A 54971-nucleotide genomic window follows, 5' to 3' on the forward strand; every position below is an offset into this window, starting at 1 on the left:
CGCGTGATGCTGAAGGTGATAGCGCCGATAGCTGCGCGTCTCCGCGAAGAGAGGATAGGCGCAGAACCATTGGCTCAGGGTCAGATTGGTCTTCTCGTCAGCGGACAGGCAGCCATGCGCGCCGTCATGCATCAGGATCGCGAGCCCGAGCTGGCGCGAACCGATGATGGCAACGGCGAGAATGTAGGTGATCGGGTTGGGCCACCACGCCACCAAAGCGATCGCTGCGACAATGAGTGCCCAGGCGTGGGCGATCAGCGCGACGCCTTTCCAGGTCACGCGCTGGCGCACGTCGGCGAGCTGGTCGTCGGTCAGGAAATCGCGGGCACGCATGCGAAGTGCGGTCATGGCCTAACCCTCCTCATTCGAACTGCCAGATGCGTCGCGCTCGTCGACCAGACGGAGCCGCGCCGTGTCGCTGGTTGATTTCGCCTGCTCGCCGAGCACACGCAGCATCTCGGCGCACAATTCATCCGGCGACCGGCCCATCGCGTACCCCTCGAGAATGACGCCGATGGCGACGGCCCAAAACCGCCGCGAGCTTTCGTCGGGCGCACGCAGGGAGCGCCAGCCGTGCCGCGCGACCTGGCTCGCATAGGCGCGCGCGCCTTCACCGTGCAGGCGCTCGATGGTGCGCTCGACCAGCGGCGCAAGATCCTGGCGCCGCCGGGTCAGCGTCAGCGCCTCTGCGAAGAACGCGACCGAATCGCTCGCCGTCACGGTCTCGGCCAGCGCGCGGGTATAGTCCCGCGGCGTGCGCGCTTTGAGCGCTGCCTGCTCCGTCGCCCGCGCCAGATACAGCAGCTCGCGGCAGGCGCATTCGACGAACAGCGCCTCCTTGGTGCGGAAGTAATAGGTGATCTGGCTCGGGAACGCGTCCGCGGCGGCGGCGATGTCGGTGATGGCCGTGCCGGACAGCCCCCGCTCCCTGAACAGCGGGCTCGCCGCATCCAGCAGCAGCGAACGCATCTTGCGGCCGGCCGAACGTGTAGCCCGGGCAGCATGCTTGGGGTCGCCAGCCGCCTCTAACGGCTCATGGACCGACTTTTCCGCCATTGGGGTCCTCTGCGTTGATTTATTTGTATGCTATACAAACAAATAAATCAAGCTGGTATGGTCCGTAAGGACCGGTCCGGCTGCCCCCACCGGAACCATCCGGGGCCGAAAACACGGCCCTCCAACCTTGCAAAGCCGGCCAAAATCCGTATAAGCGCGCCATCCGCAGACCCCGGCCGGGAGCTGAACGGACGGTCTCAGCAAATCATTCGTGATTTTGGTGTGGCAGGGCCAGTCGGCCCGTCGTCCCGTGTTTCCGCCTTCTGAGCTTAATCCCAGAGTCCTTTCCGAAGGCCTCTTAAGGGCTTGACGCCGGGCGATGCGCCAACATGAGGAAAGGACGATTATGGCTCTCTATGAGCATGTTTTTCTCGCGCGCCAAGACGCGAGCACGCAGCAGGTCGAAGAGCTGACTGCGCAGATGACCGGCATCGTCGAGGGTCTCGGCGGCAAGGTCACCAAGACCGAGAATTGGGGCGTTCGCTCCCTCACCTACCGCATGAACAAGAACCGCAAGGCGCACTTCGTGCTGCTCAACATCGACGCGCCGTCCGCGGCGATCGCCGAGATCGAGCGCCAGGAGCGCATCAGCGAAGACGTGATCCGCTATCTCAGCGTCCGCGTCGAGGAGCTCGAGGAAGGCCCGTCGGCGATGATGCGCAAGGCCGACCGCGACCGCGAGCGTGACGACCGTGGCGGCGGCTTCCGCGGCGATCGCGAAGGCGGTGGCTTCCGTGGCGACCGCGAGGGTGGTTTCCGTGGCGGCGATCGCGACGGTGGTGGCTTCCGCGGTGACCGCGGTCCGCGCCGTCCGCGCGACGAAGCTGAAACGACAACGCCGGATGCGGAGTAAGATCAATGGCTGAAGCTGGTGCACGCCGTCCGTTTTTCCGTCGTCGCAAGAGCTGCCCGTTCACGGGCGCAAACGCTCCGAAGATCGACTACAAGGACTCCAAGCTCTTGATGCGCTACGTCTCCGAGCGCGGCAAGATCGTGCCGAGCCGCATCACCGCGGTGTCGGCCAAGAAGCAGCGTGAGCTTGCCCGCGCCATCAAGCGCGCGCGCTTCCTGGGCCTGCTGCCCTACGTCATTCGCTAAGACGAATTCGGCCGGCGGCGACATCGCCGCCGGCCGCGCTTTTTGGTTTCATAAGGCTTCCGGGTCGTCCGGTCGCCGATGGTTGGGGCGAGATGCCTCTAACCGCTCGAAGGGAGCGGGACAGCTGATGATGACTCTTGGACTGATAGCCCTGATCGCCGGCGCTGCGTCGGCCCTGATGTTCGCCTCGATCGTATCGGGCGCGCTGATCTCGCTCGTCCTGTTCTATCTCGCGCCGCTGCCGCTGATGGTCGCCTCGATCGGCTGGGGCCCGCTTTGCGCGAGCCTCGGCGGCATCGCCGCTGCGATCGGCCTCGGGGCCCTGTTCGGCCTGCCCTACTGCATCGCCTTTGCCGTCACCGTCGCGCTGCCCGCGTGGTGGCTCGGCCATCTCGTCCTGCTCAGCCGGCGCCTTGGACCCGTCGCGCCGGAAGCCGCCACCGAGCCGCCGGCCGAGCCCGAGCTCGAATGGTATCCGGTCGGCCGCATCCTGCTGTGGATCGCGGGCTTCGCCGCGCTGACCACGATCGCCGCCCTGCTCACGCTCGGCACCGATGCCGAGACCATCACCGGCACGCTGCGGCGCGGCTTGATGCGCCTGCTCCGCACCGCCGACCCGCAGACGTCAGGCGAAGCCGGTCAGTTCGTCGACGCACTGGTGCTGATCGCCCCGGCCGCCGCCACCATCGTCGCGATGATGACGCTCACCCTCAATCTCTGGCTCAGCGGCAAGATAACGGCGACATCGGGCCGCCTGCTGCGTCCGTGGCCGGACATGATGACGGCCGAGCTGCCGCCGATGACGCTGGTGGCGCTCTGCATCGCGCTCGCGTTCTGCTTCACCGGCGGGTTGCTCGCGATGGTCGCGCAGATCACGACGGCAGCGCTGATGATGGGCTATGCGCTGACCGGTTTTGCCGTGCTGCACACGCTGACGCTGGCGCTGAAGAGCCGCACCTTCTGGCTCGGCTCGACCTATGCCGTCGTCGTGGTGTTCGGCTGGCCCGTCATCGCGATGGTGATCCTCGGCCTTGCGGATGCCGTGTTCGGCTTCCGCGAGCGCTTCCTGCGCAGCCGCCAGCCACCGCCGCTGCCGACCTCTTAAGTTCAACCCCAAAACCCAACTCACTCAACACTTCAAAGGAGAACGAATATGGAAGTCATTTTGCTGGAACGCGTGAGCAAGCTCGGCCAGATGGGCGAAGTCGTGAAGGTTCGCGACGGCTATGCCCGCAATTTCCTGCTCAAGCGCGGCAAGGCGCTGCGCGCCACCGCCGACAACCGCGCCAAGTACGACGGCATGAAGGCCGATCTCGAGGCTCGCAACCTCCAGTCCAAGGGCGAGGCGTCCAAGGTCGCCGAGAAGATCCAAGGCAAGAACATCATCGTGATCCGTCAGGCTTCCGAAGCCGGCCAGCTGTTCGGCTCGGTCACGGTGCGCGACGTCGTCATTGCGTTCGAAGCCGACGGTGTCTCGCTTGAGCGCCCGCAAGTGCAGCTCGACGCGCCGATCAAGACCATCGGCAAGCACACCATCACCGTCGCCGTTCACCCCGAGGTCGAGGTCGAGGTTTCCGTCACGGTTGCGCGCAGCCAGGACGAGGCCGAGCGCATCAACCGCGGCGAGGACATCTCGACCCGCAACGAGGACCGCGATGCGGCCGCCGAAGCGATCGCCGCCGCCGGCGAGTTCTTCGATCCGGAAGCCCAGCAGGACGACGAGCCGGCGCCGGCTGCGGACGAGACCGAGAAGTAAGACCCGCGTTCGCGCAGGTTGCGACGCCCGGCCGCCTCAGGCGGCCGGGCTTTTTGTTTTCGCGGCGACGTCCTCGCTCAGCATCGCGATCGAGGCGAGCGCAGTTGCCGTATGCTTCTCGACACCGTCGTTGACGCAAAACACGTCGGCCGCGACCACCGAGACCTGGCGGCCCGGCTTGATCACCCTGGCCCGGCAGATCAGCTTCTCGCCGACCGCCGGCGACAACAGATTGAGCTTGTATTCCGCCGTCAACGCCGGCTGGCCGCGCGAGGTGGCCGCTGCGATCGTCGTGGCGTTGTCGACCAGGAAGGCGGTGACGCCGCCATGGAAGAAGCCGTGCTGCTGGAGCAGTTCGGGCCGGCGCGCGACCGCAATCGTGCAGGTGCCGCGCGACAATTCCGAGAGCTCGGCGCCCACCAGGTTCATAAAACCCTGCCGGCCGACATTGGCGTGGATGCGCTCGGCTACGGCTGCGAATTCGGGATCTGCTTCGGCTCGCATGCGGCTTCTCCTTATTGCTTGTGGATGCGATCGGGCGGGCGCAGCGCACGGTTGGCGCAGGTGACAAGCGTGTCGGCTTCGCTGCGCGGATCGGCGCGGTCACGTCCCGAGAGAAAGGCGCGGCAGAAGATCTGGGCAGGGCCGATGAGCTGGCTGACGAACATCACAGGCGTCATCGGCAAAAGCTCGCCGCCGGCAACCAACGGCGCGCGCCAGCGCTCGATGCCTTCGGCAAGGCGCGCGTTCTGCGCGCGCTGGGCGTCGCGGACGTCCTCGCCCCATTCGCTGCGCGAGATCTCGAAGAGATAGCGGGCCTCGCGCCGGCTCGACACCACCCAGTCGAGATGGGCCCGGATCAGCCGATCGATGCCCTGCCCGGCATTGGGCATCGGATCGAGCGCGGCCAGCACTGCGGCGTGATAGTGCCGCAGCACCTCCAGGAACAGCGCACCGGCCAGTTCCTTCTTCGATCCGAAGACATGAAAGAAGCTGCCGTTGGAGGCGCGTGCCCGGGCGCGGATCGCGGCCACCGTCGCAGCTTCGAAGCCGACCCGGTCGAATACGAAAAGCCCGGCCGCCAACAGGTCGTCACGCACGCTCGTCGTCATCGACGCCTCCTGGAGTATTACTCTAGAGCAATACTCTAATTGTGGTCAAGACGATGCGAAGGCCGCGATGCGTGCGGCCTTCGCAAATCGACGGAAAATCTGGCTTCGCTTAGCGCGAAATCGGCGGTGTGGGCGGACCGGACGAGTCGGCTGGCGCCGCGGGCGGGGCCGCAGCGGTCGCGGGCGGTGCAGGCTCCTGCGGCCTAGCTGCCGGTTCGGAGCTCGCGGCCGGCTTGGGAGCAGCCTCCTCCGCCGGCTTGGCCTCGGCGGGCTTCGCGGCGGCAGACGGCGCAGCCGGCGTGACCTGCGGTACCGGATCGGGCCGCAGCGCCGGAGTATCGCTGCCGCGCGGCTCGACCTTGGCACTATCCGGCCTGGCCTCAGCCGGCTTCTCTGCCGGCTTGTTCTCGGGCTTCGCCTCGTCACGGCCGGGCTCGACCTTGGCCGTGTCGGGCTTGGTCGTGTCAGGCTTGGTCTCGGCCTTCGGCTCGCTCTTCTTGTCTTCAATGGCCGGCGCGGCGGCGTCGACCTTCGGGGCTTCCTCGGTCCCGGGCTTGGCGCGACGCTTAGCTTTGCGTCCCTCGGGCGCTGCCTGGCCCTCGGGCCTCGCACCTTCCTTCGATCCCTCCTCGGGTGGCCGTGCCGCGCGCTTCTGACGGGCGCCCTCGGGCGCGGCAGCCTCGCCGTCCGGCTTGGCGGCGTCCTGGGAGCGCTGGCGGCGCCCCTGATGCTCCGGCGCGGTATTGGCTTCCTTCTCCTTGGCGCCGTCCTTTTTGTCCTTGCCGTCCTTGGCCTGGTAGCGGGTGTCGGTGGCACCGTTGGAGACGAGATAGGACGCGAGCACGCCGGCCATGTCGGAGCTGGTCGTGTAGTGCTGGCGCAGGAAGCCTGGCAGCGAGCCCGGCGCCACCGTCTTCAACAGGCCGCGCGGGCTCTTGTGGCAGGCACTGCAGGTCTGCGCGAAAAGCTGGGATGGGGCCTTGCCGGCCTCGAGGTTCGTCGCCTGCGCAAGGACGGTATCGGTCGCGCCGAAGCCGATCAGAAGCAATACCGTCGCGAGGCTGAGCGCTCGGCTCGACATTCCCATCATCTCCATTGAATTTACGCGAATGCAGCCGGCATAAGGCGCGGCGGCGGGTCACCTTTTAGCGGATTGAGCCGCGAATGGAAGCAGCCTCCACACGCAAGGATGTGATTAAGCGCTTTTGGAATATCGGCTGTGATCACAGCGCAATAGCGCTGCAGCTTGTTCGAGTGCCGGTGGCCTCGCGAGACGACGCGTCGCCTGTCGGAAGCGGCACATCGTCGCAAAGTCACGACGCCGCAGACACCCGTCATCGTGCGCGCGAAGGCGGCGCCGAACCCGGGCCTGACGCTGGTTGGTGAATGAATCCTAATGACGCAGGGTCGAGATCTGGGACGATCGGAAAGAGGCTGTCAACGCCAGTTGCGCCCGCAGGTCCGCTAGGGTCTCGGGCGAGACCGGCTCGCGCCGCACTTCGGGCCGCTCGGCGTGCTGCATGGCCGCGATGAGGCCCGACAGCCAAAGCCGGCTGGCCGCCTCGCTTCGCCAATTCTGGTGCTGCCGTTCTGGCCGCATCGCTCGCCTCGTTCCCTGGTGGCGGGAGACAACCCCCCGACCGCCTTCCTGTTCCGGGTCGTACCCCGAAAGAATCCGGGGAGATGTGATCTGTTTCACATAAGTCTCGTCGGGCACGGCTTAGACCGTCGCCATGAGCAAGCGGACCCAAACCTCATTCGACGTGCAGGACGACCTCCGCACCGATTACGCTCTGATCGCCACCGGCGTCGGAGCCGCCCTGGTTGCGCTGGTCTACCTCCTGCTGGTCTGAATCCGAGCCCAAAGCTCCCGGCGTGCGTCATTTCGCGCGCTTCTTGATACGTCTGCGCGCCAATCCATTAGGTTCATGTCACCCGGAGTTTTCCGTGGCGCGGTCACGGCCGCTTCCGGGACGGGCGAGTTCCGCAAAAACCGTCAAGCGCGGCGCGTGCCGCGGCTGCCAATCATCCACCATTTTAACTGAGCGGTTGATAGCGGTCAGCTTTTGCTTCCGCTTTGGCCTGAGGCGGCGCTTTATCCCGGCCCCGTATCCGCCCCAGAAAATTGCTAACGCTCGACCATGGCCCTGACTGATTCGAACGTCCTCAAACTCGCGCCCGAGCCCGGAACTCCGGCGTATCGGAGCGCGCCGCATAATATCGAGGCGGAACAGAGCCTTCTCGGCGCGATCCTGGTCAACAACGACGCCTTCTACCGCGTCTCCGACTTCCTCGAGCCTAAGCATTATTTCGAGCCGCTGCATCAGACCATCTACGAGACGGCCAGCAGCCTGATCCGGATGGGCAAGATCGCCACGCCCGTCACGCTGAAGACGTTCCTCCCGGCCGACACCGATGTCGGCGGCATGACCATAGGGCAATATCTGGCGCGGCTCGCGGCGGAAGCGACCACCATCATCAACGCCCAGGACTACGGCCGCACCATCTATGATCTGGCGCTGCGACGCGACCTGATCGGCATCGGCGAGGACATGGTCAATGTCGCCTATGACGCGCCGGTCGACTTCGCGCCGCGGGCGCAGATCGAGGACGCCGAGCGCCGCCTGTACGAACTCGCCGAATCCGGCCGTTATGACGGCGGCTTCCAGAAATTCTCGCAGGCGTTGGCGGTCGCGGTCGATCTCGCGGCCAAAGCGTTCCAGCGCGATGGAAAGCTGTCCGGCATCTCGACCGGCATGCGCGACCTCGACACCAAGATGGGCGGCCTCCAGCACTCTGACCTCATCATTGTGGCCGGACGCCCGGGCATGGGCAAGACTTCGCTGGCGACCAACGTCGCCTACAACGTCGCCAAGGCCTATGTCGGCGAGGTCCAGGCTGACGGCACCATGAAGGCCGCCAATGGCGGCGTGATCGGCTTCTTCTCCTGCGAAATGTCGGCCGACCAGCTCGCCACGCGTATCGTCGCCGAGCGCACCGGCATTCCCTCCTCCCACATCCGCCGCGGCGGCATCTCGGAAGCCGATTTCGACAAGATCCGGGAAGTCTCGATCGAGCTGCAGTCGCTGCCGTTCTATGTCGACGCGACCGGCGGCCTGTCGATCGCGCAGCTGATGGCACGCGCGCGCCGGCTGAAGCGGCAGAAGGGCCTCGATCTCCTCGTGATCGACTACATCCAGTTGCTCTCCGGATCCGGCAAGCGGAGTGACAACCGAGTACAGGAAATCACGGAGATCACGACCAGCCTGAAGGCGCTGGCCAAGGAGCTCAACGTTCCCGTGATCGCGCTGTCCCAGCTCTCACGCCAAGTCGAATCCCGCGACGACAAACGGCCGCAGCTCTCCGACTTGCGTGAATCCGGATCAATCGAGCAGGACGCCGACGTCGTCCTGTTCGTTTACCGCGAGGAATATTACCTCGCGATGAAGGAGCCCCGCCCAGGCACGCCTGAACACGAGAAGTGGCAGCTTGACATGAGTCTTGCGCACGGAAAAGCCGAGGTCATCATCGGCAAGCAGCGCCACGGCCCGACCGGCACCGTCGATTTGGCGTTCGAAGCCTCGGTCACCAGGTTCGGCGACCTCGCGCCTGACAGTCAGTTGCCGGTTCGCAGCGGCAACGACTACTGAGTTCCTTGAACCAGACCGGCCTCTTGCGTAAAACGGCGCCATGACAATGGCGTCCGCCCCGAAAATGATCCCGCAATCCGGCCTCCTCTCCGCGGAGGCCAATCAGGCTGCCGCACTCGCAGCCTATGGCGGCGTGCTCACCGTCGATCTCGACGCCATCATCGCCAATTGGCGCAAGCTCGAGAAGACGGCCGTGCCGGCCGAATGCTCGGCCGTCATCAAGGCCGATGCCTATGGCTGCGGCGCCGCGCAGGTCTCGCGGGCCCTGAGCAAGGCCGGCTGCAAGACCTTCTTCGTCGCCACCATCGAGGAAGCGCGCACAGTGCGCGAAGCCGTGCCGGAGGCCGCGATCTACGTGCTCGGCGGCTATTTCCAGAACACCGGCGAGCACTACACCAGGATCAATTGCCGGCCGGTGATCGGCGATCTCAACGAGCTTGCCGAATGGGACGTGTTCTGCCGCCGCACCGGCTGGACCGGAGGCGCCGCTGTTCACATCGACACCGGCATGAACCGGCTCGGGCTGACGCTTGCGGACGCGCAGGCCATCATCCCCCGCATCAACGCCGGCGATCACGGCATCACGCTGGTGATGAGCCATCTGGTCTCGGCCGAGCAGCTCAACAGTCCCGTGAATGCAAAACAGCTGGCAACCTTCCGCAGTATCGCCAGCGAATTTTCCGGCGTGCCGGCTGCGCTTGCCAATTCCTCCGGAATCTTCCTCGGCGCGCCCTTCCAGTTCGATCTGGTGCGGCCGGGCGCAGCGCTCTACGGCGTCAATCCAACGCCTGAGGCCGACAACCCGATGCAGCCGGTGGTCGACCTCAAGGCGCGCATCGTGCAGACCCGCAATGTCGAACGCGGCGAGAGCGTCGGCTATGGCGGCACCTGGACCGCGCGGCGGCCGACAAAGCTCGCGATCATCGCGGTCGGCTATGCCGACGGCTATTTCCGCGCCGCCAGCTCCAATGACGGCACCCGCGGCGCCGAGGTCGTTGTCGCCGGCAAGCGCTGCCCGGTCGCGGGCCGCGTTTCGATGGACCTGATCGCGATCGACATCACCGACTTGGCCCCGAATGCGGCGCGACGCGGCCACATGGTGACGCTGCTCGGCGAGGGCATCACCGTCGACGAGCTCGCGCATCATTTCGGCACGATCGGCTACGAGGTGCTGACCAGCCTCGGCCACCGCTACGCCCGCGTCTACAAGGGCGGCAATGAGGTGGAGCCGCTGGTCAAGCCGGAGCCCGCGCCGACGGCCGAGCAGTCGCCCTCCCCGCCGCCGATCGAGCAGCCCGCGAGCCCGCCGCCGCTGCCGAGTTAGGGACGCGCCCGTTCTTCGGGCGCGGCGCAGCGCTCCTTCAGCAATGCGCTGCAGAGCCGGGGCCATCTCCCCGCACCGTACTGTGTCGCTTTCTGGGTCCCGGCTCTGCGGAGCAGCGTCACACGCTGCGCCGCGTCCGGGACACGAGACTTACTTCTTCCGGCTGTCGAGCGCCGTCTTGCAGGACGCGCTGAGCTGATCGCGCTTGGCGTTGAGGCAGGCGATGATCTTGCCGCCACCGGGCGCGATGCCGGCGCAGAATTTGTCATAGTCCGCCTTGCACGCGCCGCGTGGATCGGACGATTGTGCCGACGAGACACCGGAGAACGCGACGACGAATGCGACGACGGCGAGGCTCAGACTGGACTTCAACATGGATTTGGATCTCCGGTGGCGGCGCAAACGACCGCGGCCGCAATCTCTACATGAAGATTGCGGCACTCAACGTCAACCGAATCTGTCCTACGACCGCGCGGCGAAGCCTGATGTCGCTGCCTCGCCCGTGGTCCTAGGGGCGATGATGCTTCATCGATCTCATCGCGCTCGATTATCCGCGCACCTTGCTATCGATAACCCACGCATCCATGCTCTCTTTGCACGCGTTGCCGATATGGCTCCTGTACCTGTTCAGGCAAACAACAATGCGCCCGCCCCCCGGCACGACACTGGGGCAGTATTTGAAATATTCCACCCTACAGGCGATTTCCATTTTCTCGGCAGCAAGAGCCACTCCGGAAAATGCGGTTGCGGCCACGACTACGGCAAGGCAAAGCTTGGTCATCGTCAAACCTCCATCGTGTCGATCGGCAATTTTGGGTTGTAAGCATACATCGTGGAACGCCGATGACAACGGTTGCGAGTCATTTCTGAAGATTTCCAGTCGTTGGGCCCATGAGGATCGCGACGTTCAACATCAACAATGTCAACCGCCGCCTGCCCAACCTGTTGCGTTGGCTGAGCGCGGCGAAGCCTGATGTCGTCGCGCTCCAGGAACTGAAGGCAGCCGACGGCGAATTTCCGGCAGCGGCCATCGAACAGGCCGGTTACGGCGCGGTGTGGCGTGGACAGAAGACCTGGAACGGCGTCGCCATCCTCGCCCGCAATGCCGAGCCCATTCTCACGCGCGACCGGCTGCCAGGAAAAGCTGATGACTACGAAGCCCGCTACATCGAGGCCGCCGTGCGCGGAATCATCGTCACCAGCATTTACCTGCCGAACGGCAATCCGCAGCCGGGACCGAAATTCGACTACAAGCTCGACTGGTTCGCGCGCCTCAAGCGCCACGCCAAGACCTTCATCAAGCAGGATCTGCCCGTGGTGCTCGCCGGCGACTACAACGTCGCGCCTGATGAGATCGAAATCTATCCGACGCGGTCATGGGACAAGGATGCGCTGATCCAGCCGAAGAGCCGCGCGGCGTTTGCCTCGCTCGTCGAACAAGGCTGGTGCGATGCGATCCGTGAGCTGCATCCGGACAAGCGCATCTACACGTTCTGGGACTACAAGCGAAACCGCTGGCCGCGCGATGCGGGCCTGCGGCTCGATCATCTCCTGCTCAGCCCTGCCCTCGTCTCGCGGCTGGCCAAGGCGGGTGTCGACAAGAAGGTGCGCGGCGAGGATGGGGCGAGCGATCACGCGCCGGCGTGGGTGCTGCTGAAGGAGCGTTGATCTCGTAGGGTGGGCAAAGGCGCTCTTGCGCCGTGCCCACCATCTTCTATCGCGAGTAAGGTGGTGGGCACGCTTCCGCCTTCGCTCTTCGAGCTACGGCGGACAAGTCGCTTTGCCCACCCTACGAGATCGCGCCAGATCAACGCCCGTAAAATTCCTGCACCGTATCCCACGCCGCCTTTTGCAGCAGTTGGGTGGTCTCCGCATCCAGTCCCATGTTGTAGGAAGTGCCGACCGGCGAGCGCCCGGTCAGCGCGGCGAGTGTCACGCAGGTTGCCAGGTACGTGCCCGCCGGACTCGGGTGCCTCTTGTCCGGAGCATACAGATTGAGCTCCGGCTGGAGCTTGCGCACGCGCGCGAAGGCGAGGCCTGCGGGAATCACGAGCGCATCATTGGCATTGCCGGCGAGCGTATAGGCCTCGGCCAAGGCTTCCGTCATCTCCGGCTTGTCGGCATAGGCCCAGGACATAAAGAACACCGGCCGCATGCCATGGGCACGGACGATCTCGCTGTCCTTCTTGGCGAAGGTCGCGAACGCGTCCTTCAATTGCGGATGGATCGGGCACTGGCTGCAATCCATCATGACGACGGCGTCGAACTGCCTGCCCGACTTGTTGAAGACGACGTTGTTCTGCTCGTCGAAGGAATAGGCGCCGATGCCGCCCGGCCGCAGCAGATTGTCCATGTCGTGCCAATCGAGGCCGGAGCCGCCGATCGTAGCCATGGTGTTGCGGTACGCCGCCTTGTTGTCAGCATCAGCCGCGCGCTCCATGAAGGAGAGATGCCCGGGCATGCCGTTGTTGTAGTAGAAGAAGCTGTTGCCGACGAACAGCGCGGCCTTGGGGAAGTCAGGTCCTGATGTCGTGACCTTCGGTTTGGTCTGCGCCTGCGCGTTGAAGCCGGCTGCAACGGCCAGACACATTGCGAGCATCACTCGCGCAAAAAGACGCATCATGGCTTCCCCCCCTTTTTCTCTGGAGCCGGACCAAATCAGCTTTTCAAAATCGCCTCAAGGTCACAGACGCGCAGCGGACATGCGCGCGCCCTGCATGCTCACCACAAATTCCTGCCGTCGATCATGTTCACCGGCACGGCGTCGAGATCGAAATCGTCGAACAGGCGCGCGTTCACCGCAACCTTGGGATTGTCGAAATCGGGGTTGCCGGTCGACCAGTCCGGCGACTCCGAATAGGTGCCGCAGCCGCAGCTCGCGCAGAAATGATGTTTGACCGTGCGGCTGCCCCAGAGATAGGTCGCGACATTTTCCGGCGGCGACAGCAGGCGAAATTGCGCCGGCGTGTAATAGGCCCACAACGCGCCCCGCTTGGCGCAGAGTGAGCAGGTGCAGCGCGTCACGCTCGCCGGCACCTCCGTCACCTCGAATACCGTCTCACCGCAATGACAGCTCGCCTCGATCGGCATGACCCGCTCCCCGTTTTGTCAGGAGATGGTCGTAGCCTGCCCCTGCTGCCAACATGCTGTCAGCAGCGCAACTCGGTCACGGAGCCTCATTCGCGGACAGCCGCCTGGCGTTCGCGGCCACGTGCTCGCGATAGCGCTGGACGACCGCGGCCGGCGTTGCTCCCGCAAGCAGGCTCGCGGCCGCCTCGAAAGCCGCGGCGATCTTCTCGCTGACCATCAGCGCGGCCTCCTGCCCGGCGGCCTCGTCGCCACGGCTGAGCTTCTCGCAGCGCAGCCGCACCACCTCGCTCGCTTCGACCGCGAGCATCGCGCCCGCATACCAGGGAAAGCCGTTGTCGGATCCGCTGAGCGCCGCATGGCGGTCGAGGGCGGAAAAAGAAAGATGATCGGGCATCGCGACCTCAAATTCTTTGAGTGAACGCTCCGATCAATACGCCTCAAATTTGAAGGATCCGGCCGGGGAACCGGTCGGATTGGCCGCGCCTGCCACACCCGCAATTAACCAAGGCTCTTGACGCCGACGCTCTGGTCATCATACTGGTCTGACCAAGATCAGACCAAAAAGAGACCGGGATGGAAGTGAAGCGAGCCACTGAGGGCGAAAAAGGGTTCGAGAAGGTGTTCGCCTTCCTGCGCGAACGCCTGCTTGCGGGCTCGCTCAAGCCCGGCGACCGCCTGATTTCCGAGCGCGAGCTGGCGACCCTCCTTGGCGTCAGCCGGCCGATCGTCCGCGAGGCGCTACGCGCCCTCACCGTGCTCGGCATCGTCGAGATCCGCGACCGCATCGGCACCGTGGTGACGCAGCCGGACGTCTCGGTGCTGAACGACTTCTTCACCTTCGCGCTCGCCCAGCAGGCGGACATGCTCGATGACGTCATGCAGGCGCGCGTCGCGATCGAGTGTCAGGCGATCCGGCTCGCCTGCGAGCGCGCCAACATCGCCGATTTCGAACGCCTGCAGCGTGCGCTCGCGAAGATCGGAGATACGATCGACGAGGCCGATGCCGGCGGCATGGCCGACTTCGAATTCCATCGCGCCATCGTCGTGGCATCGCATTCGGAAACATTGACGGTCTTGCACGGTTCGCTGGCGGGACTTCTGACGCATTCGCATCGCAGCCGCCGCGAGCTGGTGCAGGCCTTCCCGTCGATGAAGACGTACCTGATCGACGACCACCGGCGCATCTTCGACGCGATCATCGCGCGTGACCCCGAGCGAGCGGATGCGACGCTGCGCAAGCATTTTGCCATTGGCGACGAATACCGCAGGCGCGCCGTCGTCGGCGACATCGACAAGACCAGCGCCTCAGGCTGATCGCGGCAGGCCAACAAGCAAGAAACCAATCAACCAAGAAACGGACGACTGACATGGGACGGAACGACAAGGGCAATGTCGGCTTCATCGGCATCGGCACGATGGGCCGCGAGATGGTGCGCAACCTCCTGGTGGCCGGGCATGCGGTTCGCGTCTTCGATCTCAACGAAGCCGCCTTGGCCGACAGCGTCAAGGAAGGCGCGGCCGGCGCCAACAGCCCCGCCGACGCAGCGCAAGACGCCGACATCGTCATCACCATGCTGCCCGACACGCCCCATGTCGAAGCGACTATCTACGGCGAGAACGGCCTCCTGAAGTCGCCGCCACCGGTCAAGCTTATCATCGACATGAGCACGATCTCACCGGTCGCCGTCCGCCGCATCCATGCCGACCTGCAAAAGGTCGGCGTCAGCTTCATCGACGCGCCGGTCTCCGGCGGACCGGTGGGCGCCAAGAACGCTGCGCTCTCGATCATGGCCGGCGGCGATGCGGCTGCCTTTGCGCAGGCAGAACCGTTCTTCCGTGCAATGGGCACGACCATCACGCATGTCGGCGCGTCCGGCGCGGGGCAAACCGTCAAGCTTTGCAATCAGCTGATCTGCGGTATCAACATCCAGGCGATCTGCGAGGCGCTGGCGCTCGGGCGCGCGTCGGGCATCGATCTCAACCTGCTGCGTCGTGTGCTGCTCGGTGGCTCCGCCGCCTCGTGGATGCTCGACAAGCTCGGCCCCGCGATGATCGCGGGCGACGTCTCCGCCGGCTTCCGGATCGATCTCCAGCTCAAGGATCTCCGCCTGGTGCAGGAGCACGCACAGGCGCTGAGCGTGCCGCTGCCCGGCACCGCGCTCGTCACCAGCCAATATGTCGATGCGCGCGCCCATGGCGAAGGCAGCAACGGCAATCAGGCGCTGTTCCGCGTCTATGACCGCATGACCAACCAGACCACCGGCTGAACCTGACGGCGATGAGCCTCCAACTCGACTTTCCCGCAGTGCTGGAGCGTTGGCCGAATTTTCTGGCCGGCGCGGCGCTGACGCTGGAGTTGGCGGCTTTCGCGACGGTGCTCGGCGCCCTGTTCGGTACGCTCGCAGCCGTCGGCCGCGGCTCACGAAGCCCGCTGATCGCAGGCGCCTGCAAAGTCTATGTCGAGACGATCCGCAACACCCCGCTGCTGGTCCAGATATTCCTGGTCTATTTCGGCCTTGCCAGCCTCGGGATGAAATTCTCGGCGTTCACGGTGGCCGTGGCCGCGTTGACGATCAACGTCGGCGCCTACACCGCCGAGATCATGCGCGCCGGCTTCGAGGCGATCCCGCGCGGACAGATCGAGGCCGCCGAGGGGCTCGCGCTGTCGCGACTGCAAATCTACTGGCACATCATCCTGCTGCCGGCGATCGAGAAGGTCTATCCGGCGTTGACCAGCCAGTTCGTGCTGTTGATGCTGGCCTCCTCGGTCTGCTCGCAGATCTCGGCGGAGGAACTCACCGCCGTCGCCAACTACATCCAGTCGGACACCTATCGCGCGTTCGAGACCTACATCATCGTCGCCGTGCTCTACGTCATCCTGTCGCTGGTGATGCGCGCAGGCTTCTGGGGCCTCGGCCTCGTGCTGTTTCCGCGCCGGCGCCGGCTCGGCACGCCGTTGTGAGATGACCATGGGCGGACATCTCAACATCAATCATCTGATGTTCCTCGGTCAGGGCGCGCTGTGGACGATTGGCCTGTCCGTGATCGCGCTGATCGGCGGCGGCATCGTCGGCTTCGTGATCGCGCTCGCACGCATCTCGCCGCTCAAATCGGTGCGGATCGCCAGCGGCGTCTACGTCCAGCTGATCCAGGGCACGCCGCTGCTCGTCATCCTGTTCCTCGGCTATTTCGGCCTCGCCGCGATCGGCCTCAAGGTCTCGCCGTTAGCTGCCGCCGGCGCTTCGCTCACGCTCTATGTCTCGGCCTATCTCGGCGAGATCTGGCGCGGCTGCATCCAGTCGGTGCCGAAGCCGCAATGGGAGGCCGCCGAAGGCCTCGCGCTGAGCCGGACCCAGCGCATGATGAAGGTGATCCTGCCGCAGGCGATCCGCATCGCGACGCCGCCGACCGTCGGCTTCATGGTGCAGATCATCAAGAACACCTCGCTCGCCTCCGTGGTCGGCTTCGTCGAGCTGATGCGGTCGGGCCAGATCGTCAACAACTCGCTGTTCGAGCCGTTCGCCATCTACGCGATCATCGCCGTCGTCTATTTCGCCATGTGCTATCCCCTGTCCCTGTTCAGCCAGAAGCTGGAACGGCGGATGGGGCGTGGCAGGTCCAACCTCGCACCAGCCTGACATGCAGCAAAACCCCTCCTCCTCCGAACCGATCGTGTCGCTCCGCGACGTGCAGAAGAGCTTTGGCCCGCTCCGGGTGCTCGATGGTGTCTCCTTTGCCGTCGAGCGCGGCGAAGTGCTGGCGCTGATCGGCCGCTCCGGCTCCGGCAAGAGCACGGCGCTGCGCTGCATCGACCGCTTCGAGAAGGTGGACGGCGGCCAGATCGTCGTGTGCGGGCATCGCGTCGATCGTCCCGATGTCGATCTGCGCGCGCTGCGCCAGGACGTTGGCATCGTGTTCCAGAGCTACAATCTGTTTCCGCACCTCACGATCGAACAGAACATCACGCTCGCCCCCTGCGCGGTGAAGGGCATGGCCACCTCGCAAGCCAGGGACCTCGCGCGCAAAGTGCTGGCCCAGGTCGGGCTCGAGGAGAAACTGCACGCCTATCCCGAGCAGCTCTCGGGCGGACAGCAGCAGCGCGCGGCCATCGCCCGCTCGCTGGCGATGCAGCCGAAAGTGATGCTGTTCGACGAGGTCACCTCCGCGCTCGATCCCGAGCTTACCGGCGAGGTGCTGAAGGTGATCGAGCAATTGGCGGCGGACGGCATGACCATGGTGATGGTCACCCATGAGATGGGTTTTGCCAAAGGCATCGCCGACCGGATCGTCTTCATGCATCGCGGCAAGGTCCACGAGACCGGCCCCGCCTCGATCCTGACGTCGCCGGCGACGCCCGAACTCACGCAATTCGTGGGCACTGGAAACTTAAAATCATAACAGGAGAGGACAACCAAGGATGACAAACAAGACACTGCTGGGGACCGCCGCCGCGCTGTTCGGCCTCGTCATGATATCAGCCACGCCGGCATCGGCCGACCTGCTCGACGACATCACGCAGGCCAAGAAGATCCGCATCTCGACGGACGTCGCCATTCCGCCCTCGGGTATGATGGACAGCAGCATGAAGCCGACCGGCTCCGACGTCGAGGTGGCGCAACTGCTCGCCAAGGATTGGGGGCTCGAACTCGAATTCATCCAGACCACCGGCGCAACCCGCATCCCCAACGTCCTGACCGGCAAGGCCGACATCATCATCTCGACCCTGTCGGTGACGCCCGATCGCGCCAAGGTCATCGACTTCACCAAGCGCTATGCGACGCTGCAATCCGACGTCGGCTGCCTGAAATCCTCGACCGTCAAGGACTGGCCCGATCTGAAGGACAAGTCGATCGGCGTCTCCCGCGGCACCACGCAGGACACCACCCTGTCCAACATGAAGGACAAGGACCTCAAGATCTCGCGCTACGACGACGACGCCACGATGGTGACGGCGGCCGTCTCCGGTCAGGTCGACTGCGTCGCCTCGTCGGCGACGATCATCAACCAGATCGGGGTGAAGAACCCGTCGCGTGTGTTCGAGTCCAGGATCCCGCTGGCGACCTTCGACCTCGCGATCGGCCTGAAGAAGGGTGAGCAGCGCCTGATGGACAAACTCAACGCCTGGATCACCGAGAACGTCAAGAACGGCAAGCTCAACGCGATCTACAAGAAATTCCACGGGGTCGAGCTGCCGCCCGACATGCGCAGCTGAAACCAGGGAAAATCGTGGCAGCCGCGAAGCGGCTGTCACGACCAACGTAAACTCAAGAAGGACATCACATGCGTCTCGTCATCGGATCCGACCACGCCGGCTGGCCGCTCAAGCAGACCGTTATCGATCACATCCGCAGCCTCGGCCACGACGTCGTCGATGTCGGCTCCCATGACGACAAGCCGGTGGATTTCCCCGACATCGCACGGGCCGTGGCGCAGAAGGTGACGTCAGGCGAAGCCGCACGCGGCATCATGGTGTGCGGCACCGGCGTCGGCGCCTCGATCGCGGCCAACAAGATGAAGGGCATCCGCGCCGCGGTTTGCCACGATGTTCATTCCGCCCATCAGAGCGTCGAGCATGACGACGTCAACGTCATGTGCATCGGCGCGCAGATCGTCGGCGCCTGGCTCGCCGTGGATCTGGTCTCGTCCTATCTCTCCGCCGAATTCTCGACGGACGAGGATTTTCGCCGCCGCGTCGAGAAGCTGCGCATCATGGACGAGCAAGGCTGACGGCCGGCCCGGACCGCATGCGCTGAGCGATCGGTTCCCTCGCCTGGAATGGATCGCCCACATCGCCGGCCACGGCTAAACTCTCCCGATTCGTGGAGAGCACCTTGGCCTTTCTCTTCGTCCTCATCGTCGGCCTGATCGCCGGCACCGTCTCAGGCATCGTCGGCACGGGGTCGTCGATCATGCTGATGCCGGTGCTGGTCTATGCCTATGGGCCGAAGGAAGCCGTGCCGATCATGGCGGTCGCCTCCGTGATGGCGAACTTCTCGCGGATCCTGGCGTGGTGGCGCGAGGTCGACTGGCGGGCCTGCGCGGCCTATTCGGTGACGGGCATTCCGGCCGCCGTGCTGGGCGCGCGCACGCTGCTCGCGCTCCCCTCGCACGCCGTCGATCTCGCCATCGGCATCTTCCTGATCGCGATGGTGCCGGTGCGGCACTGGCTGGCGCGGCACGACCTCAAGGCCAATCTCTGGCATCTGGCGATCGGCGGGGCGATCATCGGCTATCTCACCGGCATCGTGGTCTCGACCGGCCCGCTCAGCGTGCCGCTGTTCCTGTTCTACGGCCTGTCCAAGGGTGCGTTCCTCGCAACCGAGGCGGCCTCCTCGCTCGGCCTCTACTTCGCGAAGTCCGTGACCTTCGAACGTTTCGGCGCGTTGACGCAGGATGTCTTCATCAAGGGCCTGATTGCGGGCTCCTCGCTGATGTCGGGCGCCTTCATCGCAAAACGCTTCGTGCTGCATCTCAAGCCGGAGATGTTCCGTCTGGTGATGGACGCGATCATGATCGCTGCGGGCCTCTCCATGCTCTGGAACGCAACGCAGCCGTAATCGCGCTCAGGCGGCGAATTCGGGCGCGATCGACGGGCTGCCGGCGAGGACGCGGCTTGTCTCAGTGGGTACCGCCTGCTTTTCGAGCCATTGCAGCACGGCGTCGAGCGGCTGCGGCCGATGGTAGTGATACCCCTGCCCGAGCATCACGCCCATCTCGCGCATTGCATCAGCCTGCTCGGGCCGCTCGATGCCTTCCGCGACGAGCGTCAGCCCCAGCGTGCCGGCGAGCGAGGCGATGACGCCGACGATCGCCTTGTCTTCCGCGCTGTCAGGGATCTCGCTGATGAAGGCTTTGTCGATCTTGACCTTGTCGAGCGGGAACCGCCTGAGATGCGCGAGCGAGCTGTAGCCCGTGCCGAAATCGTCGAGCGCGATGGTCGCGCCCAGGCGCCGCAGGCGGTGCAGCGTCTCGGAGGCGCTGGCGATGTTGTTGATCAGCGAGCCCTCAGTGATCTCGAGCTCCAGCGACGAGGCCGCAACGTTGAAACGCGCGCAGGTCGCGCGCAGCTCGGCAGCGAGCGAATGGTCGGCAAGCTCGGACGGCGGCAGATTGATCGCGATCCTGATCTGCGCCCTGCCGGCGGACACCAGTCGCTGCAACGCGCGACAGGCATCGGTCAGCACGTAGCGCGTCAGCCGCGCATTGTTGCCGCTGCGCTCGATCAGCGGCAGGAATTCGCCGGGACCGATCAAGCCAAGTTCGGGATGGCGCCAGCGGATCAGCGCCTCGAGGCCGACAACGGCCTGGCTCCCGAGGTCGACCTGGCTTTGATACCAGACCTCGAACTGCCCCTCGGCGAAGCCTGCGGGAATGGCGAGCTCGAGATCCCGGCGGCGGCGATAGTCGCGCTGAAGCGCTTCGTCGAGCACGGCGACCGTGCCCGGCGCCTTGCTCTTGGCATGGTAGAGCGCGATGTCGGCGAGCGCCGGCAAATGCGACAGCTCGGGATCGGCGGCACGGCGCACGGCAAGGCCGATGCTGGCGCGCGGCACGACCTGCTTGTCGTGCAGCCGGATCGGCACGGAAATCGCATCGAGCAGCTGGCGCGCGAACGCCTGGGCGGTCGCTTCATTGCTGACCTCGGGGCGGATCACGACGAATTCGTCGCCGGCGAGCCGGGCGACCCAATCCTGCGGTTCGACCGCATCGCGAAGGCGCTCGGAGATGTGCACCAGGAACTTGTCGCCGGCATCATGGCCGAATGTGTCGTTGATGCCCTTGAAGTCGTCGAGATCGATGAAGCAGAAGGCGATCAGCGAGTCCGGCGAGCCGGCATCGCCGCTCAGGGTCACCAGATGCTCGGACAGCGAGCGACGGTTGGGCAGGCCCGTGAGCGGATCGTGCGCGGCCATGTGCCCGAGCCGGTCGAGCGCCCCCGACGTCGTGTGCTGCATGGCGTTGAAGGCATGCGCGAGCTGGCCGAATTCGTTCGTCGATTTGATGTCGGCCGGATACGCGCGCCCGTCCTGCTTGCTGCGCTGGATCGCCGACATGATCGCGGTAAGCGGCTTGCCGATGAAGATGTTGGCCGATATCCGCATCGCGATCAGGGTGGCAAATGTCGCGAGCAGGCCGACCACCAGCAGCAGCATCAGCCGGCTGCCCGTGTCCGTGTAGACCGTCGCATAGGAATAGGCGATCGCGATACGGCCGGCCTGCACGGCGATGTTGCCGTTGCTGTAGCGGATCGGACGCGAGACTTCCGATACCGCCTGGTCCGCCGGCCGCGCCACCACCCGCGCGATCGCGACGCCGGTGTCGTCATAAACGGCCGCCGCGGCAATGGTCTCGTCGTGCATGATCTCGTTGAGGACGCTCGTGACCTGATCGTAGCGCATCTTCCAGAGCGGCTCGGCGATCAGCTCGGCGCGGCTCTCGGCCGTGCGGGCAATGCGCGCGTCGAGCTGCCTGATCTGCGACCAGAAGCTCGATGCCTCGACGCCGGCGGAGGCGAGCAGCTGCACCACCAGCAGCACCGGCACGGTGGCCCAGATCATCGCACGAACCACCGAGCGCGAGCGCGACGGCGCCGTCGCCTGCTGCTTGCGATCCGGGTCGGTCATGTCGTCACCGTTTCGCATCAGTCAGCAGCGCCTTCCGGAAGCGTCAGCGAAGAGATGAGCGCATCGATGGAGAAATCGTACTGGCCGCAGCGCCCTGCCCTCGCCCTGAAGCGCGCGAAATCGATCCGATCGAAGGCGCGCGTCTTGATGAGGTCTCCGACCGAAGCGAGATTGCCGCGCGTGATCGCGGACGTCCTGGCCTCGACGCGGGGCGATGCGGTCGCGAAGTCGCAGCCGTCGGCGTAGTCGCGCAGGAGGACGACCGACCAGCCGCCGAGCAGGAAATGTCCGCCATCGGTCATGAGCAGACGTCCCGCCTTGATCTCGCGCAGCGCGTCCTCCGACCAGTTGAGGCCGACCAGCTGGATGTTTCGGCCGGGCGTAAGGCCGGCAGCGACCACCGCGCGAAGCGCGCCGAGCGCCATCGGATCGTTTCCGGCCCAGATTCCGGCAGGCCGGATCTCCTTGCGCGTGGCCCAGCTCAGATAATTCCTGGTGACCTGCTCTGCCTCCGACTGGGTCCAGTTCGCGAACAGCATCCGGTCCACCACCACGTCGGGCGCCGCGTCCACCGCGAGCTTGAGACCGGCGTTACGGGCGATCGAGGCCGGCGTGATCTCGTCGCCGCCGATGCCGAGAATGTGGATCTTGCCGTCCGGGCTCTGCCATTTCTCGGCGCGCGCCACTTTGATCAAGGCATTGGCCATCCTCGCACCCGCGGTCTGGAGATCGGTCGTGATGTCGCCGAGCCAGGTCTTGAGCTTTTGCCGGGGCGGTCCGAGGCGCGCGGCGTCGTCGCCGATCAACGTATTCGAGAGCAGCAGCGTCTTGACCCCGGCGGCCTCGGCCGCCTCCAGGATGGGAACGGCAGCGGATTCCTCGTTCGACAGGATGAGGAAGTCCGGCTTGTCGGCGCGTGCCACCACGCCGAAGCCAAGCTCCTGCATGGTGCGGTAATTCCGCTCGCTGGTCAGCACCTCGACATGCGCGTCGAGCTTGCGGCCCGCGGCCTGCATGGTCTGCGCGACCATGTCCCAGTAGACCTCGCCGGTCTTGCCGGGGTTGACGAAAACGATGTTGAGACGCCCGGCGTCGGCAGCAACGGCGCCGCCTGCCGGCAGAAGAAAGCCGCAGGCCATGCCCACGGCGAGCATTATCCGCAAGACTACCGTCATTCGTTTCGCCATCCCGTATCGGTTTCGAAACTGGACCCGCGTCCGCTAACATTTGGCAAAGTCCGGAACGGCGCGGCGGCGTAGAGCTAACAAAGGGTGTATCGGCTGCGGTGAATTGGGCTAATGGGGGTGCCGGCCATCGCCGTCTCGCCCGTCATTCCGTGCTATCAGCAAACCTGACCCCCCCGACTCGCTGTCCCCATGGCCAAGAACACGCTTTCCTTCGTCTGCCAGAACTGCGGCGCGGCCTATAACCGCTGGCAGGGCAAGTGCGAATCCTGCGGCGAGTGGAACACGCTTGCCGAGGAGGACACGACCGGCAGCGTACCGGTCTCGATCCGCTCCAAGCGCAAGGGACGGACGTTTGCGCTGGAGAGCCTGTCGGGGAAGACCCAGGACGCTCCGCGCCTGTCCTCGGGCATGACCGAGCTCGACCGCGTCACCGGTGGCGGCTTCGTCCGCGGCTCGGTGCTGCTGGTCGGCGGCGATCCCGGCATCGGCAAGTCGACGCTGCTGACGCAGGCCACCAGCATGATGGCGCGCGCCGGCCACCGCATCGTCTACATCTCCGGCGAAGAGGCGGTCGCCCAGGTGCGGCTGCGCGCCGAGCGGCTCGGCCTGTCGGACGCGCCGGTGCAGCTCGCGGCCGAGACCTCTGTCGAGGATATCGTCTCGACGCTGTCGGAAGGCGCGGTGCCGCGGCTGATCGTGATCGACTCGATCCAGACCATGTGGACCGACACGGTGGAATCCGCGCCCGGCACGGTCACCCAGGTGCGCGCCTCGGCGCAGGCGCTGATCCGCTTCGCCAAGAAGACGGGTGCTGCCATCATCCTGGTCGGCCATGTCACCAAGGACGGCCAGATCGCAGGCCCCCGCGTGGTCGAGCACATGGTCGATGCGGTGCTGTCCTTCGAGGGCGAAGGCTCGCAGCAATTCCGCATCCTGCGCGCCGTGAAGAACCGCTTCGGCCCGACCGACGAGATCGGCGTGTTCGAGATGACTGGCCTTGGCCTGCGCGAGGTCACCAATCCCTCCGAGCTGTTCCTGTCCGAGCGCGATCTGGGCACGCCGGGCACCGCAGTCTTCGCGGGCATCGAGGGCACGAGGCCCGTTCTGGTCGAATTGCAGGCCTTGGTCGCCCCCACCTCGCTCGGCACCCCGCGCCGGGCCGTGGTCGGCTGGGATCAGAGCAGGCTCTCCATGGTGCTGGCGGTGCTGGAGGCCCATTGCGGGGTCAAGCTGTCCGGCCACGACGTCTATCTGAACGTCGCGGGCGGCCTGCGCATCCACGAGCCGGCGGCCGATATGGCCGCCGCGGCCGCACTGGTTTCATCCCTGGTTAATGCGCAGTTACCCACCGATGCCGTCTATTTCGGCGAGATTTCGCTCTCCGGCGTCATCCGCCCGGTGGCGCAGACCCCGGCCCGGCTCAAGGAAGCGGTCAAGCTCGGCTTCAAGCGCGCCGTGCTGCCCGAATCGGCCCGGGGCGGCGATGCTGGCGGCGACGCCGGACTGTCCCTCAACGCGATCAACAGCCTGACGACACTGGTGGCCGAGATCGCGGCCCGGGGCTCCCGCCGCGGCGACTCGAGCCCTCCGGCGGAGAAAAATGCCACACCGGCAAGATTCCGCCGTGGAGAGGGTTAGGCGGAGGTGACGTCCTCCGCCCCCACCGCTATACAGCCGTCACAAAAGCAGCATGGGATTGCGTGGTTGCGGCCTTGCCGGGAACGCCGTCTGGCCCTCACTTAGGGCCACGGCCAAACACCGATTCGCTGAGCACCTTTGAAGTACGAGCGGACCCGACCAGCCGATGCCAGTAACACTCCTCGACCTGATCCTGCTCGGTGTGATGCTGATCTCGGGCCTGCTCGCCATGGTCCGCGGCTTCATGCGTGAAATCCTGTCGATCGCGGCCTGGGGCGCAGCGGCGATCGTGACGCTGTACTCGTTCTCGAAGCTGCTGCCGACCGCAAAGACCTATTTCAACAACGACACGGTGGCGAGCGTCGTCGTGGTCGCCGGTGTGTTCGTCGGCACCCTGGTCGTGGTTTCCGTGATCACGGTCCGGATCTCCGACATGATCCTGGATTCGCGCATCGGCGCGCTAGACCGCACCCTGGGCTTCCTGTTTGGCCTCGCTCGCGGGCTTTTGATCGTCGTGGTCGCGTTCCTGTTCTTCACCTGGCTGGTGCCGGACAAGCAGCGCCCGGACTGGGTCACGGGGGCAAAGTCCCGGGTGGTGCTCCAGGGAACCGGCGATTGGCTGATGGCCCTCTTGCCTGACGACCCCGAGAACACCATCTTGAAGAGATTCAAGAAAAACAAACCAGATGATGATCAAGCTGATTCCGAACAGCAGCCTTCGGGCACTGGCGACGCATACAGCAAACCGGCTCGTGACAGCCTCAAGAAGCTGATCGAGAAACCTGCGGCGCGTTGATTAGGCCCTAAAAGAGAGGCGCGGACGAGATGCGACACCCTGACCAGGACGCCCAACGTGATCTCGGCCCAGCCGCGCTAGAGCTTCAGGACGACCTGGATGGCGATACGCTCCGTGAGGAATGCGGCGTCTTCGGCATCTATGGCCACCCCGACGCCGCCGCCATCACCGCGCTCGGCCTCCACGCCCTCCAGCATCGCGGCCAGGAGGCCGCCGGCATCGTCTCCTACGACGGCAGCCGCTTTCACTCGGAACGCCGCCTCGGCCTCGTCGGCGACACCTTCTCCCGCCGCGAGGTGATCGACCGCCTGCCCGGCAATATGGCCGTCGGCCATGTCCGCTACTCCACCACCGGCGCCACCATCCTGCGCAACGTGCAGCCGCTGTTCGCCGAGCTCAATGCCGGCGGCCTTGCGGTCGCCCACAACGGCAACCTCACCAACGGCCTGACGCTGCGCCGCGAGCTCGTGAAGAACGGCGCGATGATGCAGTCGACCACCGACACCGAGGTGATCCTGCATCTCGTCGCGCGCTCCCGGCGCAGCCGCTTCATCGAACGCTACATCGACGCCCTGCGCGAGATCGAGGGCGCCTATGCATTGGTTTCGCTGACCAACAAGAAGCTGGTCGGCGCGCGCGATCCGCGCGGCATCCGCCCGCTGGTGCTCGGCGAGCTCGACGGTTGTCCGATCCTGACCTCGGAGACCTGCGCGCTCGACATCATCGGCGCGCGCTTCATTCGCGACATCGAGCCCGGCGAAGTCATCGTGTTCGACGAGAACGGCCAGGACATCCACAAGCCGTTCCCGCCGATGGCGCCGCGCCCCTGCATCTTCGAATACATCTATTTCTCCCGCCCGGACTCCATCGTTCACGGCCGCTCGGTCTACGAAGTGCGCAAGGCCTTTGGTGCGCAGCTCGCGCGCGAGAGCCATGTGCCGATCGACGTCGTCGTCCCGGTGCCGGATTCCGGCGTGCCCGCCGCGGTCGGTTACAGCCAGCATTCCGGCGTGCCGTTCGAGCTCGGCATCATCCGCAACCACTATGTCGGCCGCACCTTCATCCAGCCGACGCAGGCGATCCGCGAGTCCGGCGTGCGCATGAAGCATTCGGCGAACCGCGCCGCGATCGAAGGCAAGCGCATCATCCTGATCGACGACTCGCTGGTGCGCGGTACCACCTCGAAGAAGATCGTGCGCATGATGCGCGATGCCGGCGCCAAGGAAGTGCATTTCCGCCTCGCCTCGCCGCCGATCCTCTATCCCGATTATTACGGCATCGACCTGCCGGATCGCGGCGGCCTCCTGGCCGCGACACACTCGCTGGAGGAGATGCGCGAGATCATCGGCGCCGACTCGCTCGCCTTCCTGTCGATCGACGGCATGTATCGCGCCATGGGCGAGCCCGGCCGCGACCCCGCCAATCCGAAATTCTCGGATCATTGCTTCACCGGGGCGTATCCGACCCACCTCACCGACCAGACCCAGACCGAGCAGCAGCCCCGGCAGTTGTCGCTGTTGGCGGAGGCGAGCTGACGCGAGTCCGCGCCGATGCAGCTGACCATCGCCATTCTCTGCGGAGGGCTTTTGGTCGGCTTCATCGTCTTCGCCTTCAGGCAGGGCATGAAGGTACCGCCTGACAGCTCGGCGAACGGCCCGAACAATAGTACCAATATCCAGTAGGGCTGCGGCGGGAGCTCGAGGGCAGAAATTCCGGGCTTGTCCCGGCCATCCACGCCTGTAAAACCCCGCCATGACAAAACCCCTCGCCAACCGCATCGCTCTCGTCACCGGCGCCTCGCGCGGCATCGGCTTCGCCACGGCCAGGGCGCTGGCCAAGGCCGGCGCGCATATCGTTGCGACGGCGCGCACGCAGGGCGGGCTGGAAGAGCTCGATGACGAGATCCGGAAAGACGGCGGCAGCGCCACGCTGGTGCCGCTCAATCTCACCGATTCCGACGGCATCGCGCGGCTCGGGGCCGGCCTGCACGAACGCTATGGCAAGCTCGACATCCTCGTCGGCAATGCCGGCGTGCTCGGCCCCTCCTCGCCGGTCGGCCACATCGAACTGAAAGCTTTCACCGATGTGATCGCGGTCAACGTCTCCGCGAACTTCCAGCTGATCCGCTGCATGGAGCCGCTGCTGCGGCAGTCCGATGCCGGCCGCGCCGTGTTCATCACCTCGGGCGCCGCCAACAAGGCCACCGCCTATGTCAGCCCCTACGCCGCCTCCAAGGCCGCGCTGGAAACACTGGCCCGCGCCTGGGCGCAGGAAACCACGAACACGCCGCTCCGTGTCAACCTGTTCAACCCGGGCCCGATCCGCACCCGGATGCGCGCCACGTTGATGCCGGGCGAAGATCCGGCGACGCTGGAGACACCCGAGCAGGTCGCCGAATTCATCGTGCCGATGTGCGCGCCGGACTGGACCGAAACCGGCAAGTTCTACGACTACAAGACCCGCACGCTGATGAGCTTCCGCTCGCCGGCCTGATTGACTCGCGTGCCTCCCCGCGATTGACTGCCCGTGCTCAAGCGGCAGCAAGCCGCAAGCCAAAAAAGGGAGGTTGCCATGGCGCCGTGGCATGATCGCGCAGGGCTTGTCTGTACAAGGCTCGGCCGTGCGCTCGTACGAGTCTCTCACGCCTTCTCCATCCTGATTGCGGCCATCGCGTTCGTGCTTCCAGGCACGGCGACTGCGGGTGACGTCCCGACCTTCGCGGTCGATGCCTCCTGGCCAAAACAGCTGCCGAACAACTGGATCCTCGGCCAGGTCGGCGGCATCACCGTCGACTGGCAGGGCCATATCTGGGTGATCCATCGCCCGCGCTCGCTCACCGATGACGAGAAAGGCGCGAGCCTCAGCCCGCCGCGCTCGAAGTGCTGCGTGTCGGCGCCTCCCGTGCTCGAATTCGACACCGACGGCAATCTGCTGCGGTCGTGGGGCGGTCCGGGCGAAGGCTATGAATGGGTCGGCCGCGAGCACGGCATCGAGGTCGACGAGCGCGGCTTCGTCTGGGTCGGCGGCAACGCCGACAACGACAACGCCATTTTGAAGTTCACGCTCGACGGCAAGTTCGTCGCCCAGATCGGCAAGATCGCGCCGAGCCTCGGCAGCAACGACACCACGCAGCTCGGCAAGCCCGCCGAAACCGCGATCGACAAGGAGGCGAACGAAATCTACGTCGCCGACGGTTATGGCAACCGCCGCGTCATCGTGTTCGATGCGACGACGCTCGCCTACAAGCGGCACTGGGGCGCCTATGGCAACAAGCCCGATGACAACAAGCAGGCGGCGTATGATCCCAAGGCGCCCGTCTCCCAGCAATTCGGAAATCCCGTCCATTGCGTGAAGCTCGCCAATGACGGTCTCGTCTACGTCTGCGACCGCATCAACAATCGCATCCAGGTGTTCAAAAAGGATGGCACCTTCGTGAAGGAGTTCTTCTTCGAGAAGAACACACTTGGCAACGGCGCGGTGTGGGACGTCGCGATCTGGCCCGATCCGAAGCAGACCTATTTGCTCAGCGCCGACGGCGAGAACAACGAGATCAGGGTGATCAAGCGCGACGACGGCAGCGTGGTCGGCAGCTTCGGGCACAACGGCCGCAATGCCGGGCAATTCCACTGGGTGCATGCGATGGCGGTCGACGCCAAGGGTAACGTCTATACCGCCGAGGTCGATACCGGAAAGCGCATCCAGAAATTCAGGCTGACGTCGGACGCACTCAAATAGCGTCTCAACACACTTTGCCCAAAGGTTAACCGACGGATGACGCTACGCCGCAGCGTCATCCGGCTTTAGGCGCATTGCCGCCGGCCGTGGGACACGGTAGAGCGATCAGCCGGAACAAGGCTCCGCAAGAGAGCCGTCCGCATATTGAAAATGGAGGAGACCTATTATGACGACGACGCTCGCGCGCCGCTATGCGGCCCTTCTGGCCTGTGCCGCCTTCGGTTTTGCAACATCCGCCTACGCGCAGGACAAGACCGTCAAGATCGGCGTCTTGAATGACATGTCGAGCCTTTATGCCGATATCGGCGGCCCGAACTCCGTGGTCGCGATCAAGATGGCCGTCGAGGATTCCGGCCTGCTCAAGAAGGGCTGGAAGATCGACGTGCTGAGCGGCGATCACCAGAACAAGCCGGACGTCGGCGTCAATATCGCTCGGCAGTGGATCGACAACGAGAAGGTCGATGCGATCGCCGATACGCCGAACTCCGGCGTCGCGCTCGCGGTCAGCAACCTCGTCAAGGAAAAGAATTCGGTGCTGCTGAATTCCGGCGCCGCCTCTGCCGACTTGACCGGCAAGGCCTGCACGCCGAACACAATCTCCTACACTTACGACACCTACATGCTCGCCAACGGCACCGGCAAGGCGCTGACCAAGGCTGGCGGCGACACCTGGTTCTTTCTTACCGCGGATTACGCCTTCGGCCACGCGCTGGAACGCGACACCACGGCCGTCGTGACGGCGAACGGCGGCAAGGTGCTGGGCAGCGTCAAGCACCCGATCAACAGCTCGGACTTCTCGTCCTTCCTGCTGCAGGCCCAATCGTCTAAGGCCAAGGTGGTCGGCCTCGCCAATGCTGGCGGCGACACCACGAACTCGATCAAGCAGGCGGCCGAATTCGGCATCGTATCGGGCGGCCAGAAGCTCGCGGCGCTGCTGCTGTTCATCAACGACGTGCATTCGCTGGGGCTAAAGACCGCGTACGGCCTGACCTTCACCGAGTCCTTCTACTGGGACATGAACGAGCAGACCCGCGCCTGGTCGAAGCGCTTCGCCGCCCTGGCCAGCAAGAACGCGATGCCGTCTATGACCCAGGCCGGCAACTACGCGATGGTGCTACACTATCTCAAGGCGATGGAAGCGCTCGGCGGCAACCCGCATGACGGCGCCAAGGTCGTCGCCAAGATGAAGGAGCTGCCGACCGACGATCCGCTGTTCGGCAATGGCCCGCTGCGCCAGGACGGACGCCGTCTCATCCCGGCCTATCTGTTCGAGGTGAAGAAGCCCGAGGAGTCGAAGGGCCCGTGGGACTACTACAAGCAGATCGCCACGATCGCAGCGGAAGACGCGGCCAAGCCGCTCAAGGACAGCGAGTGTCCGCTGGTGAAGAAGTAAGACAGTCGACGCTGCCGTAGGGTGGGCAAAGGCGCGTAAGCGCCGTGCCCACCTTCTCTCTCCGCGAGTTGACGAAGTAGCGGTGGGCACGCTTCGCTTTGCCCACCCTACGAAACCGTCTTCGTAGTCACCAGCGTCCGCATCGCGATCGCGACACATACCACCATCAATACCGCCGCAAGCAGGAACGGCGCGCCGGGCAGATGCCACGGCGCGCTGGCGCCGATGAAATAGGAAAACGTCAGCGTGAACAGGAACGGCCCGACGAGCTGCGAGACGCTCTGCACGCTCGCGGTCGCGCCCTGCAACTGGCCCTGCTGATCGGGCGCGACCAATCGCGTCATCAGCGATTGCATGGCGGCACCCGAGATGCCCCACAGCGACATCACGGGAATGCCGATCCAGAACAGCGGGCCGGTCGGCGCGGCGCCGAAGATCACGAAGCCGATCGCGCCACAGCACAGGCCGAGCACCAGCGCATTCCGCTCGCCGAGCACGCGCACGATCGGGCCGATCGCGAGCCCCTGCACCACCATGGCGCAGATGCCGACCATCGCGAGCGTCAGACCCACGGTCTTGGAATCCCAGCCGTAGCGATAGGTCGCATAGAGCACGAAAGTCGAGGGCAGCACGACATGCGCGACCTGTGCGATGAAGTTGACGATGGATAACGCGGCCAGCGCCGCGTTGGACCGCAGCAAGTGCAGCGCTCCGATCGGATTGGCGCTGGTCCAGCGGAACGGCGCGCGCCGCTCCGGCGCCAGCGATTCCGGCAGGACGAAGAGCCCATAGAGCGCATTGGCAAAGCTCAAAGCCGCCGACGCCCAGAACGGCAGCCGCGGATCGATATCGCCGAGCAGGCCGCCGAGCGCCGGGCCCAGGATGAAGCCGGCGCCGAAGGCAGCTCCAATCCTGCCGAAGACGGCCGCGCGCCGCTCCGGCGGCGTGATGTCGGCGATATAGGCAAAGGCGGTCGAAATGCTCGCCGAGGTGATGCCCGAGATCACGCGGCCGATGAACAACCAGAGCAGCGACGGCGCGAGCGCCATCAGCACATAGTCGGCGGCGAGCCCGAAATTCGACAGCAGCACCACCGGCCGCCGTCCGAAGCGATCCGACAGCGCGCCGAGCACCGGCGAGAACACGAACTGCATCAGCGCCCAGGCGGTGCCGAACAGGCCGAAGATGCGGGCCGCATGCGCGGTGTCGTTGTCGACGAAGCTCTCGATCAGCTTCGGCAGGATCGGCATGATCACGCCGAGCGCGAGCATGTCGAGCAGGATGGTGACGAAGATGAAGGCGACGGCACCACGCCGGACCGGCGCAGCGCTTCGCGCCGTCGCCTCGCCGGCATCGTTGCTCACGACGGCCGCTTGCGCTTGTGGGCGAAGGGGTTGGCCTTTTCGCGAAGAGTGATGCGCACCGGCGTACCCGGCAGCTCAAAGGTCTCGCGCATGGAATTGGTCAGGTAGCGCAAGTAGGACTGCGGCACCGCGTCCGCGCGCGAGCAGAACAGCACGAAGCTCGGCGGACGCGCCTTGTTCTGCGTGATGTAATTCAGCTTGAGCCGTCGGCCGGACACGGCCGGCGGCGGATTGGCCTGCACGGCCTGCTCGAACCAGCGATTGAGCGCGGATGTCGGCACGCGCCTGTTCCAGACCGCGTAGGCATCCTGGATCGCCTGCATCAGACGATCGATGCCCTCGCCCATCAGACCTGACACGGCGACGATCGGCACGCCCTTGATCTGCGGCAGCCAATGGTCGGCATCGCGGCGCAGGCCCGAGACGGCGCCGCCGCCCTTGGTCTCCATCAGATCCCATTTGTTGACGGCGAGCACGACCGCGCGGCCCTCGCGCTCGATCAGATCGGCGATGCGCAGATCCTGCTCCTCGAAGCGGTTCTGCGTATCCATCATCATCACGACGACTTCGGCAAAGCGGACCGCACGCAACGCGTCGGCGACCGAGAGCTTCTCCAGCTTTTCCTCGATGCGCGAGCGACGGCGCAGGCCTGCGGTATCGAACACGCGAAAATCGCGGCCCTTCCAGTTGATCTCGACCGCGATGGAATCGCGTGTGGTGCCGGCCTCCGGGCTCGTCAGCAGGCGCTCCTCGCCGAGCAGATGATTGATCAGCGTCGACTTGCCGGCATTGGGCCGGCCGACGATGGCGACGCGGATCGGACGCGTCGCGGCCTCCTCCTCGGTCAGCGGCTCGTCGTCCTCGGCTTCATCTTCCTCGACAGGCTCCGGCATCAACTCGCGGAGGGCGTCATACAGCTCGCCCATGCCCTCGCCGTGCTCGGCCGAGACCTGGATGGGATCGCCGAGGCCGAGCGCAAAGGCCTCCATCGCGCCGGCATCGCCATGCTTGCCTTCGCTCTTGTTGGCGACCAGCAGCACCGGCTTGTTGGCCTTGCGGGCGAAATCAGCGAAGGCGCGGTCGGTGGGCGTGAGGCCGATGCGGGCATCGACGACAAAGAACAGCGCGTCGGCTTGTGCGATCGCGGCCTCGGTCTGCTCCTGCATGCGCGCGGTCAGCGAGCCCTTGGCGCCCTCGTCGAGGCCGGCGGTATCGATGATGGTGAATTCGAGATCGCCGAGCCTGGCCTCGCCCTCGCGGCGGTCGCGGGTGACGCCCGGCAGGTCATCGACGAGCGCGAGCTTCTGCCCAACCAGGCGGTTGAACAGCGTCGATTTGCCGACATTGGGCCGGCCGATAATAGCAATCGTGAAGGACATCGGTCATTCGTGCGCTGCGAAGGCCGCGCCTGTCAATGTAATGAAGTGATCAGCGCGAAAAGCTGCCGCTCGGCATCGGTGCCGGGAAAGCTCCCTGCGATTGCTGCTGGGTGGTCTGGGTCGGCTGCGCCTGCTGGACGGGTTGATCCGGCGGCGGGGCGGTGGTGCGCTTGCGCACGATCTTCTGCTTGGGCGGCGGAGCGGCCGTAGGCGGCGCGGCCTCGGGCTGGGCCTCGCCGTCAACCTCGCCCGCCGGCGCCTCAGCGGGCGCGGTGGAGGCGCTGGCAGGCTGTTTGGTCTTCTTCGCCTTGGCACCCTTTGCCGGCTTGGCCTCGGGCGGCGGCTCGGCGGGCAGAGCCGCGACGGCCGGTGCGTTCGGATCCGGCTGCTGCTGTGCTGCGCCCTTGTACATCTCCCGCGGCACGCCCTGCTCGAGGCCCGGAACGCCCTCCGGGAAGACCGGCTTGCGGTCGCCCGGCAGCTTCTTCTTGGTGTCGAGGAAGTCGAGCATGTCGCTTGGATCGAAGCTGGAGCAGCCGCCCAGGATGCCCGTGAAGGCGATCAGGACGGCGGCTGCGATCAAGCGTGGCGTGCGGCGCATCTTGTGTCTCGTCTACGTCAGAGAGCCGTCGTCAGCTTTTGGCGACGGGCGGCAGCAGGGCCTGGAGCGCCTCGGCGCGTGAGCGCAAACCGGGCGGCGTTTCGCCGTCCTCGGCAATCGCGTCGAGCCATTTGCGGGCCGCGGTCATGTCGTTGTTGCGCCAGGCCGATAGCGCCAGCAACTCGCGGGCGCTGTGGCGGAACGTGGATTTGGGCGCGGCGGAGGACTCCAGCCGCTGCTGCATGTCGGCATAGGACGCGCTGTCGACCAGCAAGCCGGCGGCGCGGATCTTCGCCAGATCCTGCCACTCACCACCGATGCTGCGATCGGCGGCGATGTCGTCAAACATCTTGGCGGCCGCCTTGGGATCGCGGGGCGCTGCCTCGGCCGCGGCACGTAGCCGCGCCAGGGTGCGATAACCCGAGGGAGCCTTGGCGGCGAGCGCGGTGAAGGCGGCCTCGGCCTCCGCGTGCTTGTCCTGGTCGGACAGCTCAGCGGCCTTCTCGAAGGCGGCGCCGGCCTCGGCGGCCTTCTTGCCCTCCAGGTACTGGTAGCCGCGCCAGCCGCCCACAGCAGCCACGATCAGCACCATCAGGGCAATGAAGACGATCGAATACTTGTCCCACAGCTTCTTGAGCTGTTCGCGACGTACTTCCTCGTCGACTTCGTCAAATAATTCAGACACTTATGTTTATCCCATGCCCGTCCGGGTGCGCGCGCCAATGCGTTCGCGTCAGGAATCCCCGTCCCCCACGTGGCGGCGGGGTACCCTAACGATATGGCGGTGGCAAGGCAAAGCGAGCCCAATCAAGGCGTTAACCACCCGGAACAGCCCGGACCGGCCTGTCCGGCTCAGGTTCCCAGGAGCTCCCGCAGCTGCCGCTTCAGCACCTTGCCGTTGGCATTGCGCGGCAGCGGCTCGGGGGTGATCGCCATGGTTTCGGGGACCTTGTAGTCGGACAGCCGCTCCGCGCACCAGGCGCGCAAGGCTTCGCTTGCCACCGGCGCCCGCGTCACCACCACGGCGTGGACGCGCTCACCCAGCACCGGGCAAGCCTTGGCAATGATCGCGCTCTCGACCACGGCGGGGTGGCCGGCCAGCACGGACTCGACCTCGGCCGAATAGATCTTCAGGCCGCCGCGATTGATCATGTCCTTCTGCCGGTCGAACACGCGGACAAACCCCTCCGCATCGACCGAGCCGAGATCACCGGAATGCCAGAATCCGCCCGTGAAGCTTTCGGCCGTGGCCTTCGGGTTATTCCAGTAGCCCTTGATGACGGAGGCGCTCTGGATCCAGAGCTCGCCGATCTCGCCAGCGGGCAGTTCGCGCCCGTCCGCTCCCATCGCGACGATGCGGGCACCGGGACACGGCAGGCCGACACTGTCGATGTGGCTCGCGGTCAGCTCGCCCGGCATGATCGTCGAGGGCGACGTCGTCTCGGTCGAGCCGTAGCAGTTCGCGAGCTTCAGGCCCGGAATCGTCACCTTGAGCTTCTCGATGGTCGCGACCGGCATCGGTGCGCCGCCAAAGCCGCCGATGCGCCAGCTCGAGAGATCGTAGCTGTCGAAATCGGGCTGGAGCAGGCAGAGATTGTACATCGCCGGCACCATCACGGTGTAGGTGACGCGCTCGCGTGCGGCGAGCTTGAGATAATCGGCGGCCTTGAATTCCGGCATGATGATCAGCGCGCCGCCGCAGCGGATCATGGTCGTGATGTTGGCGACGACGCCGGTGACGTGGCCGAGCGGCACCGCCGCGATCGAGCGGTCCGCTTCCGTCAACTGCAGGCAGGAGACGAACACCATCGAGGAATGGACGATGTTGCAATGGGCGAGCATCGCGCCCTTCGGCTTGCCCGTCGTGCCCGAGGTGTAGAGGATCATCGCGGTGTCCTCCTCGCCGATCTCGACCGGCGCCGATGCCGGGACGTTGTCGGCGAGTACGGCGAAACGCGACAGGGCCTGATCGCTGTCGACGGCGATGCGGTGGATGACATCGGGAACATCAAGCGCATCGGGCAGCCGCCCGGTGAGCCCTGCTTCATGGATCAGGATCCTGGCGCCGCAATCGGCGAGGACATAGGCGATCTCGGGCTTCTGCTGGCGCGTGCCGAGCAGCACCGTCACCAGCCCCTCATGCGCGGCGGCAAACAGCAGCAGCGGAAATTCGATACGATTGCCGAGCAGGATCGCGACCCGGTCGCCGCGCTGCAGGCCGAGCTTGCGAAAGCCCGCCGCGATCCGCGCCGCCTGCTCCACCGCCTGTCGCCAGCTCAACCGGACATCGCCTGCGATCAGCGCTTCGCCGTCCGGATTGCGGGCGCAAGCGTCCGCGATCATCGCCCACAGGCTCGCCGGCCGGTCGCAGAAGGCCGGCACCACCCGATCGCCGAAGCGCGCCTCGAATCGCATCGGAGGGATCTGAGATTGCGACCAGTCCATCGGGATGCCCTCGGCTGTTGCTTGTCACGTTCCGCGCACGGCTGCGCGGAACCGTCTTGCGCTGATCGGCTGTCGTCAGCCTCCCATGACGGGAACGCCGATCACAACCGGGTGGAATGCGAAGGCCAGCGCGAGATAAGCGACGACACCGACTGCAACGGCGATCAGATCATTGGTGACCCCGCCCACCGGAATCGGCGGGCCGCCGCCATCGGTGCGATGCTTCAGCGAGATGCGGTCATACACCGCCCAGCCCAGGAACGAGCCAAACAGGATGATGGAGCCGAGATCGCCATTGGCGAGCAGATGCGCGGCCGCCCACAATTTGATGCCCGCCAGCATCGGATGCTTCAGCGTCGCATAGATGCGCCCGCGCAAGTAGGACGCCACCACCAGGATAACCGCGGGCAGCATCAGCGCGACTGTAATGTGCTTGAATGCGACCGGCGGCTCCCAAACCGGGATCATTCCGGCAGCTCGATAATGGGCGAAGCCCCAGATGATCAGCGCCAGTCCCGCAAGCGAGACGGCCGCATAGAGGATCTTGTAGGTCCCCTCGCCCAGGCTCGCGATCGCCTGCGCGCGCGCCTCTCGTTTCGTTGTGAAAACATGGGCCGCAAAAAACAGCATCAGCCCCAGGATCATGACCAGCAGACCCACGACATCCTCCCCTCAACCAGCGCCCCCGCCTATGGCGTATCATCGATTGGGCGCGGGTCGCAACTCTCACGCCTCGTGGTGAGGCGTGCAGGCTCGGGTCTGCAACAGCGCGGCCTTCATCCTGCGAGACCCGCGCAAGCGCAGTCCGCAAGATGCGGGGATAGAGCTATTTTCCAAGCTCGCGATTATCGACATAGCGGATCGCTATCGGGCGTCCGGCCAGAGCGCCGCCGAGCCCGCTGGTGAATTTGAGCGGCAGGCAGGCTTTCAGCGATGAATTGATCGCGTTGAGATAGGTCGTTCGGGTATCGGCCGGGACGCCCGCGGTCGCATAGGTCAGCTGCGGCGGACCGATCATGCCGCCCGCCTTGTTGAAGCTGAAGCGCACCGCCATCTGCATGCCCGCGCGCGCATTGTCCGATGGCGGCGACCAGCAGGTGCGCAGCTCGGCGAAGAGATCGCCGATCGTATCGAGATCGTGATCCGGCCTCTGATATTTCGAGCGATCTGCCTCCGCCGGCACGGTTTCGATCGTGAGCTGGAGATTCTGGCCGTAGGGGTAGTCGATCTCGGGAATGCAGGGGCCGGGCTCGAGCGGGCTGCAATAGTACGGCGTGCAGGGCCGGCCGGCGAGCACGCTGCACGGCTCATGCGAAAACGGGATCGGATTGATCTGGCGGCGCTGCGCATCGGCGGCAACCGTCGATATCGCCAACAGGAGGAAAACGAGGATGCCGCGCCACATGATGGGAGCTCACAATGTCACACGCACAAACGTGGCATTGCCAACGAACGCGTCAAGCCTGCGGCTGTTCACATGCTCGCGTTTAGCTCCGGTGTCGTCGCCCGGCTCGACCGGGCGACCCAGTACTCCGAGACGGCGGTGATGGAATCGAGAGGCTGCGGCGTACTGGATTCCCGGCCTTCGCGGGGAATGACAGCGGAGTGTGGCCCCTACCCCTTCTTCTTGACGTCCTTGACGTTCGTGAACTCGATGCCCTCGGCGCGTTCCCTGGCGTAGCCGAGATAGAACTCGTTTCTCGCCAGATACACGGGATCGCCGTCGACATCGTCGGCGATGCTCGAGGTGTTGGCGGCGATGAAAGTGTCGAGCTTCTTGCGATCTTCGGATGAGACCCAGCGCGCGAGCTGGAACTCGCTGACCTCGAACTCGACGGGCAGCGAATATTCCGCCTCGAGCCGTGCCTTCAGCACGTCGAGCTGCAGCGCCCCGACCACGCCGACCAGCGCCGGTGCGCCGTCGCGCGGGCGGAACACTTGCACAACGCCCTCTTCGGACATCTGCTGCAGCGCTTCCTTCAGCTTCTTCGCCTTCATCGCGTCGGTGAGACGCACGCGGCGGACGATTTCCGGCGCGAAGCTCGGTACGCCGACGAAGGTGAAATCCTCGCCCTCGGTCAGGGTGTCGCCGATGCGCAGCGTGCCGTGATTGGGAATACCGACGACGTCGCCGGCGAAGGCTTCGTCCGCGACCGAACGATCCTGCGCGAAGAAGAATTGCGGGCTCGACAGCGGCATGCTCTTGCCGGTGCGCACCAGCTTGGCCTTCATGCCGCGACTGAGCTTGCCGGAACAGAGGCGCGCAAAGGCGATGCGGTCGCGGTGGTTCGGATCCATGTTCGCCTGGATCTTGAACACGAAGGCGCTCATGCGCGGATCGGTCGCCTCGACCTTGCGCTGGTCGCTCTCCTGCGCGCGCGGCTCCGGCGCGAACTTGCCGAGGCCTTCGAGGAGGTCGCCGACGCCGAAATTGCGTAGCGCGCTGCCGAAATAGACCGGCGTCAGATGGCCCTCGCGAAAGGCGGCGAGTTCGAACGGTTTTGAGGCCTCGGTGACGAGTTCGAGCTCGTCCTTGACCGCGCCGACATCGAGGTTGGCGTTGAGCTTGCCGAGCTCGGCGATCTCGATCTGCTGGGCCGCGCCGGTCTTGGCGCCGCCGCCTTCGAGCAGGCGTACGCCGCCATTGGCGACGTCATAGGTGCCGAGGAAATCGCGGCCGCGGCCGACCGGCCAGGTCATCGGCGTGGTGTCGAGCGCCAGCGTCTTCTCGATCTCGTCGAGCAGCTCGAACACATCGCGGCTCTCGCGGTCCATCTTGTTGATGAAGGTGATGATCGGGATGTCGCGCAGGCGGCAGACTTCGAACAGCTTTCGGGTGCGCGCCTCGATGCCCTTGGCGGCGTCGATCACCATGACAGCGGAGTCGACGGCCGTGAGCGTACGGTAGGTGTCCTCCGAAAAGTCCTCGTGGCCCGGCGTGTCCAGCAGATTGAACACAAGACCCTCGAACTCGAAGGTCATGACCGAGGTCACGACCGAGATGCCGCGCTCGCGCTCGATCTTCATCCAGTCCGAACGGGTGTTGCGCCGCTCGCCCTTGGCCTTGACCTGGCCGGCGAGATTAATGGCGCCGCCGAACAGCAGCAGCTTCTCGGTCAGCGTGGTCTTGCCCGCGTCCGGGTGGGAGATGATCGCGAAGGTGCGCCGCCGCGCCACTTCGGTGGCAAGCGGGGAACGGGCCGGCGAGTCGGCTGATATGACGATGTCGGACATGGCGGGAGCGTTTGGCAGGGAAAATGGGCCTGATCAAGCCTCATGTGGTGATTGCGGAGCCCCTCGGCCAGCCCCATATCCGCTCTCGGGGAGGACGGCCTCCCCCCTCATCAGCATATCCGCCGCGGGGACGACCCTGCCTTGAATGGAGGGTCGTCATGGCCTGGAGCATCCTGTTCGTCGCCGGTCTTCTCGAGATCACCTGGGCGATCGGCCTGAAATACACCGAGGGCTTTACCAAGCTTGTTCCGTCCGTCATTACGCTCGTGGCGATGGCCGGCAGCGTCATCCTGCTCGGTTTAGCCCTCAAATCGCTGCCCGTCGGAACCGCCTATGCGGTCTGGACCGGCATCGGCGCGGTCGGTACCGCCGCGCTTGGCATCATCCTGTTCGGCGAGCCGGCCACCGCGTTCCGTCTCGCCAGCATCGGGCTGATCGTCGCCGGCATCGCTGGGCTGAAATTCGTCACCTGACGAAAATCTGGACCGCCCACCAGGTCAGCGCCGCGACAATGGCCGAGGCCGGGATCGTGATCACCCAGGCATAGACGATCGAGCTCGCGACGTTCCAGCGCACCGCCGAGACGCGGCGGGCCGCGCCGACGCCGACGATCGCGCCGGTAATGGTGTGGGTGGTCGAGACGGGAACGCCGAGGAAGGTCGCCATGAACAGGGTCGCGGCGCCGCCGGTTTCGGCGCAAAAGCCCTGCATCGGCGTCAGCTTGGTGATGCGCAGGCCCATGGTGCGGACGATGCGCCAGCCGCCCATCAGCGTGCCCAGCGCCATCGCGGCCTGGCAGGACAGCACCACCCAGAACGGTACCGAGAATTCGCCGCCGAGATGGCCCTGCGAATACAGCAGCACCGCGATGATGCCCATGGTCTTCTGGGCGTCATTGCCGCCATGGCCGAGCGAATAGAGCGAGGCGGAGGCGAATTGCAGGATGCGGAAGGCGCGATCGACCGCGAACGGCGTCGAGCGCACCGAGAGCCAGGACACGATCGCGACCAGCATCATCGCGAGCAGGAAGCCGACCAGCGGCGACAGCACGATCGCCAGCACCGCCTTGGACAGGCCGCTCCACACCGCCGCCGAGATCCCCGCCTTGGCCATGCCGCCGCCGACGAGACCGCCGATCAGCGCATGCGAGGAGGAGGATGGGATGCCGAGCGCCCAGGTCACGAGATTCCAGACGATCGCGCCGACGAGCGCCGCGAAGATCACCTGGGCGTCGACCACCGCGGGATCGATGATGCCGGTGCCGATGGTCTGGGCAACATGCAGCCCGAACACCATGAAGGCGATGAAATTGAAGAACGCGGCCCAGAGCACCGCGAATTGCGGCCGCAGCACGCGGGTGGACACGATGGTCGCGATCGAATTGGCGGCGTCGTGCAGGCCGTTCAGGAAGTCGAACAGCAGCGCGACGGCGATCAAGCCGACGAGGACAGGAAGTCCGAGCGCAGCATCCACGGCGCGACCCCTGCCCTAAACTTGCTCGATGACGATGCTGTTGATCTCGTTCGCGACGTCGTCGAAACGGTCGGCCACCTTTTCGAGATGGTCGTAGATCTCGACGCCGACGATGAAATCCATCGCGCTGCCATCACGGTGCTTGAGAAACAGCTCCTTCAGCCCGATGTCATGGAGATCGTCGACCCGGCCCTCCAGCTTGCCCAGCTCCTCCGTGATCGCGGTCAGCATCGCGACATTCGGGCCGATCGACTGCATCAGCGGCAACGCGCGCCCCACGAGATTGGCGCATTCGATCAGCAGCCCGCCAATCTCCCGCATCGGCGGCTCGAAGGTGCGGACCTCGAACAGCATCACGGCCTTGGCCGTCTGCTGCATCTGGTCGATGGCGTCGTCCATCGAGGTGATCAGGTTCTTGATGTCGCCGCGGTCGAAGGGGGTGATGAAGGTGCGGCGCACCGCCGTCAGCACCTCACGGGTGATGTTGTCGGCGTCGTTCTCGAACTGGTTGACACGCTGGCAGTAGACCGGCGTCTCCTCGCCCCCGTTGAGCATGCCCTGGAGTGCGATCGAGCCCTGGATCACGGTCTGTGCATGGCGGTCGAACAGGTCGAAGAACCGTTCTTCCTTGGGCAGGAAAGCGCGAAACCATCGCATCATGGGGATAGGCTACCGGTTGGAAATGGCCCGGCCCGAACGGACCGTCATGAAACTGTCATAGACCATTTCCACCCCGCGCGCGTGTCATCTCACGCCCGCGAAGCAGGATCATCCACCGGATTATCGCGCCAATGAAATTGGCGCGATATCAATGGCTTAGAGCGAGCGCCGGAAGTAATGAGCGATTTCGCCGATGACGCCGCGGCGGAAGGTGAGCACGCAGACCACGAAGATCGAGCCCTGGATCACCGTCACCCATTGGCCAAAACCCGCCAGATATTGCTGCATGGCGATGATCGCGAAGGCACCAACCACGGGGCCGAAGATGGTGCCGAGACCGCCAACCAGCGTCATCAGCACGACCTCGCCCGACATCGTCCAGTGCACGTCGGTGAGCGAGGCATTCTGCGCCACGAACACCTTCAGCGATCCGGCAAAGCCGGCCAGCGTGCCGGACAGGACGAAAGCCAGGAATTTATATTGGTCGGTCCGGTAGCCGAGCGAGATCGCGCGCGGCTCGTTCTCGCGGATCGACTTCAGCACTTCACCGAACGGCGAGTTGATGATGCGGTAGATCAGCAGGAAGCCGGCGAGGAAGCCGGCCAACACGACGTAATAAAGCACCGTCGGCTTGGAGAGATCGAGCAAGCCGAACATCCGCCCCTGCGGAATGCCCTGAATGCCGTCCTCACCATGGGTGAACGGCGCCTGGAGGTAGATGAAGTACAGGAGCTGCGACAGCGCCAGCGTGATCATCGAGAAATAGATGCCCTGGCGGCGGATCGAGATATAGCCGGTGATGAGCGACAGCCCGAACGCCGCGGCGATTCCGACGAGGATGCCGAGCTCCGGCGGCAGCGCCCACACTTTCAGCGCGTGCGCGCTGCAATAGCCGGCGGTGCCCATGAACATTGCGTGGCCGAACGACAACAGGCCGCCATAGCCGATCAGCAGGTTGAAGGCGCAGGCGAGCAGCGCAAAGCACAGCGCCTGCATCACGAAGAACGGATAGACGCCCGTGAAAGGCACCGACGCCAGCAGCAGCGCCATCACCACGAACACGACCATCTCGTCACGCATCGCGCGCGGGGTTACCGGCAGCGTGTCGTCCGTCAAGGCTGTCATATCAGGCCGCCCTTCCCGTCAGTCCCGTTGGCTTCACCAAGAGCACCAGCACCATCAGCACGAACACGACGGTGTTGGAGGCCTCGGGGTAGAAATACTTGGTCAGGCCCTCGATCACACCGAGCGCAAAGCCGGTGATGATGGAGCCCATGATCGATCCCATGCCGCCGATCACGACCACCGCGAACACGACGATGATGAGGTCGGCGCCCATCAACGGCCGCACCTGGTTGATCGGCGCCGAGAGCACACCGGCGAGCGCGGCAAGGCCGACGCCGAGACCGTAGGTCAGCGTAATCATGCGCGGCACGTTGATGCCGAAAGCGCGCACCAGCGTCGGATTCTCAGTGGCAGCGCGCAGGTTAGCACCGAGCCGCGTCTTCTCGATCAGGAACCAGGTGGCGATACACACCACCAGCGAGAAGATGACGACCCAGCCGCGATAGATTGGCAGGAACATGAAACCGAGATTCATGCCGCCCTTGAGCTGGTCCGGAATCGCATAAGGCAGACCGGAGGAGCCGAAATAGTTCTGGAACACGCCCTGCACGATCAGAGCGATGCCGAAGGTCAGGAGCAGACCGTAGAGGTGGTCGAGCCCCGTCAGCCATTGCAGCATGGTCCGTTCCAGGATCATGCCGAAGACGCCGACGATAACAGGCGCGATCAGCAGCGCCCACCAGTAGTTGATGCCGCCTAGGCTCAGCAGGAAATAGGCAACGAACGCGCCCATCATGTAGAGCGCGCCGTGGGCGAAATTGATGATGTTGAGCATGCCGAAGATCACGGCGAGCCCGAGACTGAGCAGCGCGTAGAACGAGCCGTTGATCAATCCCACCAGTAGCTGAGCGTAAAGAGCCTGCATCGATCCCGCACCCGGTCCCTTCGGCGTTGCCTGAGAGTCGCCCGCAGGCCTGACGGCCTGCGGGCGGTTATCTTACTTCTTCAAGAGCGCGCACTTGCTCTCGGACAGCGGCGTGAAAGCCTGGTCGCCCGGCACGGTGCCGACCAGCTTGTAGAAGTCCCACGGCCCCTTGGACTCCGAGGGCTTCTTCACCTCGAACAGGTAGGCGCTGTGGATGGTGCGGCCGTTCGGCTGGATCTCGCCCTTGCCGAACAGGTCGTCCTCCGTCGGCAACGACTTCATCTTCTCGACGACCTTGACGCCGTCATGGGGATTGCCGCCGAGCGCTTCCAGCGTCTTGAGATAGTGACGCACGCCCGCATAGACGCCGGCCTGCACCATGGTGGGCGGCGCGTTGTTCTTCATCTTGTCGGAGAAGCGCTTGGAGAAGGCCCGGGTCTTGTCGTCCATGTCCCAATAGAACGTCTCGGTGAAGTTGAGGCCCTGCGCGGTCTCGAGGCCAATCGCCTTGACGTCGGTGAGGAACAGCAGCAGCGCAGCGAGCTTCTGTCCGCCCTTGACGATGCCGAACTCGGCCGCCTGCTTGATCGAGTTGGTGGTGTCGCCGCCGGCATTGGCAAGGCCGACGATCTTGGCCTTGGACGCCTGCGCCTGCAGCAGGAATGACGAGAAGTCGGGCGTGTTGAGTGGATGCTTGACGCCGCCGACGACCTTGCCGCCGTTGGCGGTGACCACGGCCGTGGTATCGCGCTCGAGCGCCGCACCGAAGGCGTAGTCCGCGGTCAGGAAGAACCAGCTGTCGCCACCGGCCTTCACCAGAGCCTGACCCGTGGTGTGGGCCAGCATGTAGGTGTCGTAGGTCCAGTGCACCGTATTGGGCGAGCACTGCGCGTTGGTGAGGTCCGAGGTCGCGGCGCCCGAGTTGATGTAGACGCCATTCTTTTCCTTGATGACGTTGTTGACGGCGAGCGCCACGCCGGAGTTCGGCACGTCAACGATGATGTCGACCTTGTCGACGTCGAACCATTGCCGCGCGATCGCGGTGCCGATGTCGGGCTTGTTCTGGTGATCGCCGGAGATGATGTCGATCTTCCAGCCCTTCGCCGCAAGGCCGGAATCTTCGACGGCCATCTGGGCGGCGAGCGTCGAGCCGGGACCGCCGAGGTCGGCGTAGAGGCCGGACTGATCGGACAGCGCGCCGATCTTGACGGTCTTGTCCTGCGCAAAGGCTACGCCAGCCGTGGTGACGGCCAACGCCGTGCCGAGCAGAAACGACGCAATCGACTTTTTCATGCTACTTCCCTCGTGAATTTTCTCGTGGCCGTTTGACGCTTGGCCGTCTTAGACGCCTAGATAGGTGTGGAGCTTGTCCATGTTGGCGGCAAGCTCCGAATTGGAAAATCCGTCAATGATCTTGCCGTGCTCGACCACGTAATAGCGGTCGGCGACTGTGGATGCGAACCGGAAGTTCTGCTCGACCAGGAGGATGGTAAAACCCTCCTTCTTGAGCCGTGCAATGGTGTGGCCGATCTGCTGGATAATGACAGGCGCAAGACCTTCGGTCGGCTCGTCCAGCATCAGGAAGCTCGCGCCGGTGCGCAGGATGCGCGCGATCGCGAGCATCTGCTGCTCACCGCCGGAGAGCTTGGTGCCCTGGCTGTTGAGACGTTCCTTCAGATTCGGAAACAGATCGAAGATCTGCTCGAGCGGCAATCCACCCGGGCGAACCACCGGCGGTAGCAGCAAATTCTCCCGCACATCGAGACTGGAGAAAATGCCGCGTTCCTCCGGGCAGAACGCGATGCCCATCCGCGCGATCTTGTCGGAGGTCGCGCGGATGATGTCCTGGTTGTTGAACTTCACCGAGCCGGTCCGCTTGCCGATGATGCCCATGATCGACTTCAGCGTGGTCGTCTTGCCGGCGCCGTTGCGGCCGAGCAGAGTAACCACCTCGCCCGCGTTCACGTCGAAATTGATCCCGTGCAGGATGTGGGACTCGCCGTACCATGCTTCCAGGTTGCGGACCTGGAGGATGTTGCCGCCGGTTGCGGCTTTTGCGGGAGCGTCCGCGGTTGCAGTCTCAGGCATGACCGGCTCCCAGATAGGCTTCCTTGACGCGCTCGTCCTTGGTGAGCTCGCTATAATGGCCTTGCGCCAGCACCTGCCCGCGCGTCAGCACGGTGATGATGTCGGAGAGATTGGCCACGACGCTCAGATTATGCTCGACCATCAGGATGGTGTACTTCGCGGAGATGCGCTTGATCAGCGCCGCGATCTTGTCGATGTCCTCGTGGCCCATGCCGGCCATCGGCTCGTCCAGCAACATCATCTCGGGGTCGAGCGCGAGCGTCGTTGCGATCTCGAGCGCGCGCTTGCGGCCGTAGGCCATCTCGACCGCGGGCGTATTGGCAAACTCGCTGAGGCCGACATCGTTCAACAGTTCACGCGCGCGATCGTTGAAGCGGTTGAGCACGGACTTGGAGCGCCAGAAATCGAAGGAACTGCCGTGCTGGCGCTGAAGCGCGACGCGGACGTTTTCCAGCGCGGTGAGATGCGGAAATACCGCCGAGATCTGGAATGAACGGACCAGTCCCAGGCGCGCCACGTCGGCTGGCGCCATCGCCGTGATGTCCTGCCCCTTGTACAGAATTTTGCCGGCGGACGGTTTGAGGAACTTGGTCAAAAGATTGAAGCACGTCGTCTTGCCCGCCCCGTTCGGGCCGATCAACGCGTGAATGCTCCCACGGCGAACCTTGAGCGCAACGTCGCGGACGGCGAAGAAGCCCGCGAACTCCTTGGTCAAGCCTTCCGTTTCGAGAATGAACTCATCGGCCAAACAGATTTCCCCCTGCCCGCACAATACGCGTGGCTGTCCTTAGTTACTTCGGCTTTCCGGGGGCCTTGGAGCCTGTCCCGGAACGTCGCCTCCGGGCGCGGAATATGCCGGAGGTGACGGGGGTTAGGCAAGGCGGAAAGCTGAGCAGATCAGGTCTCCGGCCGGGAGGCTTATGCTCCCTTAGTCGGACGCGTTTTGATGTCGCCTGCCCGGCCTCCCGGTTCGCAAGGCACCGGTCATCAAGCCGTCGTTAACGGTCTTTCATCCCGCGCGCCAGCCTTCATAGAAAATTTTCCCGCCGCATGGATCATGCGCGGGTTTTATGCGTCGGGAATATTGTCTTGGATTTTGCAAGCGCGGCTCCTTCTGTCGTCAAGTCGATCAGGCAGCGTGATCTCCTGAACACGTGGCTGCGACTTTATGCGCGCGGGCAGATGGTGCCGGCGATCTGGGAGTATCAGCCCGCGCGGCTCGAGGAAGAGCTGTCCGATCTCATCTATTATACCGTCGACATCTCGGCGCCGACGCCGCGCCTCATCATCCAGAGCGAAGGCACGCGCATCTCGCGCGCCTATGGACATACCGGCAAGGGCGTTCTGCTCGACGACTATATCGGGCCGCGCCTCGCACCCTTCGTGATGCCGATCATATTATGAATGCGTGGCGCGCGGGCTTCCGGTCTACAGCGTGGCCGACGTCGACGACGTCTACGGCCGCGTGGTTGCCTATGAACGGCTGCTGCTGCCGTTCCAGACCGACGGCAAGGTCTGCCACGTCATCGCCTCGCTCAAGACATTCTGCGAGGATGGCGGCTTCGAGATCAAGAATCTGATGCGCGGAAATGACGCGCTGCCGCGCCCGAAACTGCGCACGGTGATCGACCGCGATCTCTTCCATCGCGCTCCCGGCCGGATCGCTGCCGCCGACCTCGTCGAGTTCGCCGATCAGCCCGGCGTCACCACCGAGATCGTCGAGCTGAATTAGGGGGCAGCGCGATTTGGCGCCGACCTACTTGGCCTTGACCTACTTGGCCTTGACTTCCTTGGCATAGATATCCGGCTTGAAGCCGACCAGAAGCTTGCCGCCGACTTCGAGCACCGGCCGCTTGATCATCGATGGTTGCGCTAGCATCAGCGCCAGCGCCTTCTTCTCGGTGAGGCCTTCCTTGTCGGAATCCGGCAGCTTCTTGAAGGTCGTGCCAACGCGATTGAGCAGCGTCTCCCAGCCAGCCTTGTCGCTCCACTGCTTGAGCTTGTCCTTCTCGACGCCCGCCGCCTTGTAGTCGTGGAACTCGTAGGCGACGCCATGGGTGTCGAGCCAGGCGCGCGCCTTCTTCATGGTGTCGCAGTTCTTGATGCCGTAGATGATGTTGGGCAAGACCTTCCTCGCGCATGCGTCGTTGGATGACGGCAGCGTTGTACGAAACTCCGGTTCGCGCGACAACATTGCGAACGAACCTCGCTCTCCGAACGGACACATCAATGCACGCCACTCACGATCCCGCCGCGGCCGTGTCGCCAGCCATCGACTTCAACAGCTTCCTCGCGGTCGATATCCGCGTCGGCACCATCGTCGATGCAAAACCGTTCCCGGAGGCGCGCAAGCCGGCCTGGCGGCTGTGGATCGACTTCGGTCCCGCGATCGGCGTGCGCAAGAGCTCGGCCCAGATCACCGAAAATCATCCGCTCGAGACGCTGGTGGGGCAGCAGGTCGCGGCCGTCGTGAACTTCCCGCCGCGCCAGATCGGCCCGGTCGTCTCCGAGGTGTTGACGCTCGGCTTCCCCGATGCCGAGGGCAAGGTCGTGCTGGTGCAGCCGAGCAAGCCTGTGCCGAACGGCGGACGGCTGTTCTAGCCGCGCGATTGCCGGCCGGGCCGCCGTCACCTCCGTCACAGCCCCCGGCAACGGTTTGATCCTCCTGTTTCCGGATCGTCTGGACTTGACCAAGATCGCCTTTGATGATAAAAATGACTGACTGATCTTTTTTTATTAATATCCGGCTTTGTGGGTGCCGCGTCGAGCAAACGGTCAAAACGACCGATCTGTCAGTTATTTATGGACTGCCAAAATGCCCAAGATCAGCGACAAGCAACGCGAAGGAAGGCGGCAGCAGATCCTCGAAGCGGCGCTTGCCTGCTTCGCCGAGCAAGGCTTTCACCAGACCGGCATGGCCGACATCGTCAAACGGTCGGGCTTGAGCCACGGCGCGGTCTATCTCTACTTCCAGAGCAAGGACGATTTGATCGAGGCGCTCGCCGACGACCGGCATCGTCGCGAGGCCGTGCTCAACTCGGTGGCGCAGGGATCGGGTGATCCGATCGAGGGACTCCACGCGCTGATCCGCGTCTACGCGCAATGGCTCACCGATCCCGCCGGCGAAGCGCGGCGTCGCGTCGGCATCCACGGCTGGGCGGAGGCCCTGCGCAACCGCCGCGTCCGCACCAGCCTCGTCGAAGGCATCGACATGCCACGCGCGCTGATCGTGGCGCTGGTCGAGCGCGGCCAGCATGACGGCCTGATCAAGCGCGACCTCGGCGCCGATGCGATCGCGCGCGTGCTCATCGCGATCTTCCAGGGCTTCGTGCTGCAGAAATGCTGGGGCGAGGATTTTGATATCGAGGCCTGCATGATGGCCGTCGGCGGCGTGATCGAGGGATTTCGCTCGACCAGGCCTGACATCAAGCGACGGACCAGGACGTAAGCGATGTCCTGGATTCACGATCTCCTCGCAGGCATCGGCGTCGGTCTCGTCGGCGGGCTGACATCGGGCTTCATGGGAACGAGCCCGGGCGGCGGGCTTGTCGTCTTCACAGTGCTGCTGCTCGGCGCGGAGCAGCATGTCGCCCAGGGGACGTCGCTGATCACGCAGGTCCCGCCCACTGGCCTCGCCGGCGTACGCCGCTACTGGCAGAGCGGCAATCGCAGCCCGCTGCAATGGATCGCCTGGATCGGCCTCGGATTTCTCGTCGGCGGCGCGGGCGGCGGTTACGCCGCGGCGGCGGTCTCCGACTCGGTGCTGCAATGGACCTACGTCGTCTATCTCGTCGCGCTGATCGCCCTTCTGATCCTGCGCCGCGACCGCAAGGACGGCAGCCACGCGGCCGTTGACCGAGACGAACTGCCTTGGCTCCCCCTGCTCCTCATCGGCGCGCTTGCCGGATTTTCCTCCGGCTTCATGGGCATCGGCGGCGGGCTCGCGATCACCGTCGGCCTCGCCGCGGGCCTACGCGTCCCGCAGCACCAGGCGCAACTCGTCAGCCTCATCTTCTCGGTCATCCCGACCAACATTCCGGCGGCCTGGATCTACTGGAGCAAGGGGCTCATGGTCGGCTGGCCGGCGATCATCGGGATTCTCGCCGGCCTCTGGATCGGCACCGATCTCGGCGCACGCGCGGCCAACGGCGTCAGCAAAGCGGCGCTGCACAGGGTCATGATCGCCCTCATCTCCGTGATGGCGCTCTACATGACGCATAAGGCGCTGACCTGATTCTACGGCCGCTTGGGAATGTTCAGCCCGCGCTGCACGGCAGGACGCGCCAGCCCCCGTTCGAGCCAGGCACCGACCGACTTGAACTGGCTGAACTCGACGAGATCGCCGGCACCGTAGAAGCCGATGAGATTGCGCACCCAGCCGAGCATGGAGATATCGGCAATGGTGTAGTCGTCATCCATGAACCACTGCCGGCCGGAAAGATGCGTCTCCATCACGCCAAGCAGACGCTTGGCCTCGCTGACATAGCGGTCGAGCGGCCGCTTGTCCTCGAAATCCTTGCCGGCGAATTTGTGGAAGAAGCCGACCTGGCCGAACATCGGCCCGATGCCGCCCATCTGGAAATGCACCCACTGGATGGCCTGGTAGCGGCGCGCGGCATCCTCCGGCAGAAGCTTGCCGGTCTTCTCGGCGAGGTATTGCAGGATCGCCCCGGACTCGAACAGCGGCGGCGGCCGGCCGGCCGGACCGTTGGGATCGAGGATCGCCGGAATTTTGCCGTTCGGATTGAGCGAGAGGAATTCCGCCGTCTTCTGGTCGTCCTTGCCGAAGTCGACGAGGTGGACCTCGTAAGGCAGACCGATCTCTTCCAGCATGATCGACACCTTGACGCCGTTCGGCGTCGGCAGCGAATAAAGCTGAAGCAGCTCCGGATGCCTGGCAGGCCAGCGCTTGGTGATGGGAAAGGCGGACAGATCAGGCATCGGAACCCCGGCTTCGTTCGTGAGATGCCGCCTAATCTAGGTGAGCCATCGAACGGCGCAAGGCCGAGCAGTGATCATGCATCGAAGCCGGACTACAGGGGCCGCAGCAGATGCCTGGCGGCGTACGCGATATCGCGCTGAGCGCGCTGCTCGATGAAGAGCTGCCCGGTGACGAGCAACGCCCCGGTGAAAACGAGCGCGAGCATCGCGGTCGCGAACTGACTGGCATCCTTCATCGCGCGAGCTTCTCCGTCATCGGTTCGCACGGGGAACGCGGGCCGACCATCCACAGTTCCTGCACGCTTCAAATAAATTGCCACTTTATCCCGACTCGAGACGCGCGAGGCCGCGACCTCAATAGTTGATCTCCATCCGCAGTCCGCGCGGATCGACCTCCTCGCCGCCGACACGCTGTGTGCTGTCGCGGGCCGCGACCGCGCAGGCACAGGCATCGATGAGATCGTCGCGGCCGATGCCGGTGCCATGACGCTGCGTCAGCCATGTCTCCAGGCGCGTGAAGCCGCGTTGCGCCAGCAGCGAGATGCGCTGCTCACGACCTTGCGCCGACGTCTTCTTCGGAAGACGGACTCGGCCCGCCAGATTCCAGAAAATCAATTCCGGATGCGCTTCGCCAATTGTCGCCTGCCGCACCGGCGTCATGATCTCGTCGACGTCCCTGATGTTCCAGAGCTGCGCCGACACGCCCCTGCCCTTGCCCTCCCGCTCCCAATAGTGGCGATTGGCTGCCGCCATGTCGGGAAATGTCCAGAGATCGCGGCGCGCGCCAAGAAACACGGCAGGGCCGACCAGCTCGCGTGCACGCAAGTCGCAGGCTCGATAGCCGCTTGGCTTCAATCCGATCGGCATGTCGATCATCGCACGCGCATGCGGCATCGCAAGCAAGCGCGTCAGGCCCGGCGAATAATCGAAGCCGTGATCGCCGCGCTCGTCGATCCAGGCTGCGACCCAGCCGAAGCGAAACCCATCGAGACCGAGATAGTTTGGCAAATCATGCGTCCATCATTTTCAATCTTCACACGCGCGTCGCTTGACATCCGTAAGTTGCGAGAGTATTTCCCGCGCCCTCACGAACACTTCCGTTCGTGACACACATCATGAACCGAGCAATGCCGCACCGCTACGCAATCCTGGTCCGCCCGTCGAATGACCTACGGTCAATCGATTGCGCACGCTTGGCTCATGGGAGAGGTCTTGCCTGATAGCGAGATCAAAAGTCCAGGTATCACGGACCCTCCCGAGCCAACGCTCCGGAGGGTTTTTTGTTGTTCAAAGCAATATGTTAAGCAGGACACATGACCATGCGACGATCTGATCCCTACATGGAACGCGCCCGAGAGCTCTGCCTCGCCGCCGGCGTCGATCCGGACTCGCGCGTCGGTGAAGGACGCGGCCAGCCGGCCTGGTGCCTGTACAAGGACGCCGCGCGCAAGGAGCATCTGGCACGCGAGGCCAATGCGACGGCCGACGCGATCGCGCAGCTCCATCCGCAGGAGGCCCGCTTTCAGAATGCGCCGCTGAAGATTTTTGGCCCGCATGAGGAAGCGACCATCGCGCAGATGCGCAACTGCATGGCGGTCGGCAATGTCGTGTCCGGCGTGATCTGCGCCGACGGCCATCTCGGCTACGCCCAGCCGGTCGGCGGGGTCATCGCCTACGAGAAGCAGATCAGCATCTCCGGCGTCGGCTTCGACATCGGCTGCGGCAACATGGCCGCACGGCTCGACACGCGCTTCGACGACATTGCGGCGATCGTGCCCACGATCATCCGCGACGTCGCCAAGGTCATCTCGTTCGGTGTTGGTCGCGCCAACGCCGAACGGGCCGAGCACGAGCTGTTCGACGACGGTGACGCCTGGCGCGAGAGCGACATGGAAGCCTACCGTCAGAAGGCGGTGGCGCAGCTCGGCACGGTCGGGTCGGGCAACCACTATGTCGACCTCATGCGCGACGAGGAAGGTTTTGTCTGGATCGGCGTCCACTTCGGAAGCCGTGGTCTCGGGCATACTTCCGCGACGCGCTACCTCAAGGCCGCCGGCGGCAAGGACGGCATGAACGTCCCGCCCGCCGTCGTCGACGAGGAGTCCGAGCTCGGCCGCCGCTACATCGCGGCGATGCAGCTCGCCGGGCGTTATGCCTATGCGGGCCGGGAGTGGGTTGTCGAACGCGTCCGCCAGATCATCGGCGGCAGCGTGACCGAGAGCGTGCACAACCACCACAACTACGCCTGGCGTGAGACCCACGACGGGCGTGATCTGTGGGTGGTGCGCAAGGGCGCGACGCCGGCGTTTCCCGGCCAGAAGGGATTCGTCGGCGGCTCGATGGGCGACGACGCCGTCATTCTCGAAGGCGTCGACAGTCCGGAAGCCAGGGCTTCGCTCTACTCGACAGTACACGGCGCCGGCCGCATGTTCGGACGAAAGGAGGCGAAGCGGCGCTTCTCGCGTGCGGAGATGGACCACTGGCTCAACGAGCGTGGTGTCACCTTGATCGGTGCCGACCTCGACGAGAGCCCGATGGCCTATCGCCGCCTGCCCGACGTGCTCGCGCAGCACGCCGGCACCGTGCGGGTGCTGCACACGCTGCGGCCGTTCGCCGTCGCCATGGCTGGCGAAGGCGAGTTCGACCCCTGGAAGGACTGACGCGAACCGCAGGCGGGAGGCATCACCTCCCGCCTGCATCATCTATGTTTTCGTTTCACTACGATGCTGCTCGAATAGCCGCTGCGCCAGCAGCGCATGGCCGAGCGTGCCGCCGGCGCGCACAGCGGCCGCGATCAACGCGGCTTCGGCGACTTCCTCGCGCGTCGCGCCGGCTTTCGCTGCCTGCGCCGTATGCACGTCCAGGCAATAGGCGCATTGCGTGGTGAGTGCCACCGCGAGCGAGATCAGCTCGCGGTATTTCGGCGGGATCGAACCGTCCTTGCGCTCGACCGCGTGGTTGAACGCAAGGAACGCGTTGGCCTCCACCGGCGCCAACGCCACGAAAGCGGGGACAGACTTCGGATCGTCAGGCGTTTGATAATTGGTCATGTCTCACCTCGTCAAATACTCGCGCATCAAGGCGCGGGCGCGATGCAGGCGCGCCTTCACGGTCTGCCTGGACGCTCCGAGCGCGGCGGCGATTTCGTCGATGGTCATTTCCTTGACGTCCCGCATCAGCGCGACATCGCGATAGTGCGCTGGCAACGCTTCAAACGCAGCCGCCACGTCAAGACGCAAATCCACTTCGGAGCGCGACAGCAGCAGAGCCTCCGCCTCGCCGTCGTCGATCGATGGCGCAAGGCCCGCCTTGCGCGCGAGCCGCAGACATTCGCGGCGGACCACGCTGAACAGCCACGCGGAAAACGCGATGAGCGAGCGGATCGTACCGACATGGCGGAACAGGATCCACATCACCTCCTGGGTTGCATCCTCGGCATCCGCCGAGCTGCGGCAGGTGGCGCGTGCGTAGCGGCGGATATCCGGCTGCGCCGTCTCGAGCAGAGACGCGATCGCCTGGGGATCGCCGAGCCGGGCCGCCTCGAACAGGCTTGACGAGATCGCCGCCGCACTCACGACACGCCTCCTCGTCCGATCCCGGCCATCGCGCACATCGGGCAATAGCCGACGAGCCCCGTCAATGCGAAGCCTGCGCCCCCGAGCGCCACCAGCCACGCCGCGACGCCGGCGAGATACACGAATGCGGCAATCGCAACCGCAATTCCGAGCGCAACCCGCACCGCCTGATGCAGACCGCCGATATTCTTCCTGTAGAATGCCATCACATCCTCCGAAATGAGCCGAAGCAAAATGCCTCGACCATCAAGAGGGCGCGAAGGCCGGAAAGGATTCGCGGACGCCGGCAATTTCTTCGCGATCAGCCCCCGACCGCCTGGTAGGCCAGGCGCTTGAACTCGAAGAAGAACGGGTTCCAGAAGCCCATATGGCGCTGGGCCATCAGCACGCCGGCGGTGTTGGCCTGCGGACAAATCCACCAATGGGTGCCGGCAAGCCCGCCCCACTGGAATTCGCCGGTCGAATTCGGGGGATCGAACGGCGTCGGCGCAAAGGTGACGGCGCCGCCGAGACCAAAGCCCTTGCCGGGAATCGGCCCGAGATTGGCAAATCGGATGGTCTGGCCCGCGGGCAACTGGTTCGTCATCATCTGCTGCAGCGTGTCCGGCTTCAGCAGCGCATCCGGACCGGGTAGCAGCGCGCGTACCAGCGCGAGCATGTCGGGCAAGGTCGAGACCAGACCGCCGCCGCCCGAGAGCCGCGGAAACGGCCGCCGATAGGCCTGCGGATAAGGCAGATTGTCGGCCCGCGTCAGGCCCGGCT

Annotated in this window: 62 protein-coding genes and 1 pseudogene (2 of these 63 running past the window's edge); 29 read left to right on the forward strand and 34 right to left on the reverse strand. The window is 64.9% G+C overall.

The annotated features are described in order from the left end of the window. On the reverse strand, positions 1 to 348 hold the start of the coding sequence (locus HAP41_RS27815; protein WP_166095972.1) for a fatty acid desaturase family protein. The gene continues 678 nt to the left of window position 1, outside the view; 348 of the gene's 1026 nt are visible here — the first part of the coding sequence; the start codon lies at positions 346 to 348; its stop codon lies off the left edge, out of view. Between the two features lie 3 nt (positions 349 to 351). Continuing rightward, on the reverse strand, positions 352 to 1056 hold the full coding sequence (locus HAP41_RS27820) for a TetR/AcrR family transcriptional regulator C-terminal domain-containing protein (RefSeq protein ID WP_166095966.1): 705 nt from the start codon (positions 1054 to 1056) through the stop codon (positions 352 to 354). Between the two features lie 346 nt (positions 1057 to 1402). Here HAP41_RS27820 and rpsF point away from each other — a divergent pair, with 346 nt between their 5' ends. From rpsF to rplI, 4 genes are all read left to right on the forward strand, one after another. Further along, positions 1403 to 1909, forward strand: a complete 507-nt coding sequence (rpsF, locus tag HAP41_RS27825; protein ID WP_014495806.1) for a 30S ribosomal protein S6 — start codon at positions 1403 to 1405, stop codon at positions 1907 to 1909. A 5-nt stretch (positions 1910 to 1914) separates the two neighbouring features. Beyond that, positions 1915 to 2154, forward strand: coding sequence for a 30S ribosomal protein S18 (rpsR, locus tag HAP41_RS27830; protein ID WP_007592020.1), 240 nt, complete (start codon positions 1915 to 1917; stop codon positions 2152 to 2154). A 127-nt stretch (positions 2155 to 2281) separates the two neighbouring features. Beyond that, the gene (locus tag HAP41_RS27835; RefSeq protein WP_166095958.1) at positions 2282 to 3259 is read left to right on the forward strand and encodes a YybS family protein; all 978 of its coding nucleotides are present in this window, start codon (positions 2282 to 2284) and stop codon (positions 3257 to 3259) included. Between the two features lie 48 nt (positions 3260 to 3307). After that, complete coding sequence (rplI, locus tag HAP41_RS27840; protein ID WP_063983702.1) at positions 3308 to 3910, forward strand: 50S ribosomal protein L9; 603 nt, start codon at positions 3308 to 3310, stop codon at positions 3908 to 3910. Positions 3911 to 3946: 36 nt separating this feature from the next. On the opposite strand, the gene HAP41_RS27845 is transcribed toward rplI, so the two are convergent. From HAP41_RS27845 to HAP41_RS27855, 3 genes are all read right to left on the reverse strand, one after another. After that, positions 3947 to 4414, reverse strand: coding sequence for a PaaI family thioesterase (locus HAP41_RS27845; protein WP_028149711.1), 468 nt, complete (start codon positions 4412 to 4414; stop codon positions 3947 to 3949). Positions 4415 to 4425: 11 nt separating this feature from the next. After that, the gene (locus HAP41_RS27850) at positions 4426 to 5022 is read right to left on the reverse strand and encodes a TetR/AcrR family transcriptional regulator (protein ID WP_166095952.1); all 597 of its coding nucleotides are present in this window, start codon (positions 5020 to 5022) and stop codon (positions 4426 to 4428) included. A 109-nt stretch (positions 5023 to 5131) separates the two neighbouring features. Further along, positions 5132 to 6103, reverse strand: coding sequence for a hypothetical protein (locus tag HAP41_RS27855; protein WP_166095949.1), 972 nt, complete (start codon positions 6101 to 6103; stop codon positions 5132 to 5134). Positions 6104 to 7163: 1060 nt separating this feature from the next. Between HAP41_RS27855 and HAP41_RS27860 the strand changes: the two genes are divergently transcribed. After that, the gene (locus HAP41_RS27860; protein WP_063983703.1) at positions 7164 to 8672 is read left to right on the forward strand and encodes a replicative DNA helicase; all 1509 of its coding nucleotides are present in this window, start codon (positions 7164 to 7166) and stop codon (positions 8670 to 8672) included. Positions 8673 to 8718: 46 nt separating this feature from the next. After that, complete coding sequence (gene alr / locus HAP41_RS27865) at positions 8719 to 9996, forward strand: alanine racemase (protein ID WP_166105752.1); 1278 nt, start codon at positions 8719 to 8721, stop codon at positions 9994 to 9996. A 150-nt stretch (positions 9997 to 10146) separates the two neighbouring features. On the opposite strand, the gene HAP41_RS27870 is transcribed toward alr, so the two are convergent. Beyond that, positions 10147 to 10371 (reverse strand): cysteine rich repeat-containing protein, encoded by a 225-nt coding sequence (locus HAP41_RS27870; RefSeq protein WP_166095943.1) that lies wholly within the window; start codon positions 10369 to 10371, stop codon positions 10147 to 10149. On the opposite strand from HAP41_RS27870, the gene HAP41_RS27875 reads away from it, so the two are divergent. After that, positions 10370 to 10819, forward strand: a complete 450-nt coding sequence (locus HAP41_RS27875) for a hypothetical protein (RefSeq protein WP_166095938.1) — start codon at positions 10370 to 10372, stop codon at positions 10817 to 10819. The genes HAP41_RS27870 and HAP41_RS27875 overlap by 2 nt on opposite strands. A 68-nt stretch (positions 10820 to 10887) precedes the next feature. After that, positions 10888 to 11664, forward strand: a complete 777-nt coding sequence (locus HAP41_RS27880) for an exodeoxyribonuclease III (RefSeq protein WP_166095932.1) — start codon at positions 10888 to 10890, stop codon at positions 11662 to 11664. Positions 11665 to 11803: 139 nt separating this feature from the next. On the opposite strand, the gene HAP41_RS27885 is transcribed toward HAP41_RS27880, so the two are convergent. The 3 genes from HAP41_RS27885 to HAP41_RS27895 all read right to left on the reverse strand — a co-directional run bounded on the left by HAP41_RS27885 (position 11804) and on the right by HAP41_RS27895 (position 13480). Continuing rightward, on the reverse strand, positions 11804 to 12619 hold the full coding sequence (locus tag HAP41_RS27885) for an SGNH/GDSL hydrolase family protein (protein WP_166095929.1): 816 nt from the start codon (positions 12617 to 12619) through the stop codon (positions 11804 to 11806). A 98-nt stretch (positions 12620 to 12717) separates the two neighbouring features. Then, complete coding sequence (locus HAP41_RS27890; RefSeq protein WP_166095918.1) at positions 12718 to 13086, reverse strand: GFA family protein; 369 nt, start codon at positions 13084 to 13086, stop codon at positions 12718 to 12720. Positions 13087 to 13162: 76 nt separating this feature from the next. Next, entirely contained in the window at positions 13163 to 13480 is a 318-nt protein-coding gene (locus tag HAP41_RS27895) for a hypothetical protein (protein ID WP_166095913.1), read from the reverse strand. Positions 13481 to 13659: 179 nt separating this feature from the next. On the opposite strand from HAP41_RS27895, the gene HAP41_RS27900 reads away from it, so the two are divergent. From HAP41_RS27900 to HAP41_RS27935, 8 genes are all read left to right on the forward strand, one after another. Next, positions 13660 to 14400: a FadR/GntR family transcriptional regulator gene (locus tag HAP41_RS27900; RefSeq protein WP_166095906.1), complete on the forward strand. Its 741-nt coding sequence runs from the start codon at positions 13660 to 13662 to the stop codon at positions 14398 to 14400. A gap of 53 nt (positions 14401 to 14453) precedes the next feature. Continuing rightward, positions 14454 to 15353, forward strand: a complete 900-nt coding sequence (locus HAP41_RS27905; RefSeq protein ID WP_166095901.1) for an NAD(P)-dependent oxidoreductase — start codon at positions 14454 to 14456, stop codon at positions 15351 to 15353. Between the two features lie 11 nt (positions 15354 to 15364). Further along, the gene (locus HAP41_RS27910; protein WP_166095895.1) at positions 15365 to 16048 is read left to right on the forward strand and encodes an amino acid ABC transporter permease; all 684 of its coding nucleotides are present in this window, start codon (positions 15365 to 15367) and stop codon (positions 16046 to 16048) included. A gap of 7 nt (positions 16049 to 16055) precedes the next feature. Further along, the gene (locus HAP41_RS27915; RefSeq protein ID WP_028169586.1) at positions 16056 to 16724 is read left to right on the forward strand and encodes an amino acid ABC transporter permease; all 669 of its coding nucleotides are present in this window, start codon (positions 16056 to 16058) and stop codon (positions 16722 to 16724) included. A gap of 1 nt (position 16725) precedes the next feature. Further along, entirely contained in the window at positions 16726 to 17484 is a 759-nt protein-coding gene (locus tag HAP41_RS27920; RefSeq protein WP_166095888.1) for an amino acid ABC transporter ATP-binding protein, read from the forward strand. Positions 17485 to 17503: 19 nt separating this feature from the next. Then, positions 17504 to 18298, forward strand: a complete 795-nt coding sequence (locus HAP41_RS27925) for a transporter substrate-binding domain-containing protein (RefSeq protein ID WP_028149725.1) — start codon at positions 17504 to 17506, stop codon at positions 18296 to 18298. Positions 18299 to 18366: 68 nt separating this feature from the next. Beyond that, positions 18367 to 18813 carry a ribose 5-phosphate isomerase B gene (gene rpiB, locus HAP41_RS27930; protein ID WP_028149726.1) on the forward strand — a complete coding sequence of 149 codons (447 nt, stop codon included), beginning with the start codon at positions 18367 to 18369 and terminating at the stop codon, positions 18811 to 18813. Between the two features lie 104 nt (positions 18814 to 18917). Next, positions 18918 to 19643, forward strand: coding sequence for a sulfite exporter TauE/SafE family protein (locus HAP41_RS27935; protein WP_166095880.1), 726 nt, complete (start codon positions 18918 to 18920; stop codon positions 19641 to 19643). Positions 19644 to 19649: 6 nt separating this feature from the next. On the opposite strand, the gene HAP41_RS27940 is transcribed toward HAP41_RS27935, so the two are convergent. After that, entirely contained in the window at positions 19650 to 21728 is a 2079-nt protein-coding gene (locus HAP41_RS27940) for a putative bifunctional diguanylate cyclase/phosphodiesterase (protein WP_166095870.1), read from the reverse strand. Next, positions 21728 to 22885: an ABC transporter substrate-binding protein gene (locus tag HAP41_RS27945; RefSeq protein WP_224580724.1), complete on the reverse strand. Its 1158-nt coding sequence runs from the start codon at positions 22883 to 22885 to the stop codon at positions 21728 to 21730. The genes HAP41_RS27940 and HAP41_RS27945 overlap by 1 nt, the downstream gene beginning before the upstream one ends. Before the next feature lie 201 nt (positions 22886 to 23086). Here HAP41_RS27945 and radA point away from each other — a divergent pair, with 201 nt between their 5' ends. The 7 genes from radA to HAP41_RS27975 all read left to right on the forward strand — a co-directional run bounded on the left by radA (position 23087) and on the right by HAP41_RS27975 (position 30459). Further along, positions 23087 to 24535: a DNA repair protein RadA gene (gene radA, locus HAP41_RS27950; protein ID WP_063983719.1), complete on the forward strand. Its 1449-nt coding sequence runs from the start codon at positions 23087 to 23089 to the stop codon at positions 24533 to 24535. Between the two features lie 166 nt (positions 24536 to 24701). Next, a complete protein-coding gene (locus HAP41_RS27955; protein WP_166095866.1) occupies positions 24702 to 25331 on the forward strand; it encodes a CvpA family protein in 630 nt (209 codons plus the stop codon). A 29-nt stretch (positions 25332 to 25360) separates the two neighbouring features. After that, complete coding sequence (purF, locus tag HAP41_RS27960; protein WP_166095863.1) at positions 25361 to 26866, forward strand: amidophosphoribosyltransferase; 1506 nt, start codon at positions 25361 to 25363, stop codon at positions 26864 to 26866. Between the two features lie 15 nt (positions 26867 to 26881). After that, positions 26882 to 27013, forward strand: coding sequence for a hypothetical protein (locus tag HAP41_RS50095; protein ID WP_256478295.1), 132 nt, complete (start codon positions 26882 to 26884; stop codon positions 27011 to 27013). 70 nt (positions 27014 to 27083) lie between these two features. After that, entirely contained in the window at positions 27084 to 27824 is a 741-nt protein-coding gene (locus HAP41_RS27965) for an SDR family NAD(P)-dependent oxidoreductase (RefSeq protein ID WP_166095850.1), read from the forward strand. A gap of 78 nt (positions 27825 to 27902) precedes the next feature. Beyond that, positions 27903 to 29066, forward strand: a complete 1164-nt coding sequence (locus tag HAP41_RS27970) for an NHL repeat-containing protein (protein WP_166095839.1) — start codon at positions 27903 to 27905, stop codon at positions 29064 to 29066. A 166-nt stretch (positions 29067 to 29232) separates the two neighbouring features. Beyond that, the gene (locus tag HAP41_RS27975; protein ID WP_166095833.1) at positions 29233 to 30459 is read left to right on the forward strand and encodes an ABC transporter substrate-binding protein; all 1227 of its coding nucleotides are present in this window, start codon (positions 29233 to 29235) and stop codon (positions 30457 to 30459) included. Between the two features lie 107 nt (positions 30460 to 30566). Here HAP41_RS27975 and HAP41_RS27980 read toward each other — a convergent pair whose 3' ends face one another. The 8 genes from HAP41_RS27980 to HAP41_RS28015 form a co-directional block, all read right to left on the reverse strand. Next, positions 30567 to 31823, reverse strand: coding sequence for a TCR/Tet family MFS transporter (locus tag HAP41_RS27980; RefSeq protein ID WP_166095823.1), 1257 nt, complete (start codon positions 31821 to 31823; stop codon positions 30567 to 30569). Beyond that, on the reverse strand, positions 31820 to 33202 hold the full coding sequence (gene der / locus HAP41_RS27985; RefSeq protein WP_166095820.1) for a ribosome biogenesis GTPase Der: 1383 nt from the start codon (positions 33200 to 33202) through the stop codon (positions 31820 to 31822). The genes HAP41_RS27980 and der overlap by 4 nt, the downstream gene beginning before the upstream one ends. Positions 33203 to 33251: 49 nt before the next feature. Further along, positions 33252 to 33803, reverse strand: a complete 552-nt coding sequence (locus HAP41_RS27990) for a hypothetical protein (protein ID WP_166095816.1) — start codon at positions 33801 to 33803, stop codon at positions 33252 to 33254. A gap of 31 nt (positions 33804 to 33834) precedes the next feature. Next, positions 33835 to 34488, reverse strand: a complete 654-nt coding sequence (locus tag HAP41_RS27995; protein ID WP_063983726.1) for a tetratricopeptide repeat protein — start codon at positions 34486 to 34488, stop codon at positions 33835 to 33837. Between the two features lie 167 nt (positions 34489 to 34655). Continuing rightward, the gene (locus HAP41_RS28000; protein ID WP_166095808.1) at positions 34656 to 36248 is read right to left on the reverse strand and encodes a class I adenylate-forming enzyme family protein; all 1593 of its coding nucleotides are present in this window, start codon (positions 36246 to 36248) and stop codon (positions 34656 to 34658) included. Positions 36249 to 36323: 75 nt separating this feature from the next. Continuing rightward, on the reverse strand, positions 36324 to 36908 hold the full coding sequence (locus HAP41_RS28005; protein WP_166095800.1) for an NnrU family protein: 585 nt from the start codon (positions 36906 to 36908) through the stop codon (positions 36324 to 36326). Positions 36909 to 37074: 166 nt separating this feature from the next. After that, positions 37075 to 37653 carry a UCP034077 family protein gene (locus HAP41_RS28010; protein ID WP_166095795.1) on the reverse strand — a complete coding sequence of 193 codons (579 nt, stop codon included), beginning with the start codon at positions 37651 to 37653 and terminating at the stop codon, positions 37075 to 37077. A gap of 209 nt (positions 37654 to 37862) precedes the next feature. After that, on the reverse strand, positions 37863 to 39482 hold the full coding sequence (locus HAP41_RS28015; RefSeq protein WP_166095788.1) for a peptide chain release factor 3: 1620 nt from the start codon (positions 39480 to 39482) through the stop codon (positions 37863 to 37865). 158 nt (positions 39483 to 39640) lie between these two features. Between HAP41_RS28015 and sugE the strand changes: the two genes are divergently transcribed. Then, positions 39641 to 39955 carry a quaternary ammonium compound efflux SMR transporter SugE gene (sugE, locus tag HAP41_RS28020; RefSeq protein ID WP_166095785.1) on the forward strand — a complete coding sequence of 105 codons (315 nt, stop codon included), beginning with the start codon at positions 39641 to 39643 and terminating at the stop codon, positions 39953 to 39955. Here the strand turns inward: sugE and HAP41_RS28025 are convergent. From HAP41_RS28025 to HAP41_RS28055, 7 genes are all read right to left on the reverse strand, one after another. After that, positions 39948 to 40955, reverse strand: coding sequence for an inorganic phosphate transporter (locus HAP41_RS28025; protein WP_071914730.1), 1008 nt, complete (start codon positions 40953 to 40955; stop codon positions 39948 to 39950). The genes sugE and HAP41_RS28025 overlap by 8 nt on opposite strands. A 15-nt stretch (positions 40956 to 40970) precedes the next feature. Beyond that, positions 40971 to 41615 (reverse strand): DUF47 domain-containing protein, encoded by a 645-nt coding sequence (locus HAP41_RS28030; RefSeq protein WP_014495845.1) that lies wholly within the window; start codon positions 41613 to 41615, stop codon positions 40971 to 40973. A 156-nt stretch (positions 41616 to 41771) separates the two neighbouring features. After that, positions 41772 to 42740 carry a branched-chain amino acid ABC transporter permease gene (locus HAP41_RS28035; protein WP_135215252.1) on the reverse strand — a complete coding sequence of 323 codons (969 nt, stop codon included), beginning with the start codon at positions 42738 to 42740 and terminating at the stop codon, positions 41772 to 41774. Position 42741: 1 nt separating this feature from the next. Beyond that, complete coding sequence (locus HAP41_RS28040) at positions 42742 to 43605, reverse strand: branched-chain amino acid ABC transporter permease (RefSeq protein ID WP_166095768.1); 864 nt, start codon at positions 43603 to 43605, stop codon at positions 42742 to 42744. A gap of 72 nt (positions 43606 to 43677) precedes the next feature. Next, complete coding sequence (locus HAP41_RS28045) at positions 43678 to 44898, reverse strand: ABC transporter substrate-binding protein (protein ID WP_135215251.1); 1221 nt, start codon at positions 44896 to 44898, stop codon at positions 43678 to 43680. 48 nt (positions 44899 to 44946) lie between these two features. Continuing rightward, positions 44947 to 45693 carry an ABC transporter ATP-binding protein gene (locus tag HAP41_RS28050; protein ID WP_014495849.1) on the reverse strand — a complete coding sequence of 249 codons (747 nt, stop codon included), beginning with the start codon at positions 45691 to 45693 and terminating at the stop codon, positions 44947 to 44949. Beyond that, the gene (locus tag HAP41_RS28055; protein WP_063983735.1) at positions 45686 to 46441 is read right to left on the reverse strand and encodes an ABC transporter ATP-binding protein; all 756 of its coding nucleotides are present in this window, start codon (positions 46439 to 46441) and stop codon (positions 45686 to 45688) included. The genes HAP41_RS28050 and HAP41_RS28055 overlap by 8 nt, the downstream gene beginning before the upstream one ends. Positions 46442 to 46743: 302 nt before the next feature. Between HAP41_RS28055 and HAP41_RS28060 the strand changes: the two are divergent. Further along, positions 46744 to 47425, forward strand: a pseudogene (locus HAP41_RS28060) (hypothetical protein). 39 nt (positions 47426 to 47464) lie between these two features. On the opposite strand, the gene HAP41_RS28065 reads toward HAP41_RS28060, so the two are convergent. Next, entirely contained in the window at positions 47465 to 47818 is a 354-nt protein-coding gene (locus HAP41_RS28065) for an ArsC family reductase (RefSeq protein ID WP_166095759.1), read from the reverse strand. Positions 47819 to 47922: 104 nt separating this feature from the next. Here HAP41_RS28065 and HAP41_RS28070 point away from each other — a divergent pair, with 104 nt between their 5' ends. The 3 genes from HAP41_RS28070 to HAP41_RS28080 all read left to right on the forward strand — a co-directional run bounded on the left by HAP41_RS28070 (position 47923) and on the right by HAP41_RS28080 (position 49927). Then, positions 47923 to 48294, forward strand: coding sequence for a tRNA-binding protein (locus tag HAP41_RS28070; RefSeq protein ID WP_166095752.1), 372 nt, complete (start codon positions 47923 to 47925; stop codon positions 48292 to 48294). Between the two features lie 214 nt (positions 48295 to 48508). Beyond that, positions 48509 to 49141 (forward strand): TetR/AcrR family transcriptional regulator, encoded by a 633-nt coding sequence (locus HAP41_RS28075; RefSeq protein ID WP_166095742.1) that lies wholly within the window; start codon positions 48509 to 48511, stop codon positions 49139 to 49141. A gap of 3 nt (positions 49142 to 49144) precedes the next feature. Further along, entirely contained in the window at positions 49145 to 49927 is a 783-nt protein-coding gene (locus tag HAP41_RS28080) for a sulfite exporter TauE/SafE family protein (RefSeq protein ID WP_166095735.1), read from the forward strand. A gap of 2 nt (positions 49928 to 49929) precedes the next feature. On the opposite strand, the gene HAP41_RS28085 is transcribed toward HAP41_RS28080, so the two are convergent. From HAP41_RS28085 to HAP41_RS28095, 3 genes are all read right to left on the reverse strand, one after another. Continuing rightward, complete coding sequence (locus HAP41_RS28085; RefSeq protein WP_166095732.1) at positions 49930 to 50634, reverse strand: glutathione S-transferase family protein; 705 nt, start codon at positions 50632 to 50634, stop codon at positions 49930 to 49932. Positions 50635 to 50726: 92 nt separating this feature from the next. Next, positions 50727 to 50870 (reverse strand): hypothetical protein, encoded by a 144-nt coding sequence (locus HAP41_RS28090; RefSeq protein ID WP_166095729.1) that lies wholly within the window; start codon positions 50868 to 50870, stop codon positions 50727 to 50729. Positions 50871 to 50988: 118 nt separating this feature from the next. Next, positions 50989 to 51642, reverse strand: coding sequence for a DUF429 domain-containing protein (locus tag HAP41_RS28095; RefSeq protein ID WP_166095725.1), 654 nt, complete (start codon positions 51640 to 51642; stop codon positions 50989 to 50991). 311 nt (positions 51643 to 51953) lie between these two features. On the opposite strand from HAP41_RS28095, the gene HAP41_RS28100 reads away from it, so the two are divergent. Further along, complete coding sequence (locus HAP41_RS28100) at positions 51954 to 53294, forward strand: RtcB family protein (RefSeq protein WP_135215243.1); 1341 nt, start codon at positions 51954 to 51956, stop codon at positions 53292 to 53294. Positions 53295 to 53336: 42 nt separating this feature from the next. Here the strand turns inward: HAP41_RS28100 and HAP41_RS28105 are convergent, their stop codons facing one another. From HAP41_RS28105 to HAP41_RS28120, 4 genes are all read right to left on the reverse strand, one after another. Further along, positions 53337 to 53684 carry a carboxymuconolactone decarboxylase family protein gene (locus tag HAP41_RS28105; RefSeq protein ID WP_166095717.1) on the reverse strand — a complete coding sequence of 116 codons (348 nt, stop codon included), beginning with the start codon at positions 53682 to 53684 and terminating at the stop codon, positions 53337 to 53339. A 3-nt stretch (positions 53685 to 53687) separates the two neighbouring features. Beyond that, on the reverse strand, positions 53688 to 54209 hold the full coding sequence (locus HAP41_RS28110; RefSeq protein WP_166095711.1) for an RNA polymerase sigma factor: 522 nt from the start codon (positions 54207 to 54209) through the stop codon (positions 53688 to 53690). Next, positions 54206 to 54415 (reverse strand): YgaP family membrane protein, encoded by a 210-nt coding sequence (locus HAP41_RS28115; protein WP_166095708.1) that lies wholly within the window; start codon positions 54413 to 54415, stop codon positions 54206 to 54208. The genes HAP41_RS28110 and HAP41_RS28115 overlap by 4 nt, the downstream gene beginning before the upstream one ends. 95 nt (positions 54416 to 54510) lie before the next feature. Further along, positions 54511 to 54971 carry the end of a serine hydrolase domain-containing protein gene (locus tag HAP41_RS28120; RefSeq protein WP_175618071.1) on the reverse strand. It continues 724 nt past the right edge of the window, so 461 of the gene's 1185 nt are visible here — the last part of the coding sequence; its start codon lies beyond the right edge, outside the window — the gene reads right to left on this strand; the stop codon is at positions 54511 to 54513.

The organism is Bradyrhizobium barranii subsp. apii (assembly GCF_011516635.5).
GTDB classification, from domain to species: domain Bacteria; phylum Pseudomonadota; class Alphaproteobacteria; order Rhizobiales; family Xanthobacteraceae; genus Bradyrhizobium; species Bradyrhizobium barranii.

Bases quoted from the DNA above. Each gene is read 5' to 3' on its own strand.
- HAP41_RS27820 (WP_166095966.1), bottom strand. From the start codon at position 1,056: ATGGCGGAAAAGTCGGTCCATGAGCCGTTAGAGGCGGCTGGCGACCCC.
- rpsF (WP_014495806.1), top strand. From the start codon at position 1,403: ATGGCTCTCTATGAGCATGTTTTTCTCGCGCGCCAAGACGCGAGCACG.
- rpsR (WP_007592020.1), top strand. From the start codon at position 1,915: ATGGCTGAAGCTGGTGCACGCCGTCCGTTTTTCCGTCGTCGCAAGAGC.
- HAP41_RS27835 (WP_166095958.1), top strand. From the start codon at position 2,282: ATGATGACTCTTGGACTGATAGCCCTGATCGCCGGCGCTGCGTCGGCC.
- rplI (WP_063983702.1), top strand. From the start codon at position 3,308: ATGGAAGTCATTTTGCTGGAACGCGTGAGCAAGCTCGGCCAGATGGGC.
- HAP41_RS27845 (WP_028149711.1), bottom strand. From the start codon at position 4,414: ATGCGAGCCGAAGCAGATCCCGAATTCGCAGCCGTAGCCGAGCGCATC.
- HAP41_RS27850 (WP_166095952.1), bottom strand. From the start codon at position 5,022: ATGACGACGAGCGTGCGTGACGACCTGTTGGCGGCCGGGCTTTTCGTA.
- HAP41_RS27855 (WP_166095949.1), bottom strand. From the start codon at position 6,103: ATGTCGAGCCGAGCGCTCAGCCTCGCGACGGTATTGCTTCTGATCGGC.
- HAP41_RS27860 (WP_063983703.1), top strand. From the start codon at position 7,164: ATGGCCCTGACTGATTCGAACGTCCTCAAACTCGCGCCCGAGCCCGGA.
- alr (WP_166105752.1), top strand. From the start codon at position 8,719: ATGGCGTCCGCCCCGAAAATGATCCCGCAATCCGGCCTCCTCTCCGCG.
- HAP41_RS27875 (WP_166095938.1), top strand. From the start codon at position 10,370: ATGGATTTGGATCTCCGGTGGCGGCGCAAACGACCGCGGCCGCAATCT.
- HAP41_RS27870 (WP_166095943.1), bottom strand. From the start codon at position 10,371: ATGTTGAAGTCCAGTCTGAGCCTCGCCGTCGTCGCATTCGTCGTCGCG.
- HAP41_RS27880 (WP_166095932.1), top strand. From the start codon at position 10,888: ATGAGGATCGCGACGTTCAACATCAACAATGTCAACCGCCGCCTGCCC.
- HAP41_RS27885 (WP_166095929.1), bottom strand. From the start codon at position 12,619: ATGATGCGTCTTTTTGCGCGAGTGATGCTCGCAATGTGTCTGGCCGTT.
- HAP41_RS27890 (WP_166095918.1), bottom strand. From the start codon at position 13,086: ATGCCGATCGAGGCGAGCTGTCATTGCGGTGAGACGGTATTCGAGGTG.
- HAP41_RS27895 (WP_166095913.1), bottom strand. From the start codon at position 13,480: ATGCCCGATCATCTTTCTTTTTCCGCCCTCGACCGCCATGCGGCGCTC.
- HAP41_RS27900 (WP_166095906.1), top strand. From the start codon at position 13,660: ATGGAAGTGAAGCGAGCCACTGAGGGCGAAAAAGGGTTCGAGAAGGTG.
- HAP41_RS27905 (WP_166095901.1), top strand. From the start codon at position 14,454: ATGGGACGGAACGACAAGGGCAATGTCGGCTTCATCGGCATCGGCACG.
- HAP41_RS27910 (WP_166095895.1), top strand. From the start codon at position 15,365: ATGAGCCTCCAACTCGACTTTCCCGCAGTGCTGGAGCGTTGGCCGAAT.
- HAP41_RS27915 (WP_028169586.1), top strand. From the start codon at position 16,056: ATGGGCGGACATCTCAACATCAATCATCTGATGTTCCTCGGTCAGGGC.
- HAP41_RS27920 (WP_166095888.1), top strand. From the start codon at position 16,726: ATGCAGCAAAACCCCTCCTCCTCCGAACCGATCGTGTCGCTCCGCGAC.
- HAP41_RS27925 (WP_028149725.1), top strand. From the start codon at position 17,504: ATGACAAACAAGACACTGCTGGGGACCGCCGCCGCGCTGTTCGGCCTC.
- rpiB (WP_028149726.1), top strand. From the start codon at position 18,367: ATGCGTCTCGTCATCGGATCCGACCACGCCGGCTGGCCGCTCAAGCAG.
- HAP41_RS27940 (WP_166095870.1), bottom strand. From the start codon at position 21,728: ATGCGAAACGGTGACGACATGACCGACCCGGATCGCAAGCAGCAGGCG.
- HAP41_RS27945 (WP_224580724.1), bottom strand. From the start codon at position 22,885: ATGACGGTAGTCTTGCGGATAATGCTCGCCGTGGGCATGGCCTGCGGC.
- radA (WP_063983719.1), top strand. From the start codon at position 23,087: ATGGCCAAGAACACGCTTTCCTTCGTCTGCCAGAACTGCGGCGCGGCC.
- HAP41_RS27955 (WP_166095866.1), top strand. From the start codon at position 24,702: ATGCCAGTAACACTCCTCGACCTGATCCTGCTCGGTGTGATGCTGATC.
- purF (WP_166095863.1), top strand. From the start codon at position 25,361: ATGCGACACCCTGACCAGGACGCCCAACGTGATCTCGGCCCAGCCGCG.
- HAP41_RS50095 (WP_256478295.1), top strand. From the start codon at position 26,882: ATGCAGCTGACCATCGCCATTCTCTGCGGAGGGCTTTTGGTCGGCTTC.
- HAP41_RS27965 (WP_166095850.1), top strand. From the start codon at position 27,084: ATGACAAAACCCCTCGCCAACCGCATCGCTCTCGTCACCGGCGCCTCG.
- HAP41_RS27970 (WP_166095839.1), top strand. From the start codon at position 27,903: ATGGCGCCGTGGCATGATCGCGCAGGGCTTGTCTGTACAAGGCTCGGC.
- HAP41_RS27975 (WP_166095833.1), top strand. From the start codon at position 29,233: ATGACGACGACGCTCGCGCGCCGCTATGCGGCCCTTCTGGCCTGTGCC.
- der (WP_166095820.1), bottom strand. From the start codon at position 33,202: ATGTCCTTCACGATTGCTATTATCGGCCGGCCCAATGTCGGCAAATCG.
- HAP41_RS27990 (WP_166095816.1), bottom strand. From the start codon at position 33,803: ATGCGCCGCACGCCACGCTTGATCGCAGCCGCCGTCCTGATCGCCTTC.
- HAP41_RS28000 (WP_166095808.1), bottom strand. From the start codon at position 36,248: ATGGACTGGTCGCAATCTCAGATCCCTCCGATGCGATTCGAGGCGCGC.
- HAP41_RS28010 (WP_166095795.1), bottom strand. From the start codon at position 37,653: ATGTGGCGCGGCATCCTCGTTTTCCTCCTGTTGGCGATATCGACGGTT.
- HAP41_RS28015 (WP_166095788.1), bottom strand. From the start codon at position 39,482: ATGTCCGACATCGTCATATCAGCCGACTCGCCGGCCCGTTCCCCGCTT.
- sugE (WP_166095785.1), top strand. From the start codon at position 39,641: ATGGCCTGGAGCATCCTGTTCGTCGCCGGTCTTCTCGAGATCACCTGG.
- HAP41_RS28030 (WP_014495845.1), bottom strand. From the start codon at position 41,615: ATGATGCGATGGTTTCGCGCTTTCCTGCCCAAGGAAGAACGGTTCTTC.
- HAP41_RS28035 (WP_135215252.1), bottom strand. From the start codon at position 42,740: ATGACAGCCTTGACGGACGACACGCTGCCGGTAACCCCGCGCGCGATG.
- HAP41_RS28040 (WP_166095768.1), bottom strand. From the start codon at position 43,605: ATGCAGGCTCTTTACGCTCAGCTACTGGTGGGATTGATCAACGGCTCG.
- HAP41_RS28045 (WP_135215251.1), bottom strand. From the start codon at position 44,898: ATGAAAAAGTCGATTGCGTCGTTTCTGCTCGGCACGGCGTTGGCCGTC.
- HAP41_RS28050 (WP_014495849.1), bottom strand. From the start codon at position 45,693: ATGCCTGAGACTGCAACCGCGGACGCTCCCGCAAAAGCCGCAACCGGC.
- HAP41_RS28070 (WP_166095752.1), top strand. From the start codon at position 47,923: ATGCACGCCACTCACGATCCCGCCGCGGCCGTGTCGCCAGCCATCGAC.
- HAP41_RS28075 (WP_166095742.1), top strand. From the start codon at position 48,509: ATGCCCAAGATCAGCGACAAGCAACGCGAAGGAAGGCGGCAGCAGATC.
- HAP41_RS28080 (WP_166095735.1), top strand. From the start codon at position 49,145: ATGTCCTGGATTCACGATCTCCTCGCAGGCATCGGCGTCGGTCTCGTC.
- HAP41_RS28085 (WP_166095732.1), bottom strand. From the start codon at position 50,634: ATGCCTGATCTGTCCGCCTTTCCCATCACCAAGCGCTGGCCTGCCAGG.
- HAP41_RS28090 (WP_166095729.1), bottom strand. From the start codon at position 50,870: ATGAAGGATGCCAGTCAGTTCGCGACCGCGATGCTCGCGCTCGTTTTC.
- HAP41_RS28100 (WP_135215243.1), top strand. From the start codon at position 51,954: ATGCGACGATCTGATCCCTACATGGAACGCGCCCGAGAGCTCTGCCTC.
- HAP41_RS28105 (WP_166095717.1), bottom strand. From the start codon at position 53,684: ATGACCAATTATCAAACGCCTGACGATCCGAAGTCTGTCCCCGCTTTC.
- HAP41_RS28115 (WP_166095708.1), bottom strand. From the start codon at position 54,415: ATGGCATTCTACAGGAAGAATATCGGCGGTCTGCATCAGGCGGTGCGG.